53 protein-coding genes, 3 tRNA genes and 1 pseudogene (1 of these 57 cut by a window edge) are annotated in these 56,113 nt (G+C 69.2%); 32 read left to right on the top strand and 25 right to left on the bottom strand.

Translation table 11 applies throughout. The annotated features are described in order from the left end of the window. From G9U51_RS10440 to G9U51_RS10420, 5 genes are all read left to right on the top strand, one after another. A protein-coding gene (locus G9U51_RS10440) for a TrmH family RNA methyltransferase (RefSeq protein WP_328823424.1) crosses the window boundary here: on the top strand, positions 1-282 show its 3' end. The gene continues 549 nt to the left of window position 1, outside the view; 282 of the gene's 831 nt are visible here — the last part of the coding sequence; its start codon lies off the left edge, out of view; it ends in the stop codon at positions 280-282. 161 nt (positions 283-443) lie between these two features. Continuing rightward, positions 444-517: transfer RNA gene (locus G9U51_RS10435), tRNA-Ile, on the top strand. A gap of 43 nt (positions 518-560) precedes the next feature. Beyond that, entirely contained in the window at positions 561-713 is a 153-nt protein-coding gene (locus tag G9U51_RS10430) for a DLW-39 family protein (protein ID WP_166196721.1), read from the top strand. 65 nt (positions 714-778) lie between these two features. Further along, positions 779-854, top strand: a tRNA-Ala gene (locus G9U51_RS10425). A gap of 194 nt (positions 855-1,048) precedes the next feature. Next, complete coding sequence (locus tag G9U51_RS10420; RefSeq protein WP_235945948.1) at positions 1,049-1,966, top strand: HNH endonuclease; 918 nt, start codon at positions 1,049-1,051, stop codon at positions 1,964-1,966. A 95-nt stretch (positions 1,967-2,061) separates the two neighbouring features. Here G9U51_RS10420 and G9U51_RS10415 read toward each other — a convergent pair whose 3' ends face one another. Next, on the bottom strand, positions 2,062-2,481 hold the full coding sequence (locus G9U51_RS10415) for a CBS domain-containing protein (RefSeq protein ID WP_166196719.1): 420 nt from the start codon (positions 2,479-2,481) through the stop codon (positions 2,062-2,064). A gap of 341 nt (positions 2,482-2,822) precedes the next feature. Beyond that, positions 2,823-3,353, bottom strand: coding sequence for a CGNR zinc finger domain-containing protein (locus G9U51_RS10410; protein ID WP_166196717.1), 531 nt, complete (start codon positions 3,351-3,353; stop codon positions 2,823-2,825). A 25-nt stretch (positions 3,354-3,378) separates the two neighbouring features. Between G9U51_RS10410 and G9U51_RS10405 the strand changes: the two genes are divergently transcribed. From G9U51_RS10405 to G9U51_RS10390, 4 genes are all read left to right on the top strand, one after another. Then, positions 3,379-3,582 (top strand): hypothetical protein, encoded by a 204-nt coding sequence (locus tag G9U51_RS10405; protein ID WP_166196715.1) that lies wholly within the window; start codon positions 3,379-3,381, stop codon positions 3,580-3,582. Between the two features lie 146 nt (positions 3,583-3,728). Beyond that, complete coding sequence (locus G9U51_RS10400; RefSeq protein ID WP_166196713.1) at positions 3,729-5,150, top strand: hypothetical protein; 1,422 nt, start codon at positions 3,729-3,731, stop codon at positions 5,148-5,150. A 44-nt stretch (positions 5,151-5,194) separates the two neighbouring features. Beyond that, the gene (locus G9U51_RS10395; RefSeq protein ID WP_166196711.1) at positions 5,195-6,655 is read left to right on the top strand and encodes an IS1096 element passenger TnpR family protein; all 1,461 of its coding nucleotides are present in this window, start codon (positions 5,195-5,197) and stop codon (positions 6,653-6,655) included. Positions 6,656-6,700: 45 nt separating this feature from the next. Beyond that, positions 6,701-7,543 (top strand): Fpg/Nei family DNA glycosylase, encoded by an 843-nt coding sequence (locus G9U51_RS10390; RefSeq protein ID WP_166196709.1) that lies wholly within the window; start codon positions 6,701-6,703, stop codon positions 7,541-7,543. Between the two features lie 4 nt (positions 7,544-7,547). Here the strand turns inward: G9U51_RS10390 and G9U51_RS10385 are convergent, their stop codons facing one another. Genes G9U51_RS10385 through G9U51_RS10375 form a run of 3 tightly spaced genes read right to left on the bottom strand, consistent with a single transcriptional unit; the run spans position 7,548 to position 10,919 of the window. Further along, positions 7,548-8,693 (bottom strand): alpha/beta hydrolase, encoded by a 1,146-nt coding sequence (locus tag G9U51_RS10385; protein ID WP_166196707.1) that lies wholly within the window; start codon positions 8,691-8,693, stop codon positions 7,548-7,550. After that, positions 8,659-9,615 carry a type 1 glutamine amidotransferase family protein gene (locus tag G9U51_RS10380; RefSeq protein ID WP_166196705.1) on the bottom strand — a complete coding sequence of 319 codons (957 nt, stop codon included), beginning with the start codon at positions 9,613-9,615 and terminating at the stop codon, positions 8,659-8,661. The genes G9U51_RS10385 and G9U51_RS10380 overlap by 35 nt, the downstream gene beginning before the upstream one ends. Further along, positions 9,612-10,919 carry an ATP-grasp domain-containing protein gene (locus tag G9U51_RS10375; RefSeq protein WP_235945945.1) on the bottom strand — a complete coding sequence of 436 codons (1,308 nt, stop codon included), beginning with the start codon at positions 10,917-10,919 and terminating at the stop codon, positions 9,612-9,614. The genes G9U51_RS10380 and G9U51_RS10375 overlap by 4 nt, the downstream gene beginning before the upstream one ends. A 17-nt stretch (positions 10,920-10,936) precedes the next feature. Between G9U51_RS10375 and G9U51_RS10370 the strand changes: the two genes are divergently transcribed. Further along, on the top strand, positions 10,937-11,179 hold the full coding sequence (locus G9U51_RS10370) for a hypothetical protein (protein ID WP_166196703.1): 243 nt from the start codon (positions 10,937-10,939) through the stop codon (positions 11,177-11,179). Beyond that, entirely contained in the window at positions 11,176-11,478 is a 303-nt protein-coding gene (locus G9U51_RS10365; RefSeq protein WP_166196701.1) for a type II toxin-antitoxin system RelE/ParE family toxin, read from the top strand. The genes G9U51_RS10370 and G9U51_RS10365 overlap by 4 nt, the downstream gene beginning before the upstream one ends. 63 nt (positions 11,479-11,541) lie before the next feature. Here G9U51_RS10365 and G9U51_RS10360 read toward each other — a convergent pair whose 3' ends face one another. Further along, on the bottom strand, positions 11,542-12,225 hold the full coding sequence (locus G9U51_RS10360) for a hypothetical protein (RefSeq protein WP_166196699.1): 684 nt from the start codon (positions 12,223-12,225) through the stop codon (positions 11,542-11,544). Between the two features lie 149 nt (positions 12,226-12,374). On the opposite strand from G9U51_RS10360, the gene G9U51_RS10355 reads away from it, so the two are divergent. Together G9U51_RS10355 and G9U51_RS10350 are read left to right on the top strand one after the other, a co-directional pair. Next, positions 12,375-12,893 (top strand): peptidylprolyl isomerase, encoded by a 519-nt coding sequence (locus G9U51_RS10355; RefSeq protein WP_166196697.1) that lies wholly within the window; start codon positions 12,375-12,377, stop codon positions 12,891-12,893. Between the two features lie 28 nt (positions 12,894-12,921). Next, on the top strand, positions 12,922-13,812 hold the full coding sequence (locus G9U51_RS10350) for a rhomboid family intramembrane serine protease (protein ID WP_166196695.1): 891 nt from the start codon (positions 12,922-12,924) through the stop codon (positions 13,810-13,812). Between the two features lie 55 nt (positions 13,813-13,867). Here the strand turns inward: G9U51_RS10350 and G9U51_RS17870 are convergent, their stop codons facing one another. Next, a complete protein-coding gene (locus tag G9U51_RS17870) occupies positions 13,868-14,305 on the bottom strand; it encodes a cell division protein CrgA (protein WP_328823423.1) in 438 nt (145 codons plus the stop codon). 81 nt (positions 14,306-14,386) lie between these two features. Here G9U51_RS17870 and G9U51_RS10340 point away from each other — a divergent pair, with 81 nt between their 5' ends. Continuing rightward, a complete protein-coding gene (locus tag G9U51_RS10340; protein ID WP_166196692.1) occupies positions 14,387-15,145 on the top strand; it encodes a DUF881 domain-containing protein in 759 nt (252 codons plus the stop codon). Further along, complete coding sequence (locus G9U51_RS10335) at positions 15,142-15,765, top strand: aminodeoxychorismate/anthranilate synthase component II (protein ID WP_166196690.1); 624 nt, start codon at positions 15,142-15,144, stop codon at positions 15,763-15,765. Before G9U51_RS10340 ends, G9U51_RS10335 begins: the two co-directional genes overlap by 4 nt. A 63-nt stretch (positions 15,766-15,828) precedes the next feature. On the opposite strand, the gene pknB is transcribed toward G9U51_RS10335, so the two are convergent. Genes pknB through G9U51_RS10300 form a run of 7 tightly spaced genes read right to left on the bottom strand, consistent with a single transcriptional unit; the run spans position 15,829 to position 24,792 of the window. Beyond that, positions 15,829-17,715, bottom strand: a complete 1,887-nt coding sequence (gene pknB / locus G9U51_RS10330; protein ID WP_166196688.1) for a Stk1 family PASTA domain-containing Ser/Thr kinase — start codon at positions 17,713-17,715, stop codon at positions 15,829-15,831. A gap of 4 nt (positions 17,716-17,719) precedes the next feature. Continuing rightward, complete coding sequence (locus G9U51_RS10325) at positions 17,720-19,153, bottom strand: serine/threonine-protein kinase (protein ID WP_166196686.1); 1,434 nt, start codon at positions 19,151-19,153, stop codon at positions 17,720-17,722. After that, positions 19,150-20,607, bottom strand: a complete 1,458-nt coding sequence (locus G9U51_RS10320; RefSeq protein WP_166196684.1) for a peptidoglycan D,D-transpeptidase FtsI family protein — start codon at positions 20,605-20,607, stop codon at positions 19,150-19,152. Before G9U51_RS10320 ends, G9U51_RS10325 begins: the two co-directional genes overlap by 4 nt. Continuing rightward, the gene (locus tag G9U51_RS10315) at positions 20,604-21,980 is read right to left on the bottom strand and encodes an FtsW/RodA/SpoVE family cell cycle protein (protein WP_166196682.1); all 1,377 of its coding nucleotides are present in this window, start codon (positions 21,978-21,980) and stop codon (positions 20,604-20,606) included. The genes G9U51_RS10320 and G9U51_RS10315 overlap by 4 nt, the downstream gene beginning before the upstream one ends. Beyond that, positions 21,977-23,290 carry a PP2C family protein-serine/threonine phosphatase gene (locus G9U51_RS10310; protein ID WP_166196680.1) on the bottom strand — a complete coding sequence of 438 codons (1,314 nt, stop codon included), beginning with the start codon at positions 23,288-23,290 and terminating at the stop codon, positions 21,977-21,979. Before G9U51_RS10310 ends, G9U51_RS10315 begins: the two co-directional genes overlap by 4 nt. Before the next feature lie 3 nt (positions 23,291-23,293). Beyond that, positions 23,294-23,773: an FHA domain-containing protein FhaB/FipA gene (locus tag G9U51_RS10305; protein ID WP_166196678.1), complete on the bottom strand. Its 480-nt coding sequence runs from the start codon at positions 23,771-23,773 to the stop codon at positions 23,294-23,296. Further along, positions 23,770-24,792, bottom strand: coding sequence for a DUF3662 and FHA domain-containing protein (locus G9U51_RS10300; RefSeq protein ID WP_235945942.1), 1,023 nt, complete (start codon positions 24,790-24,792; stop codon positions 23,770-23,772). Before G9U51_RS10300 ends, G9U51_RS10305 begins: the two co-directional genes overlap by 4 nt. Positions 24,793-25,621: 829 nt before the next feature. Between G9U51_RS10300 and G9U51_RS10295 the strand changes: the two genes are divergently transcribed. The 4 genes from G9U51_RS10295 to G9U51_RS10280 all read left to right on the top strand — a co-directional run bounded on the left by G9U51_RS10295 (position 25,622) and on the right by G9U51_RS10280 (position 27,937). Then, positions 25,622-25,708: transfer RNA gene (locus G9U51_RS10295), tRNA-Leu, on the top strand. Between the two features lie 139 nt (positions 25,709-25,847). Next, a complete protein-coding gene (locus G9U51_RS10290; RefSeq protein WP_166196676.1) occupies positions 25,848-26,327 on the top strand; it encodes a glutathione peroxidase in 480 nt (159 codons plus the stop codon). A 15-nt stretch (positions 26,328-26,342) separates the two neighbouring features. Beyond that, positions 26,343-26,762 (top strand): Imm63 family immunity protein, encoded by a 420-nt coding sequence (locus tag G9U51_RS10285; protein ID WP_166196674.1) that lies wholly within the window; start codon positions 26,343-26,345, stop codon positions 26,760-26,762. Between the two features lie 26 nt (positions 26,763-26,788). Next, complete coding sequence (locus tag G9U51_RS10280) at positions 26,789-27,937, top strand: serpin family protein (protein ID WP_166196672.1); 1,149 nt, start codon at positions 26,789-26,791, stop codon at positions 27,935-27,937. 27 nt (positions 27,938-27,964) lie between these two features. Here the strand turns inward: G9U51_RS10280 and G9U51_RS10275 are convergent, their stop codons facing one another. After that, entirely contained in the window at positions 27,965-29,947 is a 1,983-nt protein-coding gene (locus tag G9U51_RS10275; protein ID WP_166196670.1) for a hypothetical protein, read from the bottom strand. Between the two features lie 299 nt (positions 29,948-30,246). Here G9U51_RS10275 and G9U51_RS10270 point away from each other — a divergent pair, with 299 nt between their 5' ends. Further along, positions 30,247-30,690 carry a DoxX family protein gene (locus G9U51_RS10270; RefSeq protein ID WP_166196668.1) on the top strand — a complete coding sequence of 148 codons (444 nt, stop codon included), beginning with the start codon at positions 30,247-30,249 and terminating at the stop codon, positions 30,688-30,690. A gap of 17 nt (positions 30,691-30,707) precedes the next feature. Here G9U51_RS10270 and G9U51_RS10265 read toward each other — a convergent pair whose 3' ends face one another. Both G9U51_RS10265 and G9U51_RS10260 read right to left on the bottom strand, forming a co-directional pair. Then, positions 30,708-31,583: an SGNH/GDSL hydrolase family protein gene (locus tag G9U51_RS10265; RefSeq protein WP_166196666.1), complete on the bottom strand. Its 876-nt coding sequence runs from the start codon at positions 31,581-31,583 to the stop codon at positions 30,708-30,710. A 29-nt stretch (positions 31,584-31,612) separates the two neighbouring features. Beyond that, positions 31,613-32,899, bottom strand: coding sequence for an alpha-hydroxy-acid oxidizing protein (locus G9U51_RS10260; RefSeq protein ID WP_166196664.1), 1,287 nt, complete (start codon positions 32,897-32,899; stop codon positions 31,613-31,615). Positions 32,900-33,011: 112 nt separating this feature from the next. Here G9U51_RS10260 and G9U51_RS10255 point away from each other — a divergent pair, with 112 nt between their 5' ends. From G9U51_RS10255 to G9U51_RS10245, 3 genes are read left to right on the top strand one after another with little or no spacing between them, the layout of a single operon-like run. Then, positions 33,012-33,500: a cysteine dioxygenase gene (locus G9U51_RS10255; protein WP_166196662.1), complete on the top strand. Its 489-nt coding sequence runs from the start codon at positions 33,012-33,014 to the stop codon at positions 33,498-33,500. Next, positions 33,497-33,886 (top strand): rhodanese-like domain-containing protein, encoded by a 390-nt coding sequence (locus G9U51_RS10250; RefSeq protein ID WP_166196660.1) that lies wholly within the window; start codon positions 33,497-33,499, stop codon positions 33,884-33,886. The genes G9U51_RS10255 and G9U51_RS10250 overlap by 4 nt, the downstream gene beginning before the upstream one ends. A 28-nt stretch (positions 33,887-33,914) precedes the next feature. Continuing rightward, positions 33,915-34,826, top strand: a complete 912-nt coding sequence (locus G9U51_RS10245; RefSeq protein ID WP_166196658.1) for an exodeoxyribonuclease III — start codon at positions 33,915-33,917, stop codon at positions 34,824-34,826. An 83-nt stretch (positions 34,827-34,909) separates the two neighbouring features. Here the strand turns inward: G9U51_RS10245 and G9U51_RS10240 are convergent, their stop codons facing one another. After that, positions 34,910-35,779: a helix-turn-helix transcriptional regulator gene (locus G9U51_RS10240; protein ID WP_166196656.1), complete on the bottom strand. Its 870-nt coding sequence runs from the start codon at positions 35,777-35,779 to the stop codon at positions 34,910-34,912. Positions 35,780-35,874: 95 nt separating this feature from the next. Between G9U51_RS10240 and G9U51_RS10235 the strand changes: the two genes are divergently transcribed. The 3 genes from G9U51_RS10235 to G9U51_RS10225 all read left to right on the top strand — a co-directional run bounded on the left by G9U51_RS10235 (position 35,875) and on the right by G9U51_RS10225 (position 39,512). Next, positions 35,875-37,302 (top strand): MFS transporter, encoded by a 1,428-nt coding sequence (locus G9U51_RS10235; RefSeq protein ID WP_166196654.1) that lies wholly within the window; start codon positions 35,875-35,877, stop codon positions 37,300-37,302. 178 nt (positions 37,303-37,480) lie between these two features. After that, positions 37,481-38,242 carry a suppressor of fused domain protein gene (locus G9U51_RS10230; protein ID WP_166196652.1) on the top strand — a complete coding sequence of 254 codons (762 nt, stop codon included), beginning with the start codon at positions 37,481-37,483 and terminating at the stop codon, positions 38,240-38,242. A 124-nt stretch (positions 38,243-38,366) separates the two neighbouring features. Continuing rightward, on the top strand, positions 38,367-39,512 hold the full coding sequence (locus tag G9U51_RS10225) for a S1C family serine protease (protein ID WP_166196650.1): 1,146 nt from the start codon (positions 38,367-38,369) through the stop codon (positions 39,510-39,512). A gap of 29 nt (positions 39,513-39,541) precedes the next feature. Here G9U51_RS10225 and G9U51_RS10220 read toward each other — a convergent pair whose 3' ends face one another. The 5 genes and pseudogenes from G9U51_RS10220 to G9U51_RS10205 all read right to left on the bottom strand — a co-directional run bounded on the left by G9U51_RS10220 (position 39,542) and on the right by G9U51_RS10205 (position 45,646). Next, positions 39,542-40,276, bottom strand: coding sequence for a dienelactone hydrolase family protein (locus G9U51_RS10220; RefSeq protein ID WP_328823421.1), 735 nt, complete (start codon positions 40,274-40,276; stop codon positions 39,542-39,544). A gap of 130 nt (positions 40,277-40,406) precedes the next feature. Beyond that, positions 40,407-43,178, bottom strand: coding sequence for a hypothetical protein (locus G9U51_RS10215; RefSeq protein ID WP_166196646.1), 2,772 nt, complete (start codon positions 43,176-43,178; stop codon positions 40,407-40,409). A gap of 106 nt (positions 43,179-43,284) precedes the next feature. Beyond that, positions 43,285-44,121 carry a cation:proton antiporter domain-containing protein gene (locus G9U51_RS10210; protein ID WP_166196644.1) on the bottom strand — a complete coding sequence of 279 codons (837 nt, stop codon included), beginning with the start codon at positions 44,119-44,121 and terminating at the stop codon, positions 43,285-43,287. 23 nt (positions 44,122-44,144) lie between these two features. Beyond that, positions 44,145-44,267 (bottom strand): annotated as a pseudogene (locus G9U51_RS18015) (VOC family protein); the annotation flags it as partial. A 122-nt stretch (positions 44,268-44,389) separates the two neighbouring features. Beyond that, a complete protein-coding gene (locus G9U51_RS10205) occupies positions 44,390-45,646 on the bottom strand; it encodes a class I SAM-dependent methyltransferase (RefSeq protein WP_166196642.1) in 1,257 nt (418 codons plus the stop codon). A gap of 77 nt (positions 45,647-45,723) precedes the next feature. On the opposite strand from G9U51_RS10205, the gene G9U51_RS10200 reads away from it, so the two are divergent. Genes G9U51_RS10200 through G9U51_RS10190 form a run of 3 tightly spaced genes read left to right on the top strand, consistent with a single transcriptional unit; the run spans position 45,724 to position 48,970 of the window. Continuing rightward, positions 45,724-46,965 carry an NAD(P)/FAD-dependent oxidoreductase gene (locus G9U51_RS10200; protein ID WP_166196640.1) on the top strand — a complete coding sequence of 414 codons (1,242 nt, stop codon included), beginning with the start codon at positions 45,724-45,726 and terminating at the stop codon, positions 46,963-46,965. After that, the gene (locus G9U51_RS10195) at positions 46,962-47,738 is read left to right on the top strand and encodes a DUF1365 domain-containing protein (RefSeq protein ID WP_328823420.1); all 777 of its coding nucleotides are present in this window, start codon (positions 46,962-46,964) and stop codon (positions 47,736-47,738) included. Before G9U51_RS10200 ends, G9U51_RS10195 begins: the two co-directional genes overlap by 4 nt. Then, positions 47,735-48,970: an SAM-dependent methyltransferase gene (locus tag G9U51_RS10190; RefSeq protein ID WP_166196638.1), complete on the top strand. Its 1,236-nt coding sequence runs from the start codon at positions 47,735-47,737 to the stop codon at positions 48,968-48,970. The genes G9U51_RS10195 and G9U51_RS10190 overlap by 4 nt, the downstream gene beginning before the upstream one ends. A 178-nt stretch (positions 48,971-49,148) precedes the next feature. Here the strand turns inward: G9U51_RS10190 and G9U51_RS10185 are convergent, their stop codons facing one another. Next, complete coding sequence (locus G9U51_RS10185) at positions 49,149-49,871, bottom strand: anti-sigma factor (protein WP_166196636.1); 723 nt, start codon at positions 49,869-49,871, stop codon at positions 49,149-49,151. Continuing rightward, on the bottom strand, positions 49,868-50,443 hold the full coding sequence (gene sigK / locus G9U51_RS10180) for an ECF RNA polymerase sigma factor SigK (RefSeq protein WP_328823419.1): 576 nt from the start codon (positions 50,441-50,443) through the stop codon (positions 49,868-49,870). The genes G9U51_RS10185 and sigK overlap by 4 nt, the downstream gene beginning before the upstream one ends. A gap of 181 nt (positions 50,444-50,624) precedes the next feature. Between sigK and fdh the strand changes: the two genes are divergently transcribed. From fdh to nrfD, 3 genes are read left to right on the top strand one after another with little or no spacing between them, the layout of a single operon-like run. Next, on the top strand, positions 50,625-53,903 hold the full coding sequence (gene fdh / locus G9U51_RS10175; RefSeq protein WP_166196632.1) for a formate dehydrogenase: 3,279 nt from the start codon (positions 50,625-50,627) through the stop codon (positions 53,901-53,903). Continuing rightward, positions 53,903-54,892 carry a 4Fe-4S dicluster domain-containing protein gene (locus G9U51_RS10170; RefSeq protein ID WP_166196630.1) on the top strand — a complete coding sequence of 330 codons (990 nt, stop codon included), beginning with the start codon at positions 53,903-53,905 and terminating at the stop codon, positions 54,890-54,892. Before fdh ends, G9U51_RS10170 begins: the two co-directional genes overlap by 1 nt. Beyond that, positions 54,889-55,953 carry an NrfD/PsrC family molybdoenzyme membrane anchor subunit gene (nrfD, locus tag G9U51_RS10165; protein ID WP_166196628.1) on the top strand — a complete coding sequence of 355 codons (1,065 nt, stop codon included), beginning with the start codon at positions 54,889-54,891 and terminating at the stop codon, positions 55,951-55,953. The genes G9U51_RS10170 and nrfD overlap by 4 nt, the downstream gene beginning before the upstream one ends. Positions 55,954-56,113: the final 160 nt, after the last annotated feature.

Raw genomic sequence — 56,113 nt, 5'->3', positions numbered from 1 at the left:
CAGGCGGAGGGCTTCTTCGCCGAGCACAAGGACATCCGGCTGGTGAACTTCGACGCGCACGGTGACGTGGAGCTGGCCGAGCTCGGCGGTGTGCGGGAGCGGCTGGCGCTGATGTTCGGCAGCGAGAAGACCGGGGCGTCGGCGTCGCTGGCGCGGCTGGTGCGCTCGACGGTGTCGATCCCGATGAACCCGGCCGTCGAGTCGCTCAACGTGTCGGTGTCGGTGGGCATTGCCCTGCAGCAGCGTGCCGCCCGCAACCTCGCCTCCCTCCCCGGTGGTTGAGCGTCGTCCTGAGCGAGCGATGTCCTGAGGGAGCGAAGCGAGTCGAAGGGCGGAGCGAGTCGAAGGGCGACCGGCTCCCGCTGTTGAGCCGCGTCTAAACCCGTTTTGGAGCGCGGGCCAGCGGTGAGGTAACCTCATCCGGCGCATCAGCGCGGTGAAAAGGGCCTATAGCTCAGTCGGTTAGAGCGCTTCCCTGATAAGGAAGAGGTCAGAGGTTCAAGTCCTCTTAGGCCCACCGCTAAGGTCGGACCTACGACAGTCCAACGAGGGAGTCCACCATGAAGAAGGCCCTGATGGTCATCGCTGCGGCCGGCGCCGCTGCGTTCGCTTCGCAGAAGTACAAGCAGAACAAGGTCGGCAACCAGATGTGGGCCCAGGCGTCCGACAAGCCGGGCAGCAACTCGATGAGTGCCTCCGGCACCGCGAACTGACCCACCAGCGAAGGCCGACCCGCTGGGTCGGCCTTCGTCGTTCCGGGCTCCGGCTCGGGACACCCGGGGCGTTGGCGCAATTGGTAGCGCACCTGCTTTGCAAGCAGGGGGTTAGGGGTTCGAGTCCCCTACGCTCCACCACCGTTTCATCCCCACCCTTCCGTCCGCAGTTACGCACGATCGCTCGTGCGTTGCTGCGGACGGTGTCGTATGGCGGGGGCGAGCGTCCGCGTGTGCGCACCACGGGTGGTGCTTTGCTGCGGACAGGTGGGTACGCCGAGGCGGAGAGCCTCTGACCACTAGCGACGTCGTCGGCGTGCTGCCATGATCCGAGAGTGAATTCCGCTGAACGTCTACGCGAGCTCGCGATCAGGCGCGAGGCGTTCGGCTGGCTGGACCGGCAGCGGGCGTCCGGCAAGGAGACGTTCACCCAGGAGGACACCAGCGGCCTCACCCTGGCCGGCGAGACCATCCGGTTGATGCCGACCCAGCAGGGCATCTGGAAACCTGGGCACCTCGAGGCGGCGCTTTCGATCCGGACGGTCTATCGGCCCGAGGGGTCGGCTCGTCCCTACGACGACGCCGTCGGACGCGACGGCTTCTATCGCTACAAGATGCGCGGCCAGGACGCCGACCACCACGAGAACCGAGCTCTGCGCACTGCCATGCTGGAGCGACTGCCGCTCATCTGGTGGCTCGGCGTGCAAGGCGGCGGCTACAGCGCGATCTATCCGGTGTTCCTCGTGGCGGAGGAGCGCGAGAGTCAGCAGTTCGTCGTTGACATCGACCAGGTGCCTCAGTTGGACATCAACTGGCCCTCGACCGACCTTGAACTCGACCCGTCATACCGCCAGCAGTTGACCAAGATGCGGCTGCACCAACGGCCGTTCCGCGCGGCGGTACTGCGCGCCTACCGGACGTCCTGCGCGGTGTGCTCCTTCCGGCACGGCGACCTGCTGGACGCGGCGCACATCCAAGAAGACAGCGGCGGTGGTCGGCCGGTGATCACCAACGGACTCACGCTGTGCAAGATGCATCACGCGGCCTACGACCGGCACATCCTGGGGATCACCGCGGACTACGAAGTCCGCATCAACTCCGACGTTCTGCGCGAGGTCGACGGACCGATGCTGCGGCACGGCATCCAGGAGTTCCACGGGCGCCGGCTGATGGTCGTCCCGGAGCAGCGAAACCAACGCCCCGATCGGCAACTGCTCGACGAGCGTTACAGGACATTCCTCAACGCCGGCTAGCGGGAGACGCTGCCCCAGAGGTCGGTGACAGGTTCCGTTGTGGGCGATGGGACGCCGACTTCGGGCAGGCCTTCCCGCTAGATCGCTGGCGCTCGCTAGGACTCCTCGGAGATCGCGGCGACGACGTTGCCGGTCTCGCTGTTCGGCAGCGCCCGCGCGAGGTCGGCCTGGCTGACCATCCCGACGACCTCGTTGCCGTCCAAGACAGGCAGGCGACGCACCTGGTTCTGGGTGAGCGCGTTGACGATCTTGTCCTGGTCGTCGTCAGCATTGACCACGACGACGGTCTCGGTGAGGACATCCGCGACGGTCCCGCGGTCAGGGGTCACGCCCTGAGCCAGCCCGCGCACCACGATGTCGCGGTCGGTCAGTATGCCGGCCAACTGTCCGTTCTCATCGAGCACGGGCATCGAGCCCACGTCGTTGCTGCTCAACGCCTGCGCGGCGGTGACGATGCTGTCGCTGGTCTTGAGCGACTGAGCGGGGCTGGACATCAGGTCACGTGCTGTGGTCATAACGGTCTCCTTCGAGCCTCTGATGGGGTACTCCGACGCTAATGCGCGGGGCTCACGATTGGCGAGGAACGGCTCGATCGGTGTCCGCGTCTGTGCGCGAGCGGTCGTGCGTTGCTGCGGACGGTGTCGTATGGCGGGGCCGAGCGTCCGCAGTTGTGCACGAGGGGTGGTGCGTTGCTGCGGACGGTGTCGTATGGCGGGGCCGAGCGTCCGCAGTTGTGCACGAGGGGTGGTGCGTTGCTGCGGACGGTGTCGTATGGCGGGCCCGAGCGTCCGCAGTTGTGCACGAGGGGTGGTGCGTTGCTGCGGACGCGAGGGCAGCGGGCGGGCGTATGCCGAAGTCAGCCGGCCGCGGCCCGAGCGCGGTGGCGGCGGACGGCGGCGCGGTTGGCGCAGCGCACCGAGCAATACTGCTGACGCCCGCTGCGGGTGATGTCGACGACCACCGCGGAGCAGGGGTCGCCGGCCGCACAGCGACCGAGGCGGTGCATGCCCCGGGTGGTCAGGTGCAACGCGGTGCCCACGCTGATCACCGCCGACAGCACGTGGGCCAGCGACTTCGCGTCGTCGTCGCGGTAGTGCAAGTGCCAGCCCTGGTCGTCGTGATCGGTCAACCGCGGGTATGCCGTCGCGCTCGCCATGTGCCGGTTGAGGATCCGCGCCCGTTCGCGCGGGTCGTCGGCGTCAACCACGGTCAGCCAATCGTCGATCACCTTGCGCACCTGGGGATGGTCGTCCCGCCCGTGCGGGAACTGCATTCTCATCCCGAACTCCCGCGCTCGAGCCTCGATGCCTGCCCGGTCGGCCGGCCAGTCGTTCGCGAGCGAAGCCGCCATGAGCACGGCATACTCGCCGTAAGGGTTGAGATGCATAAGACCATTACAGCACGCTGGGTCCATGACGAGGCTGGAGAGCACCCGACAGCGGCAGACCGCCATACCGAAGACCCCGCACGAGCACGGCTGGTCGGTCGAGTCACGGCACGCGACCTCGCTCGGCGTCGTGCTCTACGTCCGGTGTGCATGTGGCGTCCGTCGGGTCGACCTGCGGCGCACGGGCGATGTGGTGCCCGACGCGCTGACCCCGACCCTGCCCCGGTGAGAGGTCGCCGCGCGTTCACGGTGCACCCGCCGGTGAAAAAATGTCCCTGCAGGGCAGCGCCCGTCCTACGCTCTGCCCAAACGTTGATCGGTGGGTGCTGCGCCGATGCTCGCATCGCCGCCGTGCCCTGGCCTCGGGGGTGCGCCATGAGCGAGGTGGTCTGGCCGGCACAGCGCGGTGCTCCACGCAAATTACCTTGGGACACAACAGCTTTAGACACCGAGCGGCCCAACACCTATGTGCGGGTCGCGTGGCTGCTGCGGGCCAACCGGCTGGCCTCGGAGTATGGCGCGGTCACCGCCGCTAGGTGGCGCAAGGTGCTCGACCTGCCCGAGGAGGTCAACTCCGACCCCACCCTCTCCCGGCTCGAATCGGGACGAGGGCCGGTGTCCACGACCATCCTCAATCGGTACGAGTCACTGCTCGGCATGCACCCCGGCACCCTGCGTGGCGTCACCGACGCGATGTGCCGGGCGCTCGACCCGGCAAGTCTGCCGAGCCGCCAGGCGACGGTGACGCCATACTCGATCGACGTGCTGGACGAACGGATCGCGGCCGGGGTGGCAACGGGGGCCGACTGGCTCACGCTGACCGATTTGTTGGCCTCGCCGGGTGCCGACCACCTGCCCGGTCGCGTCGTCGAGGAATGGGTCGCCGCGCTCGCCTTCGAGTTCTCGCGCTCCTCGGGAGAGGAATACGCCACCCGGCTCGAGGCACTGTGCGCCTTCGTCGCCTCGCCTCGATACACCCATCGAGCCGAGCGGGTGATTCGCGAGGTCGCCGACCTGCCGGGCAACCCGCACGTCGCCGAGCTGTATGACGTGCTCGGTGACTCGGTGCGCCCGGGGATCGTCGAAGACCTCACCCGCGAGTTCGTGCGCAGCAGTGGCCGACGCCTGTGGGGTATGACGCTCGCGCTCACCTGCCATATGGGCTACGGCTCGGTCTCCCCGCAGGACGAAGCGTTGATCCGGCGGGCCGCGAAGCAACGAGCCTCCGAACCCGCCTGCGCCGAACTGGCCCGCCAGCTCGTGCACGCGCTGGACCTGCGGCACCGCGAACCCGTCCGCGAACGTGGCCTGGACGGCCACCTGCGCAACGCCCCGGGCCTGCGGACCTATCTCGACGCCGTGCGGGAGTCGGGAGCGCCCGAGGACCAGATGCTGCAGCGGTTGCTCCAGGAGGCGTTGACGACCGTTTTCCTGGAGCGGACGCATCACTCGCAGATGTTGATCCTGGTCAGCCCGTATCGGCGGGTCATCGCGGACACCGCGCTGGACATCATGACCGCACCGCAGCGCACTGAGGCAGAGCGCCGAGCGGCCGGGCGGTTGGTCGGCACGCTCGCCGATGAGACACACCACGCTCGGTTGATCAGCCTCGCCTACGACTCCGGTGTCGCCGGTGTGGCGGCCCGTCGCGCCCTGCTGAACCAGCGCACCCGGCCGTCCGGCATACCGGATGGGCTGGACGACGGGCGGTGGAACGGTCACTCGGTGGCGCGCGGCTGGTGGCGCGAGCACGGCATACGGCCCGACGACCTCGAGCGCGCCCGGCAGGTCCAGTAGGCAAGTGCGTTACCGAAACCCGCTCCGGCTGGTTGCATAGACGCGTGAGCGATCAGCCGGACATCCGACAACTCGCAGAGCAGTTCGTCAAGGACGCCAGCCCAGAGCAACGGCAACAGTTGCTGCAGGCCGTCCTCGGCGGCGACCTGTCGAGCCTCCTGGGCGGATTCGAGGAGGAGCAGCCGCGCCCGACCCTGCTGCCGACACCGGCGCAGGTGCGCGGTTTCCGCCTTCGATTGGAGCTCCGCGGCACCAAACCGGCGGTATGGCGACGCCTTGAGGTGCCCGGCAACCTGACGCTGCCGCAGGTCCACGACGTGATCCAGACGGCGATGGGCTGGCTGGACGGCCACCTGCACCGGTTCACCCAGACCGCGGATCCGCGCGGCGCCTACTTCCTCACCGAGTTCGACGTCGAGGAGGGTGACGAGGGTGTGCTGGAGGACGAGGTTCGTCTCGACCAGCTGCTCGCGGCCACTGGCGACCGGCTCTGGTATGAGTACGACTTCGGCGATGGCTGGGAGCACGTCCTCACGGTCGAGGAGGTTCTCGACGCGCCGCCACCCCGGCCGGTGTGCCTCGCTGGCAAGCGGGCCTGCCCGCCCGAGGACTGCGGCGGCGTGCCGGCATACCAGGAGCTTGCGGCCTGGGCGCGCAACGACTATTCACGAGACGACCTGCCCGAGATCTTCGATTCGGTCAGGGAGGCCCGCGACTGGCTGCCCCTCGGTTGGCACCCCGACGACTTCGATCTCGCCGATGTCAACGACGCCCTGTCGAGTATTGGTGGCCAGCCGCCCGCTGTGAACGCGGAGCTGACCGAGTTGGTCAGTAAGTCCGCAAGCCATGGCGATCGCCGGCTGCGAACCATCCTCGCGAAGCAGGAGTCACACGGCCCGACCGAGGTCAGCCACGCCGAGGCCGCCCGGATCACCGAGGGGTTCCGGGTGCTGCTGGACGCCATTGGCGACGGAGTCACCTTGACCAGTGCCGGTTACCTGCCGCCCCCGGTGGTCGAACAGGTCGCCCGGGAGTCGGGTATCACCAGCTGGTGGATCGGCAAGGCCAACCGCGAGGACCTGACCCCTCCGGTGAGCGCGATTCGCGAGGCCGCACGCTCGGTCGGCCTGATCAGCGTCCGCAAGGGCAGGCTGGCGCCGACCGCCGCCGCGAAGCGATGCGGTCAGGATCCGATCGCTCTGTGGCAGCACATCGTCAGCCGACTGCCGCTCGGGACAAAGCCCGTCCACCGTCAGGCCGGCTGGCTCGCGCTCGCTGTCGTCGGCAGCGGTGCGCCCGCCGAGGAATGGGACAGCCAGATCAGCGATCTGATGGCGGCCGTGGGCTGGCGCGTGGCGGACAACCCGGGCGTGCGGCCACCCGCGGACAGCGAGACTCTCGACCTGCTCGAGCAGCTCGCCGGCAAGGTGCGAGAGGGCTGGCAAGTCTTCGGAGTCGACGAGGCCGTCGCGGCGACGGCCCGGGCAGCGACGCGCCGGACGTGAGGTCGTAGGGTCGGGTCGCCAGCTCGACCAGCGATCGGAGGTTGTATGCCGGAGGGCCACGTCACCCACCGCGTTGCCGGGCAGATCAACCACCATTTCGCCGGGCGCCCGGTGCGCTCGACGAGTCCGCAGGGTCGCTTCGCCGACGATGCGGCCGAGTTCGACGGGCGGGTGCTGCGCGAGGCGCAGGCCTTCGGCAAGCATCTCTTCGTCGCGGCCGAGGAGGTCGAGCGGCAGGTGCACATCCACCTCGGCTTGCTCGGCAAGTTCGCCTTCACCGGCGACCTGGACGAGCCCGAGCGCGGTGCGATCCGCTGGCGGCTGCAGTGCGAGCAGCCGCCGCAGACGATGGACCTGCGCGGCCCGAATGTCTGCACGTTGCGCACGCCGGAGGAGGTCGAGGCGATCACCGGCCAGTTGGGCCCAGACCCGCTGCGAGTCGACGCCGACCCCGAGGTCGCCTACGCCCGCATCCACAAGACCACGACCCCGATCGCGGTGCTGTGCATGGACCAGAAGGTGTTCGCCGGCGTCGGCAATATCTACCGCGCCGAGGCGCTCTTCCGGCACCGCATCGACCCGTTCATGCCCGGCAAGTTCTTGCGCCGGGCCGAGTTCGACGGCATCTGGAGCGACTTCACCGAGCTGATGCCGCTCGGCGTGCGCGACGGACGGATCGACACCGTCTACCCCGAGCACACCCCCGAAGCCACCGGCCGGGCACCACGTGTCGACCGGCACGGCGGCGAGGTCTATGTCTACCGCCGCGCCGGCCAACCCTGCCTGGTGGGCGGAACTGCGGTGTCGCTCAAGGAGATTGGCGGTCGCAACCTGTTCTGGTGTCGCACCTGCCAGCCACGCTCGCGCCGCCGGACCGTCCGGGACTGAGCAGTTATTCGTACACGAACTTCTGCGGTCCTGGGAAGATCCAGGACAAACCGTCGCGCAGCCGGTCGCGCCAGTCCTCCCAGGAGTGGCCGTCGCGGGCCTCGACATACCTGACGTGCATGCCGGTCTGCTCGAAGACCGGCACCATCGACCGGTTCGCTGTGATCAGCGGTTCGTAGACCCCGCACGACATGAACATCCGGTCGGTCACCCGGGTCGGCCGCGCGCGATAGCGGTTCATGAACTTCACCACCGGGTCGAAGGCCTCGCCACCACCGTGGTCTTCGCCGATGTCGGTGAAGACGAACGAACCCGACTGCAGCACAAGGGAGGAGAAGGTTCGTGGATTGCGGTATGCCGTCGTCAGGCTGGCCACCGCTCCGAACGAGGCTCCCATCAGGCAGCGCCCGGACGGCGTGCCCATCAGCGGCAGCGTCTGCTCCAGATGCGGCACCAGCTCGGACACGATGAATCGGGCGTGCCCGGCGTGATGGGGATATTCGACCAGCCGGTCGGCGGGGTTGGTGAACGCCACCACCGTCTCGGCCAGGTCGAGCCGGTGGATCAGGTTGTCGAGCACGGTCTGCATGGCAGCGAAGCGCAGATAGTCGTCGCCGTCGTGCACCACGAGCAGCGGGTAGCGCCGGGTTTGGCGAAAGCGCGCCGGCAGGTAGACCCGGGTGAGGGTCTCGCGCCGCAGCGCTCGCGACGGCAGCACCAGATCGTGCAGCTCACCGGGCCGCGCGTCCGGGTCCGGCTGTGTCCAGTCCGGGGTCAGATACCCGGTCGCATGACACACCGACGACGAGCCGACCGGGCTGTGCGCGACCTTGTCGTTCAACGGATCGTTGAACCGCTCGTAGTGCTCGCCGCGCCGGGTCTCGATCTGATACTCCACCCGGGAGCCGGCGGGCAGGTCGAGGACGGCATACCAGAGCGACAGCCCGGGCAGCCGGCGCATCGGCACCGGGTCGGGGATGCCGACGACGCGGTGCCGCACCCACACCTCGTCGGCCTCGCCGCGGAAGCAGAAGGTGCAGCGCTCACCCTCGACGATCGGGATCGTCTCGCGCGCGATGAACCGGTCGATCGCGGCCTCGTCGAGGGGGCGCCGGTCACGCAGGCGGTTGATCGCCAGCTTGCGCGCCATCCTCACCTCCCGTGGTCACCGTGCCGTCCGCACCGATCAGCCGTATGCCGGCCGCCAGCGGCTTCCCGCGTTCGCAGACGATGCGGGTGCCCGGATCGAGCGGGAGGCTGAGGTCCGGCGCGAACCGGCGCGAGAGCACCGACATCCGGAACCGGTCGTGCAGCTCGAGCCGCTGCGACGCCGACGGCAACGCGACGATGCCCGGCAGCAGGCCCAGTCCCCGGTCGAAGACCTCCGGGCAGCCCGGCCCACGCACCGCGTGATCACCGAAGAGCACGACATGCGAGGTGAGCACCATGGCACCGGCCGACCAGGCGACGACCGGACGCTGCTCGACTCCGGCCGGCGCGACATTGAACAGGTGGAGGGCGTCCAGCAGCTCCACGACATGACCGCCGGTGATCACCACGGCCGAGCAGTCGGCGAGGATCCGCGCGACCTCGGCTCGATGCCCCTGCACGCTCTCGCGCTCGTGCGGGGGATAGGCGTCGTAGAACGCCTGCTGCACCTCGGCCACCCGCCGCATGTGCTGGGAATCCAGGCCCCGCATGATCGCGATGGCATCATCAATGGCCATGTGCCGCAACGTGATCGAGCCCTCGGTGCGGTCGTTGAGCTCGATCAGCGCAGCCATGGTGTGGCGCAGCCCGTGCACGTAGAGGTCCTGCATCTCCAACAGGTCGGCGCGGCGCTGGCGGTGTGCGGCGGCATACTGCGGGTCGGCCTCGAAGACCTGCTGCATCCGGTGCCACAGCGACAGGTTGTGCGAGCGGCCGCCGAGGTGCTCGTCAAGCTCGGCGTCGGCGAGCTCGCGCTCCTGCCAGCCGGCGGTGATCGTCGCGAATGGCCCTTCCCAGCCCATCGAGGTCACCAGCCCGTGCAGCGAGGGCCGCCGCTGCGGCCCGAGCAGGACGACGGTCACGAAGCGTGCACCTGCACAGTCCGGCCGACGTCGTCCAGCATCCCGCGCAGCACGTCATAGTCGGGGTGCTTGAGCCGCATCCACGCGTTGGCCATGTACCCCGCCTCGATCGGTCCGGTCGGTATGCCGGTCGGCAGGTGCTCGTCGATCAGCCACTCGCCGTAGCGCGCGTGCACCTCCTCGACGCCGTCGATGTGGCTGATGACACCGTCGTGGTCGGGCCGCATCGCGACGATGCCGGCGGCATACGCCCGGCTCGGGACATGCCAGACCTGGCCGTGCACGATCGCGTCGGCCCACGCCCGGTAGAGGTCGATCTCGTTGCCGACGCAGTAGAGATCCCAGCAGCCGACTCCGGGGGGCCGGGCGCCAATCTCGCTGAACCGCAACCCTTTTGGCCCGTAGAACCACTCCATATGGGTGGCCGAGGTGTGAATGCCGAGCGCCTCGTTGACCCGCTCCCCGAGCTCGCGCAGCTCGCCGTAAAAGGGTGCGTTGTCGACCCGGTTGGTGGAGACATACTGCGGGCTGATCCACCGGGTGCGCATCGCCTCGAGCACATTCGGGTAGTAGTGGCAGGCGAAGTCGAGGGCGACCCGCCCGTCGAGCGACAGGGTGTCGTAGAACCCCTCATGCCCCTCGACGAATTCCTCCACGGCCACCGACATCGTGTCGCCGAGCTGGTCGAGGACCCGGGCGAGCTCGCCGCGGGTGGTGACCTTGAAAGTGCCCGAGGCCCCCGCGCCGTCGCGCGGCTTGATGACGATCGGCAGTCCGTGCTCGGCGATGAACGCGCGGATCTCGCTCTCGCTCGACGCGCCGGTCGACGCCGCGGTCGGTATGCCGGCCTCGCGCAGCGCCTGCTTCATCGCCGGCTTGTCGCGGCACAGGTAGGTGGTGTGCACGCTGGTGCCGGGGATGCCGGTCCGCTCACGCACGATCGCCGCCGGCATGGTGTGCGCCTCGATGGTGGCCTCGAGCGCGTCGATCCAAGCGATCTCCTGGAACTGCCGGACGGCCTGCTCCAGCTGCGGCAGATCGGTGACCGAACCGACCTGGTGGTAGTGGCTGATCCACGACTGGAGTTGCTCGTCCAGCCACTCCCAGGGCGTCTCGCCGACCGCGAAGACCGTCGCGCCGACCTCGGCAAGCGCACGGACATACTCCCGCTGGTTGCGCGGGAAGTTCGGCTCGACGAAGACGACATTCACGGTGGCGAGCCTACGGGCAGCGAGGCGCATCAGCAGGGCCCCGCGCTTCCCGCAGACCGCGACATAGCCGAGCCAGCGGTATGATTTCGTCATACCTATCGGAGGCTGGCATGGTGGTTCGCAAGGTTGCAGTAACGCTCCCGGAAGAGCTCTACCTGCTCGTTGAGCGCGCCCGTTCGATCGAGCACCGCTCGCGTTCGGAGGTGATCCAAGAAGCCCTCCGCACCCATTTCGGCGAACCGATCTACGTGCCGAGCGATGGTGAGCGACGCCAGCTTGTCGAGGCGCTCGACGTCCTGGATCGAGAGCCCGAGTCGGCTCGGCCGTGGTCTGAGGTGCGCGAGGAATTGTGACCGCTGCCGTCCACGTCGTCCTTGGTAGCCATGCGGTCACCGACATTCGATCGGCGCACGCACACTATGCGGCGCTCGATGGAGGGCTCGGCTCCGCGTTCGTCGAGGCACTCGATCTGGCCATCCAGCGGCTGAGCATTTTTCCTCAGGGTGCTCCGCCGGTCGACGGGTTTCCCGGCCTTCGCCGTGCTCGGATGCAGCGGTTCCCGTACGGCTTGTTTTACCGGCTGAGCGAGGACGGGACTGCCGTGATCGTGCGGGTCCTCCACACGGCGCAGGACGGCGCCACCGAGCTATGACCCACCAAGACATGAGGAAGGCCCCGCGCGCTGCGGGGCCCTCCTGGTGACGATGCGGCGAGCTCAGTCGCGCGCGGCGTGACGGCCGATGCCGTCGTCCTCGGAGACCGAGGTGGTGGCGAGCTCGGTCTCCGGCGCCTCGACCGGCGGCGCGACGGGAGCGGGGCTGCTCTGCTTCTGCTGCGCCGAGTAGTAGAGATAGCCAGCACCCGCCAACCCGGCCAGGCCGAGCACGATGAGCAGCTTGCCCTTCTTCTTGCGCTTCTTGGCGGCGGCCGGCACGACCCGGTCCACCACGTCCTGCGCCTGCGGCGGCAGGGACAGGTAGGCGTTGGTGCCCGCACCGGCGGCGGCGCCGGTCGCGGCGGTGATCGCCTGCTGGATGCGCGGGAACCACTCGTCGGCAAACAGGCCATGCGCCTGGTCGCGGGTCAGGCCGGCGAATTCGGCTGCCTTCTCGGTGTGCGGCGCGGCAGCCTCACGCACCGCCTCGACCTTGGGAGCGGCTGCCTTCTTGAGCTGCTTCACCTTCGGCGCGGCGGCCTCACGGGCGGTGTCGACATGCGGCTGGGCGACATCGGCGGCCTTCTCCTTGGCGGTCTCCACCAACGGCGTGACCTTCTCCTTGGTGTTCGACAGGGCGTCAGCGGCAACGGCCGCGACGGTGCCGGCCAGGTCGGCTGCGGCGTCCTTCACGTCGCCGGCCTTGTCCTTCACCTTGTCGCTGCGGGAAGTGGTCTTGAACACGCTGGTCCTCCGTTCGTGGTGGGGGCTCGGTCGCCCCCTCGCGAGTCTGCCGACCACCCTAGCGAGCCGGACCGAGCCAGGGTTCGCAGCGGCCGGGATGGATCGAGGTGACGCGGCACACGTCATACCGGCATGGGAGGATCGGCCCCATGAAGGCAACCTTGCAGACCAACTATGGGGACATCAACCTCACCCTGTTCCCGAACGACGCACCGACGACCGTCCAGAACTTCGTCGGCCTCGCGCAGGGCAGCATCGACTACAAGGACGACGCGGGCCGCACCAACCCCACGCCGTTCTACGACGGGCTGACCTTCCACCGCATCATCCCCGGCTTCATGATCCAGGGCGGCTGCCCGCAGGGCATCGGCATCGGTGGTCCGGGCTTCACCTTCGACGACGAGATCAGCCCGGACAAGAACTTCACCCAGCCCTACATGCTGGCGATGGCCAACGCGGGCAAGCGCGGCGGCCGGGGCACCAACGGCTCGCAGTTTTTCATCACCGTCGGCCCGACCACCTGGCTGCAGGGCAAGCACACGATCTTCGGCGAGGTCGCCGACCAGGCCAGCCGCGAGGTCGTCGACAAGATCGCCGCCGTGCAGACCGGCGCCAACGACAAGCCGGTCGAGCCGGTCACCATCGAGAAGGTCACCGTCTCGGAGTGAGGCGGCCTGCTCAACCGTTGACAGTCGTATGACGATCGACCCGGCCTCCGCGCCGGCGAACCCGACGCCCACCTGCCCCCGTCATCCGGGGCAGGTGGCGTTCGTTCGCTGCCAGCGATGCAACCGGCCCACCTGCTCGGCCTGCCAGCGCCCGGCGCCGGTCGGCGTGCAATGCGTCGACTGTGTGGCCCAACAGGCCAAGGCCACCCCGCGGGCTCGGGTCGTGCTCGGGGCGGGGCTGCCGCAGAAGCCGCGGATCACGCTCGGGCTGATCGTGACCTGCTCGGTGGTGTGGCTCGGCCAACTGGTGCTGCCCGCGATCACCGACCAGCTGTCCTATGTGCCGGGGCTGACCGGCAGTCAGCCGTGGCGGCTGATCACCGCCGCCTTCGTGCACGACCCGTCGTGGCCGTTGCACCTGCTGTTCAACATGTACGCCCTGTGGATCTGTGGGCAATACCTCGAGCCCCTGCTCGGCCGGGTGAAGTTCGCGCTGCTCTATCTGATCTGCGCGCTCGGCGGCTCGGTCGGCTTCCTCACCTTGTCGGTGTGGCCGTCGTTCTCGCCGCAGATGTGGATCACCGGCGGCGTGGGCGCGTCCGGTGCGATCTTCGGGCTCTTCCTCGCCGTGCTCATCGTCAACCTGCGCCGCGGCGCTGACGTGCGCGCGCTCGTGGTGATCATCGCCCTGAACTTCGTGCTCGGCTTCATGGTGTCCGGCATCGCCTGGCAGACCCATCTCGGTGGCGCGATCACCGGTGCCCTGCTCGCCCTGCCGCTGGTCGCCAAGCGCCGCTCGCCGGCCCTGATCTACCGATCCTGGGGTGCGGTCACGCTGCTGCTCGTGGCGGTGGCCGTTGTCGCGGCCACTACCGGTTCCCAGGAGTGGACCCAGGTGGGCGGGCTACCGATCGGCTGAACTACACCGGTGTAGTTTTCCCCACCTGTGAATAGTCCTGTGGATAACTCCGGGATTACTTCCAGCGCGTGGTCATCATGAAGCCGATCATGATGAGCGCGAAGCCGACGGCGTAGTTCCACATCCCGATCTTCGGCACCGGCCACATCGCGTCCCGCGACAGCGCCGCGACCACCAGCCACGCGAGGCCGAGCACCATCAGCGTCAGCATGGTCGGCACCCACCAGCGCGGGTTCGCGCCGGCGTCGAGTTTCACCGGCTGAGGCGTATGCCGGCGCAGCCGCTCGGCCGCCTCTGCGTCGTCCTTCTCCGCCTGCCGCTCGGCGCGGGTCTTCTTCGCCGGCTTCTCGGCCCGCTCCTCCGCCTCGGCCTCCCGGTTGGCTTGCGCCTTCGCCTCGGCGTCGTCGGCCGCCGCCTCTTCGTAGGAGATCTCCTCGGCCGCGTCGCCCTCGATCTTCGGGTCGCCTGCGGTCCGGTCCTTGCGCCTGGCCACGGGGCCTCCTGGAGGTGGGTTGGTGCAACGTTAGGCTAGAGCCTAAATCACTGCAGTTCTGCGCCTCGGAAGGCCCGCACCATGACCCGTCGCAGCCGCTGGGCGTATGCCGTCCCCGTGGCGGCGGCCGGTGCCGGCCTGCTGTTCGGGGTCAGCGCCGTTACCTCGCGCGGCACCGACCTGCGCCCGCAGGCGGCGAGCCTCGTCGGCGTGGTCGAGCAGGCGAACGCCCGGGTCGCCGCCCAGAACGGCCAGGTCAAGACGCTGCAGAACGAGGTCAACACCCTGCAACGCAAGGCCACGCCCGGCTCCATCCAGCTGACGACGATCGGCAAGCAGATCGACGTGATGAGCCCGTCGACCGGCTTCGGTCCGGTCAAGGGCGACACCCTGACGATCAGCTTGGACGACTCACACCGCGATCCCTCCACGGTGCCGGACGACGGCAATCTCAACTGGCTGGTGGTGCACCAGCAGGATGTGCAGGCCGTGGTCAACGCGATGTGGCGGGGCGGCGCGACCGCGATGATGCTGATGGACCAGCGGGTGATCTCCACCTCGGCCGTCCGCTGCGTCGGCAACACCCTGCTGTTGCAGGGCCGGGTCTACTCCCCGCCGTTCACGATCTCGGCCATGGGCGACCCGGCGAAGCTCCGGGCCGCGCTGGCCGCCGACCCGGACGTCCGCAACTACCGCGCGTATGTCGATCTCGTCGGTCTCGGCTACACCGAGAAGCAGGACTCCGGGGTGACCTTCCCGGCCTATGTCGGATCGAGTCAGTTCCGCTACGCCCGTCCGATGGGGCCGAGCACCAGCACCGGACCGGAGGGGTCGAAGTGAGCCGCATCCTCGTCGTCGACAACTACGACAGCTTCGTCTTCACGATCGTCGGTTATCTGCAGCAGCTCGGCGCGGAGACGACGGTGGTGCGCAATGACGCCGTCACGCCCGCCGACGGTGCGGACTACGACGGCGTGCTGATCTCGCCCGGCCCCGGCACGCCCGAGGGCGCCGGGGTCTCGATGGCGATGATCGAGGCGTGCGCGCAGCGCGAGCAGCCGATGTTCGGCGTCTGTCTCGGCCACCAGGCGCTCGCGGCGGTCTACGGCGCGACGGTCGACCGGGCGCCCGAATTGCTGCACGGCAAGACTTCCCAGATCGTCCACGACGGCACCGGCGTGCTGGAGGGGCTGCCGTCACCATTCACCGCGACGCGCTATCACTCGCTCGCGATCGAGTCCGGCACCCTGCCGGACGAACTCGTGGTCACCGGGCGCACCGACACCGGCGTGATCATGGCGGTGCGGCACGCCACGCTGCCGCTGCACGGGGTGCAGTTCCACCCCGAGTCGGTGCTCACCGAAGGCGGGCACCGGATGCTCGCCAACTGGCTCGCGGAGGCGGGTATGCCGGATGCCGTCGCCCGTTCGGCCGGCCTCGCCCCACTGGTCCACACCTGACGACGTCGATCGCCATTCTGAGCGGAGCGCCCTTCGATCACCGAGGCGCAGGCTCGCCCAGGCTCAGGGTAATGACGGGGTGGGCGGGCTCGCGGTCGGCGGAGGCGGTGTTGAGGTCGAGGGCGGCGGCGCGCTGGTGGAGGTCGAGGTCGGCGTGGAGGTCGACGAGGGCGGAGCGCTCGACGAGGTCGACGATGACGAAGACGTCGACTGGGTCCGGGTGACCGTCCGCGTCTGAGTGATCGTCTGCGTCGTTTCGGCCGGCATACCGACGATCAGCGTCACGGTGGAATTCACCGACACCTTGGTCTCGCCCTCCGGCCGGGTCGCGATGACCTTGTTGAACTCCGAGGAGTCGGCCGTGCGCCGGTATTCGATCTTCGGGGTGAGGTGCGCCTTGGTGACTTCGTTCTGCGCCTGGGACACGTCCATCCCGACGAGATTGCCGGGCACCGTCACCTGGCCGCTGGAGATCGACAGCGTGATCTGCGCGGTCGGCGAGGCGGCGACGCCGCTGGCGGGGTTGGTCGAGGCGACCTGGTTGGCGGGGTACTGGGTGTTGTCCACCGGAGTCGGGCTCGTGGCGACCTGGGTGAAGCCGGCGTCCTTCAGCATCTGCCGGGCGTCGGCCTCGGACTTGCCGCGCACATCGGGCACGACCTTCTGGTTCGGACCGGCCGACACCACGAGGGTGACGGTGCTGCCCACGGCAGCATCGGTGCCACCGCGCGGATCCTGGGAGACCACGGTGCCGACCGGCTTGTCGCTGTTGGCCGTTCGGCTGGACGGCACGAAGTTGGCCTGACGCAGCTGGTTCTCGGCCAGGCCCTGCGGCTGGTCGACGACGCCCGGCACGGTCGCCATCTTCGGCCCGGCCGAGTTGTTCATCACCAGATAGCCGATGCCGAGGATGGCGGCGAGCGCCGCGATCAGGGCGGCCACCCACAGGCCGGTGCGACCGCGCGGGTGGTCGGCGTCGGTCATATCGCGGGTCGAGTCGCGGCGAGCGGGCGGCGGTGGGGTGGCGACCGGCTCACGATCGGTCTGGTCGCCAGCGGCAGCGAGGCTCGCGAGCGCCCCCGCGGACAGCGGTCGGCCGGTTCGGGCCGCCTGCAGGTCGGCGCGGAAATCGGCCGCCGTCTGGTAGCGGTGCTCCCGCTTCTTCTCCAGCGAGTGCAAGGTGACGGCGTCCATCGGCTCGGGCACGCCGGCGGCATACGCGCTCGGCGGAGCCGGTTCGTCGTTGAGGTGCTGGTAGACCAGGCTCACCGGTTCGCCGACGAAAGGCGTGCGACCGCAGAGCAATTCGTAGAACACGCAGCCGGCGGAGTAGAGGTCCGAGCGGGCGTCCACCGGGTCGCCCTTGGCCTGCTCCGGCGACAGATAGCGCGCCGTGCCCACGACCGCCTGGGCCGACGTCATGGTCGCGCCGACATCGGCGAGCGCCCGGGCGATGCCGAAGTCCATCACCTTGACCCCGCCGCCGCGGGTCAGCATGACATTGGCCGGTTTGATGTCGCGGTGCACGATGCCCTTGTCGTGCGAATACTCCAGCGCCGACAGGATGCCCATCGTGATCCGGGCCGCCTCGTCGGGGGACAGCGTGCCCTCGTCGTTGAGGATGTCGCGCAGCGTCTCGCCGTCGACATACTCCATCACGATGTAGGGGACGTCGATCGTCGCGCCGCCGGTCTCGGTGTGCACGTCCTCGCCCGAGTCGTAGACCGCGACGATGGCGTGGTGGTTCAGGCCGGCGGCGGACTGCGCCTCGCGCCGGAACCGGGCCAGGAAGGTGTGGTCGCGAGCGAGGTCGGCGCGCAGCATCTTGATGGCGACGGTGCGCCCGAGGCGCGTGTCATGACCGAGGTGCACCTCCGCCATACCGCCACGGCCGATGAGCTCGCCGACTTCGTAACGGCCGCCGAGCAGGCGAGGGGTTTCGGTCACCATCGAATTATCCGCTGAACGAGTCCGGCGGGGTGCCCGGGGCGCCCAGCGATGTCTTGTTGGTCGGCGGCGGAGTCGGCGGCTCGCCGCTTCGCGTGGCAAGCAGCACCGACACCAGGATGATCAGGCCGAGCAGCACCACGCCGCCGATGATCGCCAGCATCGTGCGCTCGGACATCTTCGGCTTGCCGGCCGCGTTGGACCCGCTCAGGGGCCGGGTGCCACCGGACTGCGGACCAGAGGTCGGCTGAACCAACGGGCCCGAGCTCGCGCCCTGCTCCTTCGGGCCGGTCGGGGCAGGACCGGAGCCCTCGTATCGGGCGCCCGGCTGCTCGTTCGGACCCGAGGTGGGCGATTGCTGGGATTGCGGACCGGAGGTCGCGGTCTGTTGCGGGCCGGACGGGTGGTCGCCGGGGCTGATGCCGTGCCGGGCATCGGTCTGCTGCGGCCCGGAGGCGCCTTGCGGCCCGGACAGGCCCTGCTGACCCTGCGGCGCGGCGAAGTTCTGCGGCTGGAACTGCGGTTGCACGGCCGACCCACCGCTGCGGGGACCCGACGGACCTTCCGGCCCACCCGGGGGCAGCGGCTTGGGCGCCCGGTCGCGCGGGTCGTAACCCATCCGGTCGCTGTCGACGACGGCCTGGCGCAGCGCCCGGGCGAACTCCGCGGCGGTGTCGGGTCGCAGGTTGGGGTCCTTCTCCAGCGCGGCCAGCACGATGGCCCGCACCGGTGGCGGCACCTCCTGCGGCATCGGCGGCGGCGGAGTGTTGACGTGGGCGAGGGCGAGCGCGACCGGCGAGTCCGCCTCGAACGGGCGCCGACCGGTCAGCATCTCGTACGCGACGACGCCGAGAGAGTAGACATCGGCCAGCCCGCTGACCTCCCGGCCGACCGCGGCCTCCGGAGCGAGGTATTGCGCCGTGCCCATCACCTCACCGGTCTTGGTCATCGCCGCAGAGCCGACGGCGCGGGCGATGCCGAAGTCGGTGAGCTTCACCAGCCCGTCCTCGGTGACCAGCATGTTCGCCGGCTTGACGTCGCGGTGGATCAGACCGTTGCGGTGCGCCGCGTTGAGCGCGTTGGCCGCCTGGGTGATCAGGCCGACGGTGTCCACCGAGGAGATCGGGGCGTTCTCGGCGATGATCTTGGACAGCGGGATGCCGGGCACATACTCCATCACGAGGTATGCCGTGCCGTCGTCCTCGCCGTAGTCGTAGACCTGGGCGATATTGCCGTGGGCGAGCGCGGCGGACAGGCGCGCCTCGTTGCGGAAGCGGTCGGTGAAGCCGATCTCGTCGGTCAGCCCGTCCTTGAGCAACTTGAGCGCGACGGTGCGGCCGAGGATCTGGTCGCGGGCCTTCCAGACCTCGCCCATCCCTCCGGCGGCGATCCGCTCGCTCAGCTCGTAGCGCCCCCCGAGGGAGTCACCGATCCGATTCATGGAGAGACCACCGCTTCCATCACCTTTTTCGCAATCGGTGCGGCCACCGACGCGCCGGACGCTTCTTGCCCTGCCGTGCCGCCGTTTTCGACGATGACCGCGACCGCGACCTTCGGGTCATTGGCCGGGGCGAATCCCGTGAACCACACGTGCTGGATCTTCCCCTTCCCGTGCTCGGCCGTGCCCGTCTTGCCGGCGACCTGGATCCCCGGGATCCGGGCGTTGGTCCCGGTGCCGTTGTCCACCACCCCGACCATCATGTCCCTCAATTGGCTGGCGACGTCGGAACTGACGGCCTGCGAGAAGGTCGAGGGGTCGGTGGTCGAGATGACGTCGAGGTTCTTGTCGCGCACGGTCTGCACGAGATAGGGGCGCATCACCTTGCCGCCGTTGGCGATGCCCGCGCTCATCATGGCGACCTGCAGGGGGGTGACGCGCACGTCATACTGCCCGATCGCGGACTGGGCGAGCTGGGGCTGGTTGAGTTCGCTGGGGAAGGTCGAGGGGGTGACGCTCATCGGGATGGACAGGTCCATGCCGAAGCCGAACTTGCTGGCCTGGTCGCGCAGCGCGTTGCCACCGAGGTCGAGACCGAGCGAGGCGTAGGCGGTGTTGCAGCTGACCGCGAGCGCGCGGGTCAGGGAGGTCTTGTCGCCGGGACCGCACGGCCGGTTGTCGTCGGTCGGCAGATAGGTGTTCGAGGTGCCGGGCAGCTTCATCGTCGCGGGACCGGGCAGCTCGGAGTCCGGCTGGTATTTGCCGGACTGCAGCGCCGCCGCCGTCGTGACGAGCTTGAAGGTCGACCCCGGCGGGTAGAGGTTGCCGCCGATCGTGCGGTTGACGAGCGGGTTGTCGGGGTCCTTCAGCAGTGCGTTCCAGTTGTTCTGCACCTTGGTCATGTCGTGACCGGCGAGCAGATTGGGGTCGTATGACGGGCTGGTCACCAGGGCGAGGATCGCGCCGGTCTTCGGGTCGAGGGCGACGACCGCGCCCTTCTGCTTGCCGAGGGCCTGGGTGGCGACCTGCTGCACCTTGGCCTTGATCGTCAGGTCGACGCTCGCGCCCTGCGGGGTCTTGCCGGTGAGGATGTCGGTGAGCCGGCGGTAGAACAGCTTGTCCGAGCTGCCCGACAGGTAGGCGTTGTAGCCGCGCTCCACCCCGCTGGTGCCGTAGATGAACGAGAAGTAGCCGGTCGCGGCGGCATACAGCGGTCCCTGGTTGTAGCGGCGCTGCCACTTGTAATCGTCGTTGCTGGGCTGCGAGTCGGCTACGGCGCGCCCGTCGACGATGATCGAGCCGCGCTCCTTGGCGTAGGACGCGAGCATCGTGCGCCGGTTGCCCGGCTTGTCGTTGAGCGCCTTCGCCTGGACGAACTGGATCATCGTGCTGGCGAGCAGCAGGGCGCAGAACATCGCGGCGACGACGAGCCCCAGCCGGCGGATCGGCGTATTCATCGAGTTTTCACCATCTTCACGGCCTGGGTCTCGTCGGAGCCGAGCGACGGCGGGGTTTCGTTGAGCGGGCGGCGGGCCTGGTCGCTGATCCGCAGCAGGATCGACACGACGACCCAGTTGGCGAGCAGGGACGAGCCGCCGGCGGCGAGGAAGGGGGTGGTCAGACCGGTCAGCGGAATCACCCGGGTGACGCCGCCGATCACCACGAAACACTGCAGCGCGAGCGAGAACGCCAGCCCGGTCGCGAGCAGCTTGCCGAAGCCGTCGCGGGCGGCGAGTGCCGTGCGGAGGCCGCGCTCGACCAGCAGCGCGTAGAGCAGGATGATCGCCATCAGCCCGACCAGGCCGAGCTCCTCACCGAAGCTGGCGATGATGAAGTCGGAGTTGGCGAAATAGGTGAACTCGGGGTGCCCGGCGCCGAGGCCGGTGCCGAAGAGGCCGCCGGACGCCATACCCATCAGGCCCTTGGCGAGCTGGTCGGAGTAGCCCGGGGTGAACGGGTCCTGCCACAGCACCACGCGTGAGCGGAAGTGGGCGAACAGCAGGTATGCCGTGTAGCAGCCGACCAGGAACAACCCCAGGCCGATGACGATCCACGAGCGACGCTCGGTCGCGACATACAGCATGCCGACGAAGACGCCGAAGAACAGCAGCGAGGTGCCGAGGTCGGATTCGAAGACGAGGACGGCCAGGCTGGCGAGCCAGGCCACGAGGATCGGGCCGAGGTCGCGGGCGCGGGGCAGCGGCAGGCCGAGGAACCGCTTGCCGACGAGTGAGAGCGCGTCGCGGGTCTGCACGAGATAGGACGCGAAGAAGACGATCAGCAGGATCTTGGCGATCTCGCTGGGCTGAAAGCTGAAGGGCCCCAACCCGATCCAGATCCGGTTGCCGTTGATGTTCTTGCCGAGCACCGGCAGCAGCGGCATCATCAGCAGCACGATGCCGGCGAGCGCGAAGGTGAAGGTGTAGCGGCGCAGCCGGCGGTGGTCGGGCAGCACGAAGAACAGCGCGATCGCCATGATCACGGCCAGGGCGCTCCACATCAGTTGGCGCACGGCCGCGCCCTGACCGATGTCGTCGCCCGCGGCGATATCCAGCCGGTGGATCATCACCAGGCCGAGACCGTTGAGCACCGTCGCGATCGGCAGCAGCATGGGGTCGGCATACGCGGCCTTCCACCGCAGCACGAGATGGAAGGCGAGCACGATGACGCCGAAGCCGGCGCCCATCGGCAACAGGTCGGTGGGCAGGCGGCCATCCATCACCAGGGCCACGTCGGCGTAGGCGAGCAGCACCAGCCCGACCGCCAGGACGAGCAGGATCAGCTCGGTGCCACGGCGGGTGCGAGGGTGTTCGGTGGTGATGGCTGTCACGAGCCGCAAGACCCCGCGGGGGTCGTGGTGGGCGAGGCGGCGCACGCGGCGGCAGCCTGGCGGACCTGGGCGAGGGTCTTCTGGGCGGACGCCTTGTCCTTCACCGAGATCGTCTGCTGCACCTTGGTGCGGTAGAACGGCGGCAGCGAACCGGTCGGTATGTCGGTGGTGGTCTCCACGTCGTGCAGGCTGAACGGACCGAGGTTCTGGTTGATGCCGCGGAAGATCGCGACCTTGCCGTTGTTGTCGCCGACGTAGTACTGCTTGTCGAGCCAGCTGTTGGCGACGAAGGCACCGACGCCGAGCACGGCGATGATCAACAGGATCAACCCGAGCCAGCGCCAGGGGCCACCGCGCCGGGGCCGCTCCTCGGCCAGCGGCGGTTGCGGCGCCTCCTCCTCTTCGACGTAGTCGTCGGCAGGGACCTGGGGCCGGCTGGTGGTCTGTCGCGACAACGCCGCGGCCTTCTCGGCCGGGGTGCGTGGACCCTGCGGCTGCTCCTGGGTGTCGTCGTCGTGGACATCGCCGAGCGAGCGGTTGGCGGCCGCGCCGACGATCTGCGGAGTGCCGGGCAGCCCGTCGCCGCCGTCGACCACATCGGCGACGACCACGGTGACGTTGTCGCGGGTGGAGGCCTTGACCGCGATGTCGATCAGCCGGTCGGCGATGTCGGCGGGCGCGCCCTCGCGGGTGACGATGCTCTCGATCGTCGAGCCGGCCACATAGTCCGACAGACCGTCGGAGCACAGCAGCAGCCGGTCACCGGGCAGCACCTCGCGCAACGACAGGTCCGGCTCGTCCTCGGGACGGCCGGTGAGCACGCGCGTCACCATCGAGCGGTTCGGGTGGTGCTCGGCCTCCTCCTCGGTGATCCGCCCGTCGTCGAGCAGCGCCTGGACGAAGGAGTGGTCCTTGGTGAGCTGGGTGAACACGCCGTCGCGCACGAGATAGGCGCGCGAGTCGCCGATATTGGCGAGCGCCAGCTTGTTGCCGCTGCGCAGGAACGCGATCAGCGTGGTGCCCATGCCCTCGGTGTCCGGTGCGGAGTCCATCTCCGAGCGCAGCCGGTCGTTGGCGCGGTGGACCGCATCGCGCAGATGCTGCAGCGCCTCGTCCGCGCCGAGCGACTCGCCGTCCAGCTTGATCAGTTCGCTCACCACGGTGGAGCTGGCCGTGTCGCCCGCCGCGTGCCCGCCCATCCCGTCGGCCAGGATCAGCAGGTCAGGGCTGGCGTATGCCGAGTCCTCGTTGCGGGTCTTGGACCCCAGCCCGAGGTTGGTGCGGGCGGCATAACGCAAGGCGATGGGCATGGGTCACTTCCTCATTTCCAGCACCGTGGTGCCGATGCGGATGCGGGCGCCCTCGCCGATCGGCACGTGTTCGCCGACCCGCTGATGGCCGACGAAGGTGCCGTTGGTGGAACCGAGGTCGTCGAGGAACCACTGGTCGCCCTCGGCGTAGATGCGAGCATGCCGGCCGCTCGCGAAATCGTCGGTCAGCACCAGCGTGCACTCAGGGTTGCGACCGATGAGGATGCCGCCCTCGGACAGCGGCAGGGTGATGCCGCGCATCGAGCCCTCGATCACCGCCAGGTGGGAGAGGGAGTTGCGGCGGGCCCGCGCCGGGCGTGCCGCCTGCTCGCGCGAGGCGACCCGGGCGTTGCGTCCGGTGCCGCGCGAGACGACGCGGGCGCCATACAGGTCTCCGCGCATGACGCCGACGATGCTGAAGACGAAGGCCCACAACAGCGCGAGGATGCCGAAGCGCATCGCGGTGACGGTCAGCTCACTCATCGGCGGCGGCCCTCCCGGAAGATCATCGAGATGCGGCCCACGGTGATGCGGTCGCCGTCGGTGAGGTGGACGCTGGTGATCGGCTGGCCGTTGACGAAGGTGCCATTGGTCGAGCCGAGATCGGACAGCGCCGCGATCAGATGCGGTCCGTCGTTGGTGACGCGAATCTCGCTGTGCCGCCGAGAGATTCCCGGGTCGTCCAGCACGATGTCGACATCGTCATCGCGACCGATGACGGTGATCGCGCCGATCAGCGGGTAGCGGTCACCGTCAATGTCGATATAGGGGCGCTGCTTGAACCGGCGGGGTGCGGCAGCCGAGGGTCGCAGCGGGTCGGTGCGGTCGTATGCCGGCGCCGGGTCGGGTTGGTCCTCGAAGCGCGGGATCGGGTGGTCGCCGGCGGTGTCGGCGTCGGCTGTGTGGGTGCGCTCGTCGGTCGGGGCGGGGGCCTGGGCATGGACCTGGGACTGAGCCGGCCGGTGGCCGGGGAGGGCGAAGGCTCCCTCGGGGCGCTGGGCGGCCGGGTCGTCATACGTCCTGTTCGCGACCTCACTCGCCGGCTCGTGCTGGGGCTGGTCGGGCGCATCCTTAGGGGGCGCGTCCTTGAGCGCTGCGGCCTGGCGGGCGATCGACGGGCGGACGGCGAAGACGCCGGTCTCGAGGTCGTCGCGTTCGGAAAAGACGACGGTCAACGGGCCGCCCGGGGTGTAGCGCTGGGACTCGGCGTGCTCGGCAGCACTGGCCTTGAGTTCGTCGGCGAGCTGCTCCTCGTAGGCGGTGAGCCGGTCGTAGTCGGTGGTGGACAACTCGATGCCGAAGAGATTGGGCACGATCGGGCGCTTGCCCTTGCCGGCATTGGTGGCGCGATCGTCCATCGCCCGGCGTACCGCGCTCGCCAGCTCGACCGGCTGCACCTCGGAGCGGAACGCCTTGGCGAAGGCGCCGTGCACGCCACGCTCCAGGCGCTGTTCCAGCTTGTCGAACAGCCCCAAGTCCGCCTCCTTCGCATGCTCGTCCATGCCGTTACCGGCCCTGCACCGGCTGCTGCCGGCCGGCCCACCGCTCTTCATCGCGCAAGCTCGGGTCGCCCGGTGTCGTCTGCCCTCGATCGTCTTCGGCAGCGCCGCCGACATCATCGTCGATCCCGCACACGTGCGACGTCGCGCCTACCGATTCAGATCCCGGCACGTCATCGTAACGATCGAGCCGTATCGCCACGCTCCGCGCCGAGAGTGTCGCCCTCGTTGATTGAGCAAGCGAGCGACGAAGGAGCGAGCGTGTCGAAATCATCGGCGCTTTGGCCGGACTCCCTGACGGTGGTCCCACAACAGTGCTCCCGTCAGGCGTTGCGGCGCGTTTTGTGCCGGTGGTGCTGACGCTCGAGCTTGGCCGTCGCTGCCGTCAGGCGCTCCGGCCGGTTATGTGCCACTGCTGCTGACGCCGCGTCTCGGGGTCCGCTGCTGTCAGGCGTTGCGACGCGTTATGTGCCGCTGGTGCTGACGCCGCGTCTCGGGGTCCGCTGCTGTCAGGCGTAGCGGCGCGTTATGTGCCGGTGGTGCTGACGCTCGAGCTTGGCCGTCGGTGCAGTCAGGCGTTCCGGACGCACATGCGTCGTGGGCGGCGGACGCTGGCGCGTCGTCTCTGCAACGTCCGCGCCGGAGAGTACCCACGGTGTCCTGGGCTACGGACGCCGCGGGTGGGTCCGCTCAGGGTCCGTGGCTGGGAGCAGGTATGGCGTCCTGAGCCACGGACGCTGACGATCCGGTGGCCAAGGTCCGACGGCGAGCGCGCTCGGCATACCCCGGTTTGGTGAAATCGGGGGCGAGCAGGCAGACTAGGGCGGCACTCGCGCGAGTGGCGGAATAGGCAGACGCGCACGGTTCAGGTCCGTGTGCCCGAAAGGGCGTGGGGGTTCAACTCCCCCCTCGCGCACCAGCGGTAGTCGGTGGCTATCCGTGGGTTTACCGAAGCTCCTGGCCGGAGAAGATCCGGCCGGGAGCTTCGTTGTTCCTGCCTGCGGCCCGCTCCGTCGCCGCGAGATGTTGGGCGTCGACGGGCGCGTAGCCTTCGATTTATGACCTCCCTCTCGCAGTTCAGCGCCACGACCCTTGCCGGGCAGGAGCAGCAGTTGTCCGACTATGCCGGGCAGGTCGTGCTGGTCGTCAACACCGCGAGCCAGTGCGGGTTCACCCCGCAATACGCCGGCCTCGAGCAGCTGCAGCACAAGTACGCCGACCGCGGCTTCACCGTGCTGGGCTTCCCGTGCAACCAGTTCGGCGGCCAGGAGCCCGGCGACGCCACCGAGATCGGCGCGTTCTGCCAGCAAAACTATGGCGTCACCTTCCCGATGTTCGACAAGGTCGAGGTCAACGGCGCGGATGCGCACCCGCTCTTCGTGTGGCTGCGTGACCAGAAGGGCGGCCTGCTCGGTGACCGGATCAAGTGGAATTTCACCAAGTTCCTCATCGGCCGCGACGGTCAGGTGATCGAGCGCTACGCCCCCACCACCAAGCCGGACGCGCTCGGCAAGGACATCGAGCGCGCGCTCGGCTGAGCACCCGCGCACACCATGGCCGAGTCCGCCCGCCTCGCCGAGGTCGCCCGCCGGGTCGACGAATGTGTCGCGATGCTGCACGCGCAGTCCGGGCTGCGCCCGTGGCATGTGACCGACACCGAATGCCTGGACGCCGGCTTCCCCTATTACCGCGAAGAGCACGGGCGACTGTTCTACCGCGTCCAGGAGAAGGGGCGGACCCTGCGCGAAGATGTCGTAGACGACGTCGAGGAGCTCGTGCACCTGGTCATGGTCGACCTGGTCTCCGAGGTGGCGGGGGCCTACGAGCTGGCGCACCGGCGCAAGGGCGAGGACACCCGTCGCCAGTGGTTCCACCTCACCGAAGCCTGGCTCACCGCGATGGACCCACGGTGGGGCGCACTCGAGCGCGAGCGGCAGGCGTTGATCCTGCGCGCCTATCCGTTCTCCTCCTGACCCCCAGCGGGTGCACAGTTGTCGGTATGACGGACCTGCCCGCCCTGATCAGCCGGTATGCCGAACGCTTCGCGACGCTCGGCGGCGGCACGCACCACATCTCTTCGCCGCTGGGCGCGTGGCTGGTGCTCGCCCTGGTGGCACCCGCGGCCGAGGGCGACGACCAGCAGCAACTCCTCGACGCACTCGGCACTGACGCGCGGTCGGCGCAACGCGCGGCCGCCGAGTTGCTCGCCGAGCCGCACCCCGCGGTCGTCGCGGCCGCTGCGGCGTGGACCGACCCGTCGTCGGCCCGGCTCATACAGTGGAGCGGCAGCCTGCCGAAAACCGTTGAGACTGGGGCGATTCCGAGTCAGGCAGCGGCCGACGACTGGGCGCGCGAGAAGACGCTCGGGCTGATCGAGAGGTTTCCCGTGGAACTGCGCGAGCTGGTCGTCGTGCTCGCGTCGGCGCTCGCGACCCGCATCTCGTGGTCGATCCCGTTCGAGTTCGCCGACGCGAGCGAGCTGCGCGGGCCGTGGAGTCGCGAGCTCGATCGCGTGCTGCATGCCGGACCGAGCTACGCCCATCACACCGCCATCGTCGACACCGACCGCGCCGGGCTCGTCGGCATACACACCGCGCAGGGCGAGGACCTGGCGGTCACCTCGGTGATCGCCGACGAGTCGGTCCCGCCCGCGGATGTGCTCGCTGCGGCCCACGAGATCGCGACAAGCGACGTCGCTGAGGTGTCGCTCTTCGATCTGCCACAAGGGGAGCACCCGCTGTGGACGATCACCGAGGAGGAGTCGACCTGGAGCGGCGAACACCTCGAGGCCGTGCTGCCCGCGTGGAGTGCGCGCAGTCAGCATCAATTGCTGGACCTGCCGCAGCTCGGGTTCGGCGCGGCCGGCCGGACGCTGCAGCACCTCGCCGGCGACGGCGGACCGGTCGAGGCGATCCAGAGCGCAGTCGCGCGTTTCCACCGCGAGGGCTTCGAAGCCGCGGCGCTGACCGTCGCCGCCGTCGCCGCGGGTGTGCCGATGGCACGACCCGGTCCTTACCGCACCGGCGTCGTCCGGTTCTCTCACCCGTATGCCGTCGTCGCGACGGCCCTCGCCGGCGAGGACGATCGATGGGACGGGTTGCCGGTGTTCGCCGCCTGGGTGGCCGAGCCGGAGAATGCGCAGGACTGAACCATCGCTCCGCCCACAGGCCGGTGCCTACAGACCAGTAGGGAGCGGGCCACCCTCCCCGAGGTATGCCGGGGCCGCGCCCGGGTCCAGGTCGTCGTGAATCCCCACGTGACCGAGTTCGACCTTGCCGCCCGGCCCGCGCCAGTAATGCAGGCGACGGGCGCTGGGGGTCTTGTGCTCGACATACGCGCGCCACGCGGTTGACTCGCCGGAGCGCACGGCGCTGGTGCTCCCGCCCGGACCGCTGCGCAGGGGATGCGCGTCATTCGACCCGGGGTCCAGCAGCAACTCCATGACCGTCTGGGCGACCCGGCGGGGCGACAGGCCGTGCAAACGGTGGAGGGAAGCCAGGAAGTCCGGACCGATCCAATAGCGCGGCAACGGGCGAGATGCCTTCTCTCCAGCGGGAATTCGCTCCACCCAGGCGGTGAACACCTCCCATCGGAATTGGTCCTCCGCCGACGCGAAGGCCGGTCCAGCGGACCGGGCGTCCGCACCACTCGTCGTGCGCGACTTGCGCACCCGCGTCTTGACCTTGGCCAACTCCTGCCGCAACGCGTGCACCTGGTTGTACTGCTCCTGCGCGTCGCGGTCGTGGCGCCGCGCCTCACGCTGCCAGTGGTCGCGATCGCGAGTGAGCTCGGCGAGCTGGCGGCGCAGGCTGCTGGTCTCGCTCCCCGGCCCTGGATGGGGCGCTGGAGGGGGTTCCGGAAGCGGCTCGGGTGCCCCCGGCCCGAGTTCGGCAGGCACCGCGGCGGCCACCTCCGGTTGCACCGTCGGGCCGGCGGACGGCTCGGCGTCAAGGTCGAGGATCAGCCAGGGGCCACCGCCTTCCCGCACCGGGGGTGTCGGCACTGGTTCCTCGTCGTCATCGACGTCGACCATCGAGACCCGCCAGCCGGCCGGGCCCGCACCGACACCGACGACCCGCACCGCGACGATCTCCTCCGGGCTCATCAGGTCGTCCAGCCGGTCGAGCTCGTTGCCGGTGACATCGTCGACCGTGATCGTCGTTTCGATGCCCGGATGCAGTTGCAGCACAGCGTGATTCGCATCAACGGCGGCCACCTTGGCGAGCACGACGTCACCCTCGCGATAGGCGCCGAGCGGGTCCGTGAGCTGACGGACGGGAGGCGGCGAACCCGGGAGCGGCTGGTGCATCGCCACCCGCTGCAGTTCGCGGGCCCGCCATACCTCGGTCAGCGCGTCGCCAACCATCCGGTCCGTCGCGTGCCGCCCGTCCGCGGGCCCGGTGACCAGATGCAGCGGTGAGGTGTAGGGGTCGCGCAACCACGCGTTGCCCACGGCATACACCCGTCCCGCGCCGCCGAAGGCGGACGCCATCCGCCCGATCTGCCCGGCGATCCGGAAGGTGAGCGGCCCGGATCGCACGACATACACCTCGATCTCACCGGGAGCGGTGTCGAGCACGGCGCGCGCGTCGATGGCGGGCTGGTCCTGGCCTTCGGCGATCGTGACCAGTGCGAACGGCACGGCGCGGTCGGGCGCGAGCAGGCGCTTCAGGAAGGCGTCGACTAACTCCGGCGAGGTGAGTTCGACGACCGTATGCCGGGCCTGGGTCGCCACCGCGCGGGCCGCGTCGGTCCGCTTGCTGGCCTCGGAGCGCTCCACCTGTCCTGGCGAGACCTTGCGCACCTCCTCGACGATCTGGGCGAGATCGGCGGTGTCCTCGGTGAAATAGCGCGATAGGTGCGGCCGCTGCTGCCACGGAACGTCCTTGCCGGGGTAGATGCGGGCGGCGGTGCCGAACGCCCGGCCGGTGGAGGGCACGTGATGCATCGCCGCGTCGATCCACTGCGCGGGCACGACGAAGACGTCCGCCGTGGTGCGCAGCGTCGCGGCCAGCTCGTCGGCGTCCACCCAGTCGCGACCGGTGGTTGCGATGACCAGCAGGGGATGCACCCGGCTTGGTTCGACGATCCGCAGGCTCAGCTCGCGCGCATCGGCCTCAGAGGCGATGCGGGTCGGAACCCCCTTGACCGGGCGCATGTCGGCACCCTACGCGCGTCCGGACCGCCCGGCTAGCCTTCTTTCACAGCTCGCGAAAACCGTTGCAGCACAGGCGTTTTAGTCGAGACGAGGCTCGGAATCGAGGCGCCGATGTCCTCGTAACGCAAGTGGTTTCGACGCGGCCTCCTTCGTCGGCCTTGCTCAACCATCGAAAGATCGGGTTGCCCTTCGGGCGAAAGGTTGCCGCGCCGGGGGAACCCGGCCGAAAGCTAGGCCGTTGACGGTTCAACGACACCACTACAGGTGTCGTCGGCCTGTCATCGACTCGAAGGATTGTGATGCCCTCCCTGACAACGACCACCTCTCATCTGCGCTCAGTCGCAGTGACGGCGGCGCGTGTGCTGCTCGGAGTGATCTTCATCGCCCACGGTTGGCAAAAGCTCAACACCAACGGAATGCAAGCAACCACAACGGCTTTCGAGAAGATGGGCGTGCCCGCGCCGAAGGTGTCAGCCTGGTTCGCGGCCTTGGTCGAACTCGGTGGCGGGGTGCTGCTCATCCTCGGCGCGGCCACGACGATCGTGAGCCTGCTGCTGGTGATCGACATGGCGGGTGCCTTCTGGTTCGTGCACCGCACCCAGGGCATCTTCGTCCCCGGCGGCTGGGAGCTCGTGGCCGCGCTGGGCCTGGGTGCCTTGCTGTTCGCCGCGACCGGCCCTGGCCCGCTTAGCATCGATCGGCTGTTCCGCCGCCGTATGCCGGCCCGCGCCGCCTCGGTCTGAACCCTCGGCCGCTCGGCCTAGACGGTTGCCGCCTCGGCGCCGAGGCTGGCCAGCACCGCCTGCGCGAGCAGGCGGTGCCCGGCGGCATTCGGATGGTCACCGTCCGGGGTGAGGTAGGGCGTCGCGTCCCCGGCACCGTCGGGTCCATCGAAGGGTGAGTGGGCGTCGGCATACAGCACGTGATGGCTCCCGGCCGCCGCGGTGAGGATTGCGTTGACCTCCCCGGTCAGATCGGCGCTGCCGGAGACATAGGTCGGCCCCTCGGAGGCGCCGGTGTCGCCGTCGAGGAAGACATTCCAGTAGCCGAGCACGACGACGCGCGCGTTGGGCGCGGTCTGCAGCGAGGTGACGATCGACAGGATGCGGTTGATCGTCTGCCGCAGGTGTCCGAGATCGGAGGCGTAGCAGTCGGACGACGCGGCGGGCTGGCAGCTGGCGTCATACGCGTTGTTCTGGTCGAAGTCGTTGGCGCCGATCTCGATGATGACCAGGTCCGACGCGGCGACTGCGGACCTTGTGGCCGGGTCGGCCAGTTGCTGGACCATCTGGTCGGAGGTGAGGCCGTTCTGGGCGAGGTTGTGCAGCTGCGGTGCGCGTCCCTGCTGGGCGCCCAGCCGGGTGGCGACGAGCGAGGGATATGCCGTGCACCCGCAGTTCGCGCCTGCCGGCACGCTGTCACCGAGGGCGACGACCCGCAGGGGCGGTCTGCTCGCACTCGGGCTCGGGCTGGCCGGACCTGGCGGATCCGCGGCGCTCGAAGACCCGGTGACCAGCCGGCCGGCACCGCGCAGCGCGTGCTCCGTGCGCCAATGCGGCACGCCCAGGGCGAGGCCGCTGACCAGCACGAGCACGGCCAGCGTCGCGACGAGATCACGAAAGGGTGAACGGCGCATGCGCCGAGGCTTGCGAAGCTGTCTGGACGTCAGGTGTGTGTGGCCTGGGTCAGCAGGTCAGGGGTGATCGCGGCGACATCGGCGCAGCCGGTGAGGGCCATGGTGAGGTCGAGCTCGGCCCGGATGTTGGCGATGACGTCCTCCGCCCCTTGCTGGCCGGCGATGGCGAGTCCGTAGGCATAAGGGCGGCCGATCAGCACGGCGTCGGCGCCCAGCGCCAGCGCGACGAAGGCATCCGCACCGGTCCGTATGCCGCTGTCGAAGAGCACCGTGGCGTCGTCGCCGACCGCGGTGCGGATGTCGATGAGCGCGTCCAAAGAGGCCCGTTCGAGATCCACCTGACGACCGCCGTGGTTGGACACCACGATCGCGTCAAACCCGAGGTCGAACGCCCGCCGCGCATCGTCCGGATGCAGGATTCCCTTGAGCACCAACGGAAGTCGGCTGCGGTTGCGCAGCGTGGCCAGGTGCTCCCAGGACAGCCCCGGGTTGGAATAGATGTCGAGGAAGGTCTGCACCGCAGCTCGGGGCTCCGGCGCGGTGAGGTTGCCGCGGAAGTCACCCGGATGGTTGCGAGCCACCGACACCAAGGTGCGAGCCGCGGCGGGGGTCACGCGCGGCTTCGGCCCGGACGTCGGCGTCTGCACCCGCTCGGCGACGATCTGCGCGAACCGCGGGTCGGAGGTGTACTGCGCGATGCCGACACCCTGGCCGAAGGGCAGCGAGCCGAGGTCGAGGTCCTGGGTGCGCCAGCCGAGGCTGGTGGTGTCGAGCGTGACCACGAGCGCGGCCGCTCCGGATGCCTCGGCGCGCTGGATGAACGAATCGACGAGGTCCTCATCCTTGCTCCAGTAGAGCTGGAACCAGCGCTGGCCCTGTCCCATCGCCGCGGCGATCTGCTCCATCGGTGAACAGCCCTGGTTGGAGATGACATAGGGGACGTCCTGCGCCGCCGCGGCGCGCCCGACCTGTAGGTCGGAATCGGGGGTGATCATCCCGAGGGCGCCCACCGGCGCAAGCAGAAGAGGTGACGAAAGTCGTTGTCCCACAACGGTCGTGGTGAGATCTCGCTGGGACTGGCCGTGCGCCATACGGGGCACGATCGACCACCGCTCGAAGGCCTCACGGTTGCGCCGCATGGTGCGGCCCTGTCCGGCTCCGCCGGCGACATACGCCCAGGCTCGCTTGGACATGGCACGGCGCGCGGCGTCCTCGAGCGCGACAAGATCGGTGGGCACCTTCGGTCGGGTGCCGGAGATCCCCGCGAGATAGATCTGCATCTGCCGGGCGAGCCCGGCTCCGGGTGGCGTCGTCATGGGGCAACTCTGCCAGCGCCCCGTCTTGCATGCTGGAAACGATGAGTTGGGATAACCAAAACGGCACGTTATGTTGAGCGCACCCGAAAGCACCCACCGAAGGAGGATCGCGATGAGCTCGACCGCATTTGCGCCACGCACGTTGACCGACACCGAACTGGTCGAGCTGGTCTGCCGGGTGGCCGCGGACCGCGCGCTCTGGGAACCGCTGGTGCGTTTCGACCGGGGCGAGCGCCAGTGGGCGCGGATCAGCGTGCCGGAGGGCGTGGACGTGTGGGTGATCTGCTGGGAGCAGTCCCAGGGCACCCGGCTGCACGATCACGGCGACGCGTCGGCGGCTTTCACCACGGTGCGCGGCACGATCGCGGAGTTGCGACCCCGCGGCGGCCAGCTGATTGCCCGCGACCTGGCCGAGGGCGCCGTGCAATCCGTGCGGCCCGGTGACATCCACGACGTCCGCAACGAACGCCGTGAACCCGCCGTCACGATCCACGCGTACGCTCCCGCACTGACCCAGATGACCTATTACGACCTGCACAGCGGCCGCCTGCTCGTGGATCGCGTGGTGCGGTCCGACGAGCCGGAGGGACACGAGTGGTGAGCACGATCGACGGCATCCTCGCGCAGGCGCGCGCCAACCTGGACCGGGTCGATCCGGCCGATCTCGCTGCGGCACAAGCGAAGGGAGCCTTCGTGGTGGACGTTCGACCGGCCGAGACCCGGCTGGTCGAAGGGCACATCCCGGGCGCGGTGGTCATCGATCGGCTGGTGCTCGAATGGCGGCTGGACCCCACCAGCTCCGCCCGGCTCAAGGACGGCCCGGACCTCGAGCAGCAGGTCGTCGTGGTCTGCAACGAGGGCTACTCCTCCTCGCTCGCCGCGCGCGACCTGCAGGCTCTGGGCTTCCAGCGGGCGACCGATCTCGTCGGGGGATTCCGGGCGTATGCCGCCGCTGGGCTGCCCATCGCGGCGACCCGCGCCGGGTGAACCACCCTCGGCCTCCTACCCTCTGGGGGTGCTCGTCGCCACCTTCAACGTCAACGGCATCCGGGCGAGTGAGAAGCGCGGCTTCTTCGGCTGGCTCGCGCACCGCAACCCGGATGTCGTTGCGCTGCAGGAGGTTCGCGCCACCGCGGAGCTCGTGCCCGCCTTCCCGAACCACTGGCTGACCTACGACGAGGGCACGCTGCCGGGCCGCAACGGGGTCGGCATCCTCACCCGTGAGGCACCGGCCGCCGTGCGCACCTGGAGCGGCACGGCGCTCGTGCGCGGACCGGGCGAACGGCATACCGCACTCGTTGAGACCGAGGTCGTCCCGCACGCCCGCGGTCTGCACGAGTTCGCGCTCGAGGGCAGGTATGCCGAGGTTGACCTGGCCGATGCTCCGCTCACGGTGGCATCGCTCTACCTGCCCAAGGGTGGCCTGCCGGCGCACCTGCAAAAGCCCGGCCGGATGCGCGATGCACCGGATGGCGGCCGGAAGTATGAGCGCAAGATGCGCTTCCTGAATTCCTTTGCGCGACAAGCAGATCGGGCTCGTCGCGCAGCGCAGGCCAAGGGGCGGGACTACCTGCTGATGGGCGATTTCAATATCGCACCGGACCGCTGGGATGTGCGCAACTGGCGGCGGGCATCGCAGAGCGAGGGATTCCTGCCCGAGGAGCGGGAGTGGCTTGCGTCGTTGATGGGCTCACGCCGACTCGTCGACGTGCTGCGCGCACAGCTCGGGGAGGTCGACGGGCCGTATTCGTGGTGGTCCTGGATGCCGGGCGCCTTCGACCGGGACACCGGCTGGCGCATCGACCTGCACCTGGCGACCCCGCGGCTCGCGCGCACGGCCACCGCGGCGTATGTCGACCGCGAGCCTTCGGCCGACCGTCGCCTCTCCGATCACGCGCCGGTGCTGGTCGACTTCGCGCTCAGCTAACGAGCTGGGTGGGGCCGGATCAGTCCGCGGGCAGGAGCTGGCGGGGAGGGGCGTCCCAGCAGTCGTCGGTCACGTTGACCACGTTAGGCGGACAGGTGGTCATGCAGTTGCCGGACCCGGTCAGCGGTGCGCTGGTCGGCCGGCTGGTAGTTGAGCAGCCGGGTGCCCTCGCGCGGGCCGAGCCACAGGTCGGCGACGTCGAAGCGCAACTCCCCGACGATCGGGTTGATGAAGGTCTTGCGCGGGTGGTCGGCGGTATTGGTGACGTCATGCCGCGCCCACAGGCGGGTGAACTCCTCCGACACCGACTGCAGCCGCCGCACCAGATCCTGGGAGGTGCGGTCGTTCGGGGTGTGCGCCATCCGGGTGCGCTGGGCGCTCACCAGATAGCTGCGGACCTCGGTCACCCGGTCACCCAGCCCGACCCGCCACTCCTCGTTGGTGAACGCCAACCACACGCAGTTGCGGTCCTCCGCCGGCAGAGCATCCAGATCGCAGAGCAGGTGCCCGTAGGTGAGGTTGTAGGCCAGGATGTCGCCGCGCAGATCCTGGACGAACGCCGGCCAGGGGCTGAGCTGGTCCAGCATCGCCTGCACCACCGGGGAGACCGCGGTGCACTGCGTCTTCTGCTGCTGGACCGGTGTGTGCGTCAGGGTCGAAAGGTATTGCCGCTCAACGGGACTCAGCCGCAGGGCCCGCGCCAGGGACAGCACGACCTGCGCCGACACGGAGATATCGCGCCCCTGCTCGAGCCAGGTGTACCAGGTGGTGCTCACATTCGCGAGCTGCGCGACCTCCTCGCGGCGCAGGCCGGGTGTGCGCCGGCGGCCGGTGGGCGGCAGCCCGAGCTGCTCCGGCGTCAGCCGCTCCCTGCGGCTGCGCAGGAAGGACCCCAGCTCGGCTCGTCGCGCCTGGTCGGGATCGGTGGCGATCGCGGGTGCAGTCGTGCTCATCGGGGCGACGCCTTTCCGCAGTCAGCCGGGCACCGGGTGGTACCAGGATAAATCTGCAACTGGTACCAGCTTACGCCGAGCGTCAGGATGACACCATGACCGACGCCGTCGTCACCTCAACCCCCATCTCAGCGAGCCCGGCCGACCCTGCACCCAGGCTGCGAGCGCTGGGACTTGCCACCCTGCTCACGGCATACCTCATGACGATGATGGACACCTTCATCGTCAATGTCGCGCTGCCCACCATGCAGACCGAATTATCAATGACCACAGCGGGATTGGAGCTCGTGGTCGCCGGCTACACGATCGCGTTCACCCTCTTGCTCGTGCTCGGCGGGCGCCTCGGCGACATGATCGGGCGCCGGCGGATGCTCGCCGTCGGGCTGGTCGGCTTCACCGTGAGCTCGCTGCTGTGCGGGCTTGCCATCGGGGGCACCGACCTGATCCTCTACCGGATCCTGCAGGGCGTCTTCGCCGCGCTGCTGCCCACCCAGGTGCTCGGCACGATCCAAGCGACCACCACCGGCGAGCAGCGGCACCGCGCGCTCAGCCTCTACGCCTCGGTCGGTGGCATCGCGCTCGCCGTCGGTCAGCTCGTGGGCGGCGTCCTGCTGCACGCCGACATCGCCGGCTCGTCGTGGCGGCCGCTGTTCTTCATCAACGTCCCGCTCGGCATCCTCGCCCTCGTCGGCCTCGCCACCGTGCCCGAGAGCCGCTCGCCGCTCCCCGCCCAGGTCGACGTGCGCGGCACCGTGCTGCTCGGCCTCACCCTGCTCGCGCTGCTCATCCCGATGAACCAGGGACGCGCGCTCGGCTGGCCCTGGTGGACCTGGGTCAGCCTGCTCGTGGTCCTGCCGCTCGCCTATGCCGTATGGCGGGTGGAACAGTCGGTCGAAGCCCGCGGCCGGACGCCGTTGTTGCCGCCGCGGCTGCTGCACATCCCGCAGGTCCGCCGCGGACTCATGCTCGCCGCGCCCTTCTTCATGGGCTTCGGCAGCTTCATGTTCGTCTTCGCGATCACCCTGCAAAACGAACTGCACCGCTCGGCGCTCACCAGCGCCGTGGCCATCCTGCCGATGGCGGTGGCCTTCTTCTGCGGCGCCTTCGTCACCCAGCGGCTGGTGCCCAGGATCGGCAACCGCGTGCTCACGATCGGCGGTGTGCTGCAGGCGATCGGGCTCACCGCGGTCGCGACTCCGCTGTGGTGGCAGTGGCCGCACGTGTCCCTGCCGACGCTCGCGCCCGGGCTCGCGGTTGCTGGCCTGGGCCAGGCGTTCTTCTTCGGCGGGATCTACCGGGCGGTGCTGCAGCCGGTGCCGCACGAGCTCGCTGGCGTCGGCAGCGGCGTGCTGGTCACCATCCAGCAGGGCGCGCTCGCCACCGGCGTCGCCGGGCTCGCCACGCTGTGCGCCGCCGTCGGGTCGCGCTGGGGTGGTGCCAACGCCTTCGCCGTCGGGATCGCCTTCCAGGTGGTCGCCGGGCTGGGCATCGCGCTCGGCGCTCGCAGCCTGAAAGAACGCTGAATTTCGCGCGGCCGGTATGGCGAGCAGAGGGGCGTCATACCGCCGATGTTGACCGCTCTAGGCTCTAGGCTCTAGGGGATACGGCAGGTTCGGGGGAGCAATGCTGCCGTTCGGTGCATCGGAACCCTGGCCGTGCCATGTTCGTCGGCCAGGTAACGGCGAACGAGGGGGTGCCACGTTGTTCGGTTGGAGACGTGACCAGAGCGAGGGCGGCCAGCCCGTCCGCCGGCATGCCGACCGGCGCGACCCTGCCGCGCCTACGGCGACCGACCCGGCGCTCGCGCCGACCGACCCGGCGCTCGCGGCCGGCCGCGACGCACACCTGCGGCAGTTCATCGGGGCGGACTGGCGGGTGCTGCCCGGCGGTCTCGGCGACGACCGTCTGGACGTCTACGTCTTCCCGCCGTCGAGTGAGCATCCCTTCCTCACGCTGGTGACCTCCGGCATGTCGGATCACCCGATGGCGATGCCGCCCGGCCTGGAGAGCCAGTCGCGGATGGAGTTGCTGCTCGCGCTCGCGCCGGGGTGGGCGGGTCTCGATCCGATCGCTCCGCTCGAGGCATCGCCACCAGGAGGCCCGCTGGCGGACGAGCGCAACTCCTGGCCGATCCGCCTTCTCAGGGATCTCGCGCAGCTGCCCCGCAAGGGAGGGGTGCTCAGTTGGGGCCAGAGCGTGCCCCACGGCGACCCCGCTCGGCCGTATGCCGACGGCGTGCCCTTCACCGGCGCGGTGATCGGGCCGCCGATCGGGTACAGCCCCGACCTGATGACCTGCGAGACCCCGGTCGCGCGGGTGGCCTATCTCGCGGTGCTGCCGGTGACGCGCGCCGAGATGGCGTTCACAGTGGCGCGGCCGGATGGTGCCGAACGGCTCTTCGACCTCTTCTTCGACTGCGATGTGTCCGCCGTGATCGACCCCCAGCGCCCCTCGGTGGTCTAGGCCGAAGCATCCCGGCATACCGGGTGGCTGCCGTCGGCTCATAGCCGGCCCATAGGGCCCGCCCACAGGTCCCACTGCTGAGGGGCGTGCAATGGGATCACCTTCGATTCCAGGGAGATTCGTCATGAGGACTCGTTCCGTGGCTCTCGCCGCAGCCGCCGTCGCCACCCTTGCCGTCGGCCCCGCGGCGGGCGTGTATGCCGCGGACCGCTATCTCACGGTCGGGGGCCCGACGGTGAGCGGTCCGGCATACGCCTCGCCCACGACGCCGCAGTCGCCGGGCAGTGACGGATCGACGCCCACTCCCTCGCAGTCCGAGCAGTCGCAGGCCACGCGCAACGGCACGACGGTGACCAGCAACGCCGCCGGTGTCGTGATGATCGACACGGTCGTGCCGGGCGGCGAGGGAGCGGGCACCGGGATCGTGCTCAGCTCCGACGGTTACGTGCTGACCAACTACCACGTGGTCCAGGGGTCGACCCAGGTGCGAGCGGTGGTGCCCAACGGAAAGCGTTATACCGCAACGGTTGTCGGGCACGACTCGTCGCGCGACATCGCCGTGCTGAAGCTGCAGGATGCCTCCGGGATGGCGGTGGCCAAGCTCGGCTCCACCGCTTCCGTCGGCGACAAGGTCACCGCCGTCGGGCAGGGCAACGGCGAGGGCGTGCTGTATGCCGCGAGCGGCACGGTGGTGGCGACCAACCGGCAGATCACCGCCTCGGATGAAGGGTCGCTTGCCGGGGCTGAACAGCTCACCGGCCTGATCCAGACCGATGCGCCGATCGTGCCGGGCTACTCCGGCGGCCCGCTGTTCAACAGCACCGGCCAGGTCGTCGGTGTTGACACCGCCGCCTCGGCGAGCAACGGGCAGAGCGTGGGCACCCAGGCGACCGGAAGCACCGAGGGATACGCGATCCCGATCCAGTCGGCGATGTCGGTGGCCCAGCTGATCGAGAAGGGCACCCGCACCGCGACCAACCACATCGGCCCGCGGGCCGCGCTCGGGGTGCAGGTGCAGCCGTCCTCCGGCCGCGGCGGCGCGGGTGTGGCGATCGTCGGCGTCGTCGACGGCACGGGTGCTGCGTCCGCGGGGATCACCGCCGGCTCGACCCTCACCGCCGTCGGCGGCCAGCAGATCGCCAACTCCGGTGACCTGAGCTCGGTCATGAACGGTTACTACCCCGGCCAACAGGTGTCGGTCAGTTGGGTCGATGAGGCGGGCACCACACACACCGCGAAGCTGACCTTGGGCACCTCCACGGTGAACTGACGCTCACCGGGTCACCGTCGGGCCGCGCCTCAGCGCAGGGTGCGGCCGAGGAGGTCGACCGTCGCGGCGAACGCGCGCTGGGCGCCGGCCTGCTGGTATGCCGCCGTGTCGGCCATCGTGAAACCGTGCGGCGCATCGGGGTAGATCGTGTTGTCGGCGACCAGCCCGGCGCGCTCGAACTCATCGCTGAGCGTCTGCACCGCAGCGGGCGGCAACGAGTCGTCATGGTCCGCGCCACCGAGCACGAATTCGGCTGTGGCAGAAGCGATTGCGCGGTGTGGGCTGTCGGCGTCGTCGGTGACGAGGCCTCCACCGTGGAAGCCGGCGACGGCCTTGACCAGGTCCGGATGCGCACCGGCCGCGCGCAGCGCCAGCCGCACGCCCATGCAGAAGCCCACCACTCCCACCGGACCGTCCGCCACGTCATCGCGGGAGCGCAGCGCGTCCAGCCAGACGGCCGTGTCGGCGGTGGATTGAGCCGAGGTCAACCCGCTCATCAACGGCCGCAGCTTGCCGAAATGCGCCTCCCGCGCCTCGGGGGTGTCGAGCGGCGCGGTCGGCGCAATGTCAGCGACCGACGCCGCGCGGTAGAAGAGGTTCGGCGCGAGCACGACATAGCCCTCGTCAGCGAGTTCCTGCGCCATGTCCTGCAGGCGCGGCCGCAACCCGATCGCGTCCATGAACATCAGCACGCCTGGCCACGGACCCGAACCCGAGGCGGGAGTCGCGATGATCGCCTCGGCATCGCCGTCGGCTGCGGGCACGGACGTCAGTCGAAAAGTCATGCCTCCAGTCCTAGCCGACCGGGCTGGAAGCCCACGGCATACCCCCGGGTATGACGAACGCGGGCCCCGCCACCGGTGAAGGTGACGGGGCCCGCCGAGAGGGAAAACCTCAGTTGGTGCGGTTCACGTAGACGCCGCGGCCGTGGGTGGCGGCGTAGAGCCGCTTGCCCGCGTCGTCCAGGGTGAGGCCGTAGACGGCCACCTGCGGCATACCGGTGGTCGCCAGGTAGTTGTTCGAACCATTGGCCGCGGTCAGCACGCCCCAGTCAGTCGCGGCGTAGACCGACTTGGTGCGCCAGTCGTAGGCCACCGCGCGCACCGGCACGTCGCCGATGTTGCCGGAGATGTCCTTGCTGGTGATGGTCTTGCTGGCCGGGTCGTAGGTCACGTCGTAGACATGGCCTCCGGCGGCGTATGCCGAGTAGCCGCTGTAGGACACGATCGCGTGGTACGGGTTGGCCGGGTCGAGGCTGATGCCCGACACGAACCGCGCCGGCAGCTTGTCGCCCTTGGCGGTCTGGTCCAGCCGGGTGTAGGTCACCGCGGCCGGGTCAGCGGCGTTGGCGTTGCCCGAGATGAACAGCCGGCCGCGACGGGTCGCCGCCCACATGATGTTGGTCTTGCGCTGAGCGTGGGCGATGTTGACCACGTAGTTGCCGGGGCCGGCATAGTCCGCGCCGTACGCCGACCCGGACAGGTCGCCGTTCGCGCCACCGAGCGGCTTCCAGTCACCACAGGTCTGGGTGAAGTCACCGGTGAACTCGTTGCAGTGCTTCTCCAGGTAGGCCTGGCTGCCGCCGTTGTCGGTGGTGCGCCAGACGCGCTGCAGGCCGGTGTAGACCGTGCCCGGAGCCGTCTTGTCACCTTCCACCGGGACGTAGAACGAGGACGATTCGCCCGACTCCAGCAGCGGGTCGGCGATCCAGTTCCACCCGGTCGGGGACGCCCCGCGGAAGTTCACGTCGAACTGCGGGTTGTAGTAGGTGTGCATCCGGATGTTGCTGTTGGACGGGTCGATGTAGGAGTTGCCGCCGTCACCGCCGACCGACTCCGACCAGCCACCGAGGTCGGACTCCCAGGTGCCGTTGTCCTGGGTGCCGCCCTGCAGCACACCGTTCGGGCCGACCGACACCGACTGGAACTGCAGCGTCTGCAGACCCGAGTTGACCTCCTTGTTGGAGGTCGGGACCGCCGACAGCCAGCGCTTGCAGTTGGCGAGGTCCTGCGCGCCGAGGCCGCGGTTGGTGCAGTCGGCCGACTTGTCGACGAACGGGCCGGACTCGACCGCGACACCACCGTCGTCACCGAGCACCCACTTGTCCGGGTTGTTCGGCAGGAACGCCAGCGCGTGCTGGTCGGGGTGCAGGCCGTTGTTCTGGGTGTCATTGGTCATGTCGGTGAACGACACACCGGCATTGGTCGAGCGGACGATGGCCCGGCCGTTGCTCGGCTGGTGGGCGGTGAAGATCTCGTTGTAGTTCATCGAGCCCGACAGCAGCACCGTGTCCGGGCGACCGGGGGGTGAGGACACCACCATGTCGTAGGAGCACTGGCCCTGGCAGAAGTTGTAGCTGTCGTAGCCGGTGCTGCTCTTGTTGGGGTCGGACAGCGTGGTCCAGGTGACCGCCGCCGCCTGCGCGTCGTCGGTGCGCATCAGCCCGGCGACCGCGTTGTTGAACTTGGTCGCGTCACCCAGGTAAATGCGGGTCTTGGCGTTCTTGGTGGTCACCGCGAACTCCAGCCGGCTGCTGGAGGAGGTCGCGGTCGAACCGGGCGTGCCGATCGTGTAGATCCGGCTGTATGCCGCCTCGCCCGCCTTGCGCCGGTAGAGCCCGTAATCGCTCACGGAGGCATAGGTGGTGCCCGGGTTATTCGGGTCGAAGGCCACCTTGGTCACGCCACCGCGGAAGAAGTCGGCGCCGTTGGCGGTGGCGGGGTTCACGGTGTCCTGCGGCTCGTCGATGACCTGGGTCCAGGTGGCACCACCGTCGGTGGACTCGAACAGGCCGATCCGCGGAGCGTCCGGCGGCGTCATCCGGCCACCGTTGACCGACGAGGCGCCGTGACGGGCGACCTGGGTGCCGACGAGCAGGTGCTGGGCGTTGGTCGGGTCGACCGCGACCGAGGAGATGCCGCGGTCCTTGGAGTAGGCGTTGAACCCGGTGACCTGGGTGAAGCTGGCACCGCCATCGGTGGACTTGAACAGACCGACCCCGGCCTCGGAGTCCGAGGAACCGTTGGGCTCGCCGGTGCCGACATACAGCGTGTTGCCGGCGAGGGTGAGCGTGCCGATCGCCTGGCTGGGCAGGGAGTCGCCGATCGAGCGCCAGGTCGGGCTGGCCGCCGTGACGTCATCGGTCTTCCAGACGCCGCCGCCGGCCGTGCCGATGTAGGCGGTCTTGCTGTCCGGCGCGACGACCACAGAAGTGGTGCGGCCCGAGACGTGGCTGGGGTTGCCGGTGTAGGTCACCTCGCCCGGCACATAGTTGGAGGTCGCGAGCGGGCTCCAGGTGCCGACATTCGGCGGGCCGCCACGCTTGGCCGCTGCCTGGAAGGCCGACCGCGACCCCTGCTGCTGGGCTGCGGCGACCGCCGAGCGCGGGAACGCGAGGTTTTCGTAGTTCCACTGGTTCGGGCCGTATGCCGTCTCGGCACCGCCTTCCAGCTTTTCCATCACCGTGGCAGCGGCCTGCGAGTGACGGTTGATGCCCTTGTGCTCCTTGACGAACTCCTTGAGCGAGTCCTTGGATTCCTGCTTGCCGGCCAGGGTCTCCCAGGCGTGCTCGGGTCCGACGATCGCCAGACCGGAGCCGGCCACGGCGATCGCTGCGACCGCGGTGGCGGTCGTGATCCGCTTCTTGCTCCAACGCTTCTTGGCCACGATGGTTCCTTCGATATCCGGGCCCGCTCGGGGGTCACGAGCCACCAGAGTGGAACCTAGACCCGTCCGATGCTGTGCGTCACCTGTTTGAATTCCCAGGTTTCTCTCAGCTTGGCCGGACGCGCTCGAGCCACCGCATCGCCGGTGTCGCGGTCAGGCCGTGGACGACCACCGACAGCACGATGGTGAAGGCCAAGGCCGACCACAGCAGCCGCTCCTGCGGGAAGGAGTGCTTGGAGGTGGCGTAGGCGATGTAGTAGATCGAGCCGACGCCGCGCACGCCGAAGAAGGCCGCCACGATCCGCTCCCGCGGACCGAGCTGGCCGTCGAGCACGTGGTCGGGAGATCGACTGCGGCCCAACGCGATCCACGCGACGACCGGCCGGATCACGAAGACCAGCAGCAGGCCGAAACCGACCGCTCCCCAGGTGAGCGAGCCGAGCAGCCCGTTGGTGAGCGCGGCACCGAGCAGCAGCAGCACGACCAGAGTGAACAGCCGCTCCAGCCGCTCGATCACCCCGTGCATCGAGTCGTGATAGTCGTGACCGCGGTCGGCGTGCCGCAGCGTCATCGCGCAGACAAACACCGACAGGAATCCCCACCCGTGGGCGAGTTCGCCGGCGGCATACGCCACGAACGGCACGACGACGACGAAGAGCGGGTCGCCCAGCTCGGACGCGCGCACCGAGGTGGGGGCGCGGAAGGCGATCTTGGCGAGCAGCCAGCCCACCGCCATACCGACGACGACGCCGATGACCGTGCGGCCGACGACCTCCCAGGCCACCCACTTCAGCCCCCACTGCTGCACCCCGCCGAGCGTCGCGAGGTAGATCGCGGCGTAGACGAACGGGAAGGCGAGGCCGTCGTTGAGGCCGGCCTCGGCGGTGAGGGAGAAGCGGACCTCGTCCGATTCGTCCTCGATCTGCTCGCAGTCCTGCGCCATCCCACCCGTGGTCGGGCCCTCGACCTGGATGTCCGCGGCGCCTCGTGCTCGTCCTCGTAGACGACCTGCCAGCCGAGTGCGTCCGCCCACCAATGAGCCTGGGTGTTCAGGTCGAGGCAGTCGATGACGGCGGTGTAGAGGCGCATGGGAACCATTTTCTCGCGTGGCGCGCGTCGGCGCGAGGCGCGTGCGGGTGGATTACACCCGTAGTAGAGGTTTCCGGCGGTTATAGCGACCACGTCCCGGAGGCCGCCCCCCCACGGCGTGGTCAGGCGGGGCGGCGGGCCAGGATCTGGTCGACGCCCATCCGGCCGTCGCGGAAGGCCTGCCCGCCGCCGATCAGGTAGAGCCGCCAGACCCGGGCCACTTCTTCGCCGACCAGCTCGACGGCGCGGTCCCGGTTGGTCTCGAAGGTGTCCGCCCAGGCATCGACCGTCCAGACATAGTGCTCACGCAGGGCCTGCACGCCGCGCACCTCCAGGCCACCAGCCTCGATCAGCTCGACGGTTTCGCCGACCGGTCGCATGTGCATGTCGGGTGCGATGAACGCCTCGATGAACGGACCGCCGCCCGGATGCTTGCCGCGGCGCGACATCTGCTGGATCAACACGTGCCCGCCGGGGCGCACCGAGCGGCGCAGCACCTCGACATACGTCGGGTAGTTGGCCTGACCGACGTGCTCACCCATCTCAATGCTGGCCGCGGCGTCGAACTCGCCCGTGACCTCGCGATAGTCGCGCAATTCGATGGTGACGCGATCGCCCAGCCCACGCTCACGAATGCGGGCGTCGATGAACTCCTTCTGCTCGCGCGCGATCGTCAGCCCGGTGACCTGCGCGCCGAAATGCTCAGCGGCATACAGCGACAGCGAACCCCACCCACAGCCGACGTCGAGCAGCCGCGACCCCTCGCTCAAGCCGAGCTTGCGGCAGACCAGGTCGAGCTTGGCGGCCTGGGCCTGCTCGAGCGGCATGTCCGGGCCATCGGTGAAATAGGCGCACGAATAGGCCATGTGCGGGTCGAGGATCAGCGCGTAGAACTCGTTGGACAGGTCGTAGTGGTGGCTGATCGCCGACCGGTCACGACCGAGCGAGTGCAGCCGGCCACGCAACCGGGCCTGGCTGGCCGGGGGAGCAGGCGGTGTCGCGAGTGCGCCGAATTCCTTTGCAAGAGAGGCAAGTTCGGGCAGCTGACGCACGAGCGCGCGACGGTCGAGCCCGGTCAGCTCACGCTCGGTGAATGCCGCACGGGCCAGGTCGAGCGCCACACCGGCGTCGCCGTCGATGTCGAGCTCGCCGGTCACATAAGCCTGGGCGGCACCGAGCTCACCCGGATGCCACAGCAGCCGACGCAGCGCGGCCGGGTCGCGGATCACCACGCCCGGTCCGAGTCGCGGCCCGACGCTCGAGCCGTCCCAGGCGGTCAGCCGCACCGGCAGCGGACCCTTCAGCAGCGGCGCGAGCGCGCGTTCCAACCGTTCGGCAACGGATCCGGTGGTCGGCGCGGGGGTGAGCAGCGTCGTCATACGGGGTGGTTCGGCACGGACCGCGGATCGGATGGGTCTGGTCCCATCCACCGGGTCGAGGGCACCGAATCACCGGTATGACGACCACTGTGTCCCCAGGCGCCCGGATCGCGGTCGTCGGTGCCGGCGTGTCCGGGCTGACCGCCGTGCACCTGCTCGCGCGCTCGCACGAGGTCACCCTCTTCGAGGCGCAGGAGCGGCTCGGCGGTCACGCGCACACTCACACCGTCGACGGGTTGCGCGTGGACAGCGGCTTCATCGTCCACAACGACCGCACCTACCCGCTGCTCACCCGCCTCTTCAACGAGCTCGGTGTGCAGGTGCGCGACACCGAGATGTCGATGAGCATCCGCGACGAGCAGACCGGACTGGAGTATGCCGGGGGTCGCGGGGCGGCCGGTTTCGTTGCCCGTCCCCGTCAGCTCGCGGACCGTGACTACTGGTCAATGTTGTTGTCGGTCAAGCGTTTTCATCGCGAAGCACAAGCCTTCCTCGGGGCGACCGACGACACCGACCAGACCACTTTTGGCGAGTTCGTGCGCGGCTATCCCGAGCCCTTCGTGCGGTGGTATGCCGTGCCGCTGGTCGCCTGTGTCTGGTCCTCCGGCACCGGCGTCGCACTGGACTATCCGGCGCGCTATCTCTTCCGCTTCCTGCAGCACCACGGGATGCTCGATGTCACCGGTTCGCCGCAGTGGCGCACCGTCGTCGGCGGTTCGGCGACCTATGTAGAGCGGGTGGCCGCGCGACTGCAGCATGTCCGGCGCGGTGAAGCGGCACGCACGGTGACCCGGCATACCGACGGTGTGACGGTCGCGACCGACTCCGGCTCGCACGAGTTCGACCGGGTGGTCATCGCCACTCATGCCGACGAGGCGCTCGCCCTGCTCGCCGACCCGACGCCCGCCGAGAAGGACGTGCTGGGTGCATTTCGCTACTCCCGCAACGCAACTGTGCTGCATAGCGACCTCTCCCTGCTGCCCCGAGCCACTCGCGCGCGGGCCTCGTGGAACTTCCTTGTCGGCGAGGGCGCACCCGTGGTGACCTACTGGATGAACCGGCTGCAGGGCTTGCCGGACTCCACGCCGCTGCTCGTCACGCTCAACGCCGCCGACCGCATCGATCCGGCGGCGATCGTCGCCCGGATGGACTACGAGCATCCGATCTACGACCTCGCGGCGGTGCGCGCGCAGCGCCTGCTGCCCACCCTCGCGACCGAGCACACGGTGTATGCCGGGGCTTATCACGGCTGGGGCTTCCACGAGGACGGCTGCCGCTCGGGGGTCGGAGCCGTCGGCACGTGGGGGGTGCTCTGGTGAGCCTCGGGCCTTTCCCGCGCACGCCGGCCCTGGTGGTCGGCTCGGTCCACCATACTCGGTGGCGGCCGCTGCGCAACAGCTTCCACCACCGGCACTACCAATGGCTGATCGACCTGGCCGATGCACCACAAGTGCCGGGCTGGCTGAGACCCGTCGCGACCTTCCGAGGGGAGGACCACCTCGACGGGGATCCTGGCCTGGATGCCTTGCAGGACAACGTGATTCGCCTGGTTCTCGCGGAGCGTCCCGGGCTCACCATCGACCGGGTGCTGATGCTCGCCCATGCCCGGGTGCTCGGCCACACCTTCGACCCGATGACGGTCTTCTGGTGCCTCGACGAGTTCGCGCAGGTGGTGGCCACGGTGATCGAGGTGCACAACACCTATGGCGGCCGGCATGCCTATGTCATCGACGGGCCGACCAGTCACGCCGACCTGGACAAGCAGTTCTATGTCTCGCCGTTCAACGAGGTCGAGGGCGGGTATGCCGTCTCGGTGAAGGTGTCGCCCGCCGCGCTGAGCGTGGGCATCCGGCTCGCCGTGGACGGCAAGCCGCTGTTGACCGCGACTGTGGGCGGCCGCGTGCTGCCGGCGACGCCGTGGAATGTGCTGCGCACCGTCGCCACCCATCCGCTGATGACCCAGCGGGTCTCCGCGTTGATCCGCTGGCACGGGGTGCGGTTGTGGCTGCGGAGGCTGCCCGTCATACCGCGTCCAGCGACCCCACCAGCCAAGACTCTTACCGCTCGTTCGACGTCAAGGAGTGTGCGATGACCACCGCGGATCTGCCTGCGGCACTTCAGCTTCCACGCCCGCGCGCTGCGCTGAGCGGCGCGGTGGCGCGCCGCCTGGCCCATGTCGCGCTGGCCGGTGTGCCGGTGCGGATGCGCTATCCGGACGGTCGCGAGGTGGGTGGCGGTGGTCCCGACGCCCCGGTGTTGCAGTTGGTCCGGCCGCGAGCGGTCTTCCAGCGCCTCGAGGCCCACCCGAAGATCGGTCTCGGTGAGGCCTATATGGCGGGGGACTGGACCGCGGCCGACGGGACCGATCTGGCCCAGCTGCTGATGCCCTTCGCCGCCCGGCTGTCGACGATCCTGCCCCGCCCGCTCATGCGGATGCGGGCGATTGTCGACCGCGCTTTGCCTGCGGCACAACGCAATACGCTGACCGGCTCACGCGCCAACATCGAAGCGCACTACGACCTGTCCAACGACCTCTTCGCCGCCTTCCTGGACGAGACGATGACCTATTCGTCGGCGTGGTTCGCCGGCGACACCCCCTGGGAGCAGCAGTCGCTCGCCGAGGCGCAGCGGCGCAAGATCGACCTGCTGCTGGACCGCGCCGGCGTCGGTGCCGGCACCCGGGTGCTCGAGATCGGCACCGGCTGGGGTGAGCTCGCCGTGCGCGCGGCCTCCCGCGGAGCACGGGTCACGACGATCACGCTGTCCCGGGAGCAGCGCGAGCTCGCGCGGCGAAGGATCGCCGCAGCCGGGCTCACCGACCGGGTCGACGTGCGGCTGCAGGACTACCGCGAGGTCGACGGGCGGTATGACGCCGTCGTCTCCGTCGAGATGATCGAAGCCGTCGGCGAGGACTACTGGCCGACCTACTTCCGCACCCTCGACGAGCGCCTCGCACCCGGCGGAACCGTTGTGCTGCAAGCGATCCTGATGGATCACCAGCGGCTGCTGGCCACTCGCAATTCGTTCGGCTGGATCCAGAAGTACATCTTCCCCGGAGGCCTCATCCCCTCGCTGCAGGCGATCGAGGAGGTGAGCGGCCGGCATACCTCGTTGCAGGTGGCCGACTCGGCGCACTTCGGCGCGCACTATGCCGAGACCCTTCGGCGGTGGCGGGAGACCTTCCTGGACGCGTGGCCGAAGGTGCGAGACGGCGGCTTCGACGAGACCTTCCGCCGGATGTGGGAGTTCTACCTCGCCTACTGCGAGGCCGGTTTCGCGGTCGGTTATCTCGACGTCGCCCAGCTCACCCTCCGCCGCGCCTGAGCGCTGCGGCTGGGCTCACCAAACCCGCCATTGTGGAGACTTTTGGCGCGGCCACAGCCCGGGTCGGCGCTCAAACCCGCCATTGTGGAGACTTTTGGCGGGCGTCACCGGCGCGGTATGCCGGGCAGCAGGCAGTGGCGCGCACGAAGCCGTGCGCGCCACCTGCATGGTCAGTCCGCTAAGAACTGAAGTCCATCGCCATGATCGACTTCGAGCTCGGCGCGGCCGGGTTGGTCCCGGCCGGCTCCATCGTCACCGCTGCGGCGGTCGCCGAAGCGGCGTCACCGCGCAGCACGTAGGTCACCGCGCCGGACGCACCAGGCGGCAATTGCCCGGCGTCGACCGGCTTGCCCGACGCGTCGATCAGCCACATCGTGTAGGCCATCCCCGACGGCGCGGCCTTGAGCCCGGTCGTCGTCACCGCCGCCTGCTTCAGCTGCGGCGACCGCACCACCGTGACGACCGTCGAGCCGTCACGGTGCGCATAGCGCTCGGCATCCGATGCGCTGAGGATCCGCTGCGCAGCCGACACGGTCGGGGTGCCGGATGTCCATGGGTGCCAAGCGATTCCGCCGATCACGAGCAGCAGCGCAGCGGCCGCGGCCAGCAGCCAGCCACCGATCGGCCGGCGCCGGCGCAGCGGCGTCACCACCGGCGGGTTCGGGCGCACGGCCCGCGCCTCGCGCAGCACCGACTCACGCAGCCCGGCCGGCGGCGCGGTCTCGGCGTCGGCAGCCAGGATCGCCGCGGTCTGCTGGAGCTCGGCCACCTCGTGGGCACATGACTCGCACTCGCGCAGGTGCTCCTCGAACATCCGACGCTCGTCGGCGTCGACCGCATCCACGGCATACGCACCCACCAACGAGTGCACGTCATTTCCGTTGCGGTTCAACAGGTTCATCGTTCCACCCCCCACGCATCGCGGAGTCTGATCAGGCCGTCCCGGATCCGCGTTTTCGCGGTGCCGACCGGCAGCTTCAACAAGGCGGCCACCTCGCGGTGGGTGTAGCCGCCGAAATACGCCAGTTCGATCGCCTCGGCCTGGCTCGGCGTCAGCGTGGCGAGCGCCTTGCGCACCCGCTCGGCGTCCATCGACCGGTGCGCGTCCTCGGCCGTCACGTCATAGTCACGGTCCCGGTCGCGCAAGCCGTATGCCGTGTCCCGGTCGGTCTGCGCCTGAGCAGAGCGCACGCGATCGACCGCTCGACGGTGCGCGATCGTCATCAGCCAGGACAGCGCCGAGCCCTTGGCGGGGTCGAAGCTGGCGGCGGTTCGCCATACGGCGAGATAGACCTCCTGGGTGACTTCCTCAGCCTGGGCGTGATCGCGCACCACCCGCAGGACGAGCCCGAAGACGCGAGGCGCGGTGACGTCATACAACTCGGCGAAGGATCGGTCGTCGCCCCGCGAACAGGCCGTGATGAGGCCACCGAGCCGGTCGGGCGCGACCGGTCGGCCGGAACTGTCATCCACGGCGTGCACGCTCACATCCTGCCTCCGTCCGTGCTGAAGTTTTGCGGGTGTCTGCTCGTCCATGATTCGGAGCGGTCACCCATCCGGATGGGATCGGGCCGACCGGCGGCCTCGCACCCTTCAGGTTGCCCCGCCCGGGTGACTAGAGTCGGACCGAGCGTTGACGTCGAAAGGATGGGCAGTGGGCCTTTCTCCCCTCGAGTGGCCGGTGGTGCGGCAGTTGCGCACGGGCGACCGGCTCGGCCGTGGTCCGGCGGTGACCTCCGCGCGCACCCGCGCGACCGAACCCCGCACCAGCACCGCCGACCGCGTCGTGCAGAGCGTCTGCCCCTATTGCGCGGTCGGTTGCGGCCAGCGCATCTTCGTCAAGGACGAGAAGGTCGTCCAGATCGAAGGCGACAAGGACAGCCCCATCTCCCGAGGACGCTTGTGCCCCAAGGGTTCTGCGAGCGAGCAGCTCGTCAACAGCCCGACCCGGCCCAAGCAGGTGCTCTACCGCAAGCCGGGCGGCACCGACTGGGAGCCGATGGACCGTGACCGGGCGATCGACCTGGTCGTCGACCGCTTCCTCGACACCCACCGCCGCACCTGGGTCGACCGCGACGAGCAGGGCCGGCGGCTGCGCCGCACCATGGGCATCGCCTCGCTCGGCGGCGCCACCTTGGACAACGAAGAGAACTACCTGATCAAGAAGCTCTTCACCGCCGCGGGCGCCATACAGATCGAGAACCAGGCGCGCATTTGACACTCCTCCACGGTTCCCGGTCTGGGAGCCTCGTTCGGCCGAGGTGGGGCCACTAACTACCTGCAGGACATCGCCAACTCCGACTGCGTGCTCATCGAGGGCTCGAACATGGCCGAGTGCCATCCGGTCGGCTTCCAGTGGGTGACCGAAGCCAAGGCGCGGGGCGCCACGGTCATCCATGTCGACCCGCGGTTCACCCGCACCTCCGCCGTGGCCGACCTGCACCTGCCGATCCGGGCAGGCACCGACATCGTCTTCCTCGGCGCACTGATCAACCACGTGATCTCGACCGAGTCCTATTTCCACGACTATGTGGTCGCCTACACCAACGCGGCCACCCTCGTGCATGAGGACTTCCGCGACACCGAGGACCTCGATGGGTTGTTCTCGGGGTATGACGGAGCGACCGGTCACTACGACACGACCTCCTGGGCCTACCAGGAGCCGGAGGACGGCGCGGTCGCCAAGGCCGGTGGCAACGAGCACGGCTCGAGCGAGTCGGCCCGGTCCGCCGGTGAGGAGCATGGTTCGGGTGGTCCCGCGCTGGAGCACTCGGTGGTGCTGCGGGACGAGACGCTGCAGGACCCGCGGTGTGTCTTCCAGATCCTCAAGCGGCACTACTCGCGGTACACCCCGCAGATGGTCGCCGACGTGTGCGGCATACCGGAGGAGGACTTCCTCAAAGTCGCAAAGGCGTTGTGCGACAACAGTGGTCGCGACAAGACCACGATGTTCTGTTATGCCGTCGGTTGGACCCAGCACACCGTCGGCGCGCAGATGATCCGCACCTCGGCGATCCTGCAGTTGCTGCTCGGCAATGTCGGGCGTCCGGGCGGCGGCATCATGGCGCTGCGCGGGCACGCGAGCATCCAGGGGTCGACCGACATCCCGACGCTGTTCAACCTGCTGCCGGGATATCTGCCGATGCCCAAGGTCGGTGACCACGAGACCTTCGAGGACTACATCGCCTCGATCACGTCCAAGGACGCCAAGGGCTTCTGGGCCAACGCCGACGCCTACATGGTGTCGCTGATGAAGTCGTGGTTCGGCGAGCACGCGACCAAGGACAACAACTGGGCGCTGGATCTGCTGCCGCGGCTGACCGGTGCGCACGGCACCTATCAGACGACGATGGCGATGCTCGACGACGAGGTCGAGGGCTATTTCGTGCTCGGCCAGAACCCCGCCGTCGGCTCCGCGCACGGCACCTTGCAGCGGGATGCCCTGCGGCACCTCAAGTGGCTGGTCGTGCGCGACCTGCAACTCGTGGAGACCGCGACCTTCTGGAAGGACAGCCCCGAGGTCGCCAGCGGTGAATGGCGGCCGGAGGACATCGACACCGAGGTGTTCTTCTTCCCCGCTGCTTCGCATGCGGAGAAGGCTGGCACCTTCACCCAGACCCAGCGGCTGCTGCAGTGGCGGCACAAGGCGGTCAACCCGCCGGGTGACGCTCAGAGCGAGCTCGAGTTCTTCTTCGAGGTGGGCAAGCGCATCCGCGCCCGGCTCGCCGGTTCCACCGAAGAACGCGACCGCGCCCTGCTGGCAATGACCTGGGACTACCCGACCGATGCCGAGGGCGAAATCGACCCCGCCGCCGTGCTCGCCGAGATCAACGGGCGGGACGCGGACGGGCAACTGCTGTCGGCATACACCCAGATGAAGGCGGACGGCTCCACGAGCGGCGGCTGCTGGATCTACACCGGTGTCTTCGCCGACGGCATCAACCACGCGGCCGACCGGGTGCCCGGGCGAGACCAGAATCCCATTGCGGCGCAATGGGGTTGGGCCTGGCCGGCGAACCGGCGGGTGCTCTACAACCGGGCGTCGGCCGACCCCGAGGGCAAGCCCTGGAGCGAGCGCAAGAAGCTCATCTGGTGGGACGCCGAGTCCGGCAAGTGGACCGGTGACGACGTGCCCGACTTCCCGCCGGACAAGGACCCGTCCTTCCGGCCCGAGGAGGGCACGGGCGGCCCGGACGGCATCGCGGGCGACGACCCGTTCGTGATGATGGCCGACGGCAAGGGCTGGCTGTACGCGCCCAAGGGCATGGTCGACGGGCCGCTGCCGACGCACTACGAGAGCCAGGAGTCGCCGGTGCACAACCCGCTCTATGCGGTGCAGGCGAACCCGACCCGGGTGATCTTCGAGCGCAAGGACAACCTCTTCGCGCCGAGCCCGCCCGCGCCGGGCAGCGACGTCTATCCGTTCGTCTTCACCATCGCGCGGTTGACCGAGCACCACACGGCGGGTGGCATGAGTCGGTGGCTGCCCTATCTGTCGGAGCTGCAGCCGGAGATGTTCTGCGAGGTGTCGCCCGAGCTGGCGGCCGAGCGTGGCCTGGAGAACGCCGGGTGGGCGACCATCGTGTCGCCGCGCGCCGTCATCGAGGCGCGCGTGCTGGTGACCGACCGGATGAAGCCGCTGCGGATCAACGGCAAGATCGTCCACCAGATCGGCATGCCCTATCACTGGGGCGTCGGCAACGAGGCCGTCATCAGCGGCGACTCGGCCAACGACCTGCTGGGTGTCGTGCTCGACGCGAACACCCAGATCCAGGAGGGCAAGCTCGGGTCCTGCGACATCGTCGCCGGCCGCCGCCCGCGCGGTGAAGCGCTCGACCGGCTGCTCGCGGAATACCAGTCGCGAGCGGGCGTCACGGCGGCCACCGGCACGCAGCGACCACATTCGGTTGACACACAAGGAGATTCGCACTGATGGGGCACCAGCTGAGCGGTCCGACCGATCCCACCAGGGACGCGGCCTGGCCATCGCCGGAGCCGCGCGTCGGGTTCTTCACCGACACCTCGATCTGCATCGGCTGCAAGGCCTGCGAGGTGGCCTGCAAGGAGTGGAACGCCATACCGGAGGACGGGCTGGACTTCCTCGGCTCGTCCTACGACAACTCCGGGCAGTTGGGCGCATCGACCTGGCGGCACGTGGCCTTCGTCGAGCAGTCTGCCGACCGCATTGAGCAGGCCCGCGAGTCGGGCCGCAAGCTGGTCGATCTCGGTATGCCGAGTGTGGGCGCCCCCGCGACCGCGGCACCGTCCGGGTCGGCCGCGTCATCCGCGCCGGCCGCGGACGGCGGCCCGGCGGCCGAGGGCGCGGCGGAGATCCCCGACTTCCGGTGGCTGATGGCCTCGGATGTCTGCAAGCACTGCACGCACGCCGGCTGCCTCGACGTGTGCCCGACGGGTGCGCTCTTTCGGACCGAGCACGGCACCGTCGTGGTGCAGGCCGACGTCTGCAATGGCTGCGGCTACTGCGTCGGCGCGTGCCCGTTCGGCGTCATCGAGCGACGCAAGGGCGACTCCACCGTCCACAATTCCGGTGTCGCACAAAAGTGCACGCTGTGTTACGACCGCATCAGCCACGATCAGACGCCGGCGTGCGCGCAGGCCTGCCCGACCACCTCGATCAAGTTCGGTCCGCACGACGAGATGGTCGAGCTTGCCGAGGCGCGGGTGCGTGAGTTGCACGGTCAGGGCATGACCGAGGCGCGCGTCTACGGCGCGAACGAACTCGACGGGGTGGGCGGCACCGGGTCGGTGTTCCTGCTGCTCGACGAGCCGGAGGTCTACGGCCTGCCGCCGGACCCGGTCGTGCCGACCGCGTCGATCGAGTCCAACTACAAGCACGCCGCGACGGCGGCGGCTGGCTTGCTCGCTGCTGCCGCATTCGCCTTCCTCGGGGGTGCCCGGTGACCACGAGCGAATACGACTCCTATCGTCCACCGGAGCCGCCAAAACGTCAGCGCGGCAACGGTTTTCGTCGCCGCGCGTCCGGTTGGCTGACCGGTCGTGGTGAGGGGCGCGGCGAGCAGGCGCTGGTGCCGGACGCGCAGTTCACGTCCTACTACGGCCGACCGGTCGTCAAGCCGGTGCCGTGGGGCCCGACGATCCCGGCATACCTCTTCCTCGGCGGGTTGGCGGGCGGCTCGCAGCTGCTGGCGATGGGTGCCCACGCGACCGGCAATGCCGAACTGCGGCGGGCGACGCGTCTGGTGTCGGCCGCCGCGGTTGCCCTGAGTGGTGCGGCGCTGGTGGAGGACCTCGGCAAGAAGTCGCGGTTCGTCAACATGCTGCGCACGCTCAAGGTCACCTCGCCAATGTCAGTCGGCTCGTGGATCCTGTCCGCCTTCAGCGCGGGTGCGATGCCCGTGGCGGTGGCCGAGATCGATCGGCTGCGGCCGCTGCCTGGTGGCGGTCTGGTCCGCGCCATCGAGACCCCGGCGCAGGTCGTCGGCGCTGCGTTCGCCACCCCCCTCGCGTCGTATACCGCTGTGCTGCTGAGCAATACGGCGACGCCGACCTGGCACGCGGCATACAAGGAACTGCCGTTCGTCTTCGTCGGTTCGGCCGCGGCCGCGTCCGGCGGTATGGCGATGGTGCTCACCTCGGTGCGCGCCGCCGGTCCCGCTCGCCGGCTGGCCGTTCTCGGCGTGGCCGGCGACCTCATCGCGATGCGCATCCTGGAAGGCCGACTCGGCGTCGAGGGCGAGACCCTGCATCACGGTATGCCGGGCCGGCTGACGAAGCTGTCGATGGTGCTCAACGTCGCCGGTGGACTCGGCACCCTGGTCGCGGGACGTTCCCGGATCGGTGCGGCGCTCTCGGGGGCTGCACTCGTCGGCGCTTCTGTCGCAACGCGATTCGGTGTTTTCGAGGCCGGGATGGAGTCGGCTCGCGACCCGCGCTACACGATCGAACCGCAGCGCCAACGGCTCGCGGCCCGCCAGGGCAAGGACAGCATCACCACCGCCTGACCCACACTCACCGGTTGGACGAGCGCCCCACCTCGACGCTTCTATGTTCGTCAAGCGGCGGTGAGGTCGGGTTGTGGTGGTGTGGGGTGTGCTGCGGTCAGGACGCGGTAGATCTTGCGGGTGAGGTAGGCGCGTAGGCAGCGTTTGGCTTCTTGGGGTG

It is taken from the genome of Metallococcus carri (assembly GCF_011440275.1).
In the GTDB taxonomy this organism is placed as follows: domain Bacteria; phylum Actinomycetota; class Actinomycetes; order Actinomycetales; family Dermatophilaceae; genus Metallococcus; species Metallococcus carri.
Note: the sequence above shows the minus strand (reverse complement) of the source record. Positions and strands in the feature narration are given on the sequence as shown.

Coding starts and splice junctions, on each gene's coding strand:
- G9U51_RS10430 (WP_166196721.1), top strand. CDS start 561: ATGAAGAAGGCCCTGATGGTCATCGCTGCGGCCGGCGCCGCTGCGTTC.
- G9U51_RS10415 (WP_166196719.1), bottom strand. CDS start 2,481: ATGACCACAGCACGTGACCTGATGTCCAGCCCCGCTCAGTCGCTCAAG.
- G9U51_RS10410 (WP_166196717.1), bottom strand. CDS start 3,353: ATGCATCTCAACCCTTACGGCGAGTATGCCGTGCTCATGGCGGCTTCG.
- G9U51_RS10405 (WP_166196715.1), top strand. CDS start 3,379: ATGACGAGGCTGGAGAGCACCCGACAGCGGCAGACCGCCATACCGAAG.
- G9U51_RS10400 (WP_166196713.1), top strand. CDS start 3,729: ATGAGCGAGGTGGTCTGGCCGGCACAGCGCGGTGCTCCACGCAAATTA.
- G9U51_RS10390 (WP_166196709.1), top strand. CDS start 6,701: ATGCCGGAGGGCCACGTCACCCACCGCGTTGCCGGGCAGATCAACCAC.
- G9U51_RS10385 (WP_166196707.1), bottom strand. CDS start 8,693: ATGGCGCGCAAGCTGGCGATCAACCGCCTGCGTGACCGGCGCCCCCTC.
- G9U51_RS10375 (WP_235945945.1), bottom strand. CDS start 10,919: ATGACGAAATCATACCGCTGGCTCGGCTATGTCGCGGTCTGCGGGAAG.
- G9U51_RS10370 (WP_166196703.1), top strand. CDS start 10,937: ATGGTGGTTCGCAAGGTTGCAGTAACGCTCCCGGAAGAGCTCTACCTG.
- G9U51_RS10355 (WP_166196697.1), top strand. CDS start 12,375: ATGAAGGCAACCTTGCAGACCAACTATGGGGACATCAACCTCACCCTG.
- G9U51_RS10350 (WP_166196695.1), top strand. CDS start 12,922: ATGACGATCGACCCGGCCTCCGCGCCGGCGAACCCGACGCCCACCTGC.
- G9U51_RS10340 (WP_166196692.1), top strand. CDS start 14,387: ATGACCCGTCGCAGCCGCTGGGCGTATGCCGTCCCCGTGGCGGCGGCC.
- pknB (WP_166196688.1), bottom strand. CDS start 17,715: ATGGTGACCGAAACCCCTCGCCTGCTCGGCGGCCGTTACGAAGTCGGC.
- G9U51_RS10325 (WP_166196686.1), bottom strand. CDS start 19,153: ATGAATCGGATCGGTGACTCCCTCGGGGGGCGCTACGAGCTGAGCGAG.
- G9U51_RS10320 (WP_166196684.1), bottom strand. CDS start 20,607: ATGAATACGCCGATCCGCCGGCTGGGGCTCGTCGTCGCCGCGATGTTC.
- G9U51_RS10310 (WP_166196680.1), bottom strand. CDS start 23,290: ATGCCCATCGCCTTGCGTTATGCCGCCCGCACCAACCTCGGGCTGGGG.
- G9U51_RS10305 (WP_166196678.1), bottom strand. CDS start 23,773: ATGAGTGAGCTGACCGTCACCGCGATGCGCTTCGGCATCCTCGCGCTG.
- G9U51_RS10300 (WP_235945942.1), bottom strand. CDS start 24,792: ATGGACGAGCATGCGAAGGAGGCGGACTTGGGGCTGTTCGACAAGCTG.
- G9U51_RS10290 (WP_166196676.1), top strand. CDS start 25,848: ATGACCTCCCTCTCGCAGTTCAGCGCCACGACCCTTGCCGGGCAGGAG.
- G9U51_RS10285 (WP_166196674.1), top strand. CDS start 26,343: ATGGCCGAGTCCGCCCGCCTCGCCGAGGTCGCCCGCCGGGTCGACGAA.
- G9U51_RS10280 (WP_166196672.1), top strand. CDS start 26,789: ATGACGGACCTGCCCGCCCTGATCAGCCGGTATGCCGAACGCTTCGCG.
- G9U51_RS10275 (WP_166196670.1), bottom strand. CDS start 29,947: ATGCGCCCGGTCAAGGGGGTTCCGACCCGCATCGCCTCTGAGGCCGAT.
- G9U51_RS10270 (WP_166196668.1), top strand. CDS start 30,247: ATGCCCTCCCTGACAACGACCACCTCTCATCTGCGCTCAGTCGCAGTG.
- G9U51_RS10265 (WP_166196666.1), bottom strand. CDS start 31,583: ATGCGCCGTTCACCCTTTCGTGATCTCGTCGCGACGCTGGCCGTGCTC.
- G9U51_RS10260 (WP_166196664.1), bottom strand. CDS start 32,899: ATGACGACGCCACCCGGAGCCGGGCTCGCCCGGCAGATGCAGATCTAT.
- G9U51_RS10255 (WP_166196662.1), top strand. CDS start 33,012: ATGAGCTCGACCGCATTTGCGCCACGCACGTTGACCGACACCGAACTG.
- G9U51_RS10240 (WP_166196656.1), bottom strand. CDS start 35,779: ATGAGCACGACTGCACCCGCGATCGCCACCGATCCCGACCAGGCGCGA.
- G9U51_RS10235 (WP_166196654.1), top strand. CDS start 35,875: ATGACCGACGCCGTCGTCACCTCAACCCCCATCTCAGCGAGCCCGGCC.
- G9U51_RS10225 (WP_166196650.1), top strand. CDS start 38,367: ATGAGGACTCGTTCCGTGGCTCTCGCCGCAGCCGCCGTCGCCACCCTT.
- G9U51_RS10210 (WP_166196644.1), bottom strand. CDS start 44,121: ATGGCGCAGGACTGCGAGCAGATCGAGGACGAATCGGACGAGGTCCGC.
- G9U51_RS10205 (WP_166196642.1), bottom strand. CDS start 45,646: ATGACGACGCTGCTCACCCCCGCGCCGACCACCGGATCCGTTGCCGAA.
- G9U51_RS10200 (WP_166196640.1), top strand. CDS start 45,724: ATGACGACCACTGTGTCCCCAGGCGCCCGGATCGCGGTCGTCGGTGCC.
- G9U51_RS10190 (WP_166196638.1), top strand. CDS start 47,735: ATGACCACCGCGGATCTGCCTGCGGCACTTCAGCTTCCACGCCCGCGC.
- G9U51_RS10185 (WP_166196636.1), bottom strand. CDS start 49,871: ATGAACCTGTTGAACCGCAACGGAAATGACGTGCACTCGTTGGTGGGT.
- G9U51_RS10170 (WP_166196630.1), top strand. CDS start 53,903: ATGGGGCACCAGCTGAGCGGTCCGACCGATCCCACCAGGGACGCGGCC.